Source organism: Streptomyces sp. NPDC002817, from assembly GCF_053592055.1.
In genome coordinates this window covers 57,018-112,849 of record NZ_JBSFUY010000025.1, presented here as the reverse complement: position 1 = coordinate 112,849, position 55,832 = coordinate 57,018, and the positions used below count along the sequence as shown (strand labels likewise).

Annotated in this window: 54 protein-coding genes (2 of these 54 cut by a window edge); 22 read left to right on the top strand and 32 right to left on the bottom strand. The window is 70.0% G+C overall.

Annotated features, from left to right (window positions below):
- A protein-coding gene (locus ACWD3I_RS35115) for a ferritin-like fold-containing protein (RefSeq protein WP_266888354.1) crosses the window boundary here: on the bottom strand, positions 1-610 show its 5' portion. It extends 128 nt beyond the left edge of the window; 610 of the gene's 738 nt are visible here — the first part of the coding sequence; the start codon lies at positions 608-610; the stop codon falls past the left edge of the window.
- A 494-nt stretch (positions 611-1,104) separates the two neighbouring features.
- Between ACWD3I_RS35115 and ACWD3I_RS35110 the strand changes: the two genes are divergently transcribed.
- Together ACWD3I_RS35110 and ACWD3I_RS35105 are read left to right on the top strand one after the other, a co-directional pair.
- Positions 1,105-3,750: a DEAD/DEAH box helicase gene (locus ACWD3I_RS35110; RefSeq protein ID WP_365401532.1), complete on the top strand. Its 2,646-nt coding sequence runs from the start codon at positions 1,105-1,107 to the stop codon at positions 3,748-3,750.
- A 249-nt stretch (positions 3,751-3,999) separates the two neighbouring features.
- Entirely contained in the window at positions 4,000-4,908 is a 909-nt protein-coding gene (locus ACWD3I_RS35105; protein ID WP_365401528.1) for an alpha/beta fold hydrolase, read from the top strand.
- On the opposite strand, the gene ACWD3I_RS35100 is transcribed toward ACWD3I_RS35105, so the two are convergent.
- Complete coding sequence (locus ACWD3I_RS35100) at positions 4,905-5,807, bottom strand: NYN domain-containing protein (RefSeq protein WP_365401583.1); 903 nt, start codon at positions 5,805-5,807, stop codon at positions 4,905-4,907. The two genes, ACWD3I_RS35105 and ACWD3I_RS35100, sit on opposite strands and share 4 nt — an antisense overlap.
- 197 nt (positions 5,808-6,004) lie before the next feature.
- Here ACWD3I_RS35100 and ACWD3I_RS35095 point away from each other — a divergent pair, with 197 nt between their 5' ends.
- Complete coding sequence (locus tag ACWD3I_RS35095) at positions 6,005-6,157, top strand: hypothetical protein (RefSeq protein WP_266888363.1); 153 nt, start codon at positions 6,005-6,007, stop codon at positions 6,155-6,157.
- Positions 6,158-6,240: 83 nt separating this feature from the next.
- On the opposite strand, the gene ACWD3I_RS35090 is transcribed toward ACWD3I_RS35095, so the two are convergent.
- The 3 genes from ACWD3I_RS35090 to ACWD3I_RS35080 form a co-directional block, all read right to left on the bottom strand.
- On the bottom strand, positions 6,241-6,846 hold the full coding sequence (locus ACWD3I_RS35090) for a MarC family protein (RefSeq protein ID WP_365401524.1): 606 nt from the start codon (positions 6,844-6,846) through the stop codon (positions 6,241-6,243).
- 53 nt (positions 6,847-6,899) lie between these two features.
- Positions 6,900-7,757, bottom strand: a complete 858-nt coding sequence (locus ACWD3I_RS35085; RefSeq protein ID WP_365401521.1) for a PHP domain-containing protein — start codon at positions 7,755-7,757, stop codon at positions 6,900-6,902.
- Between the two features lie 190 nt (positions 7,758-7,947).
- Positions 7,948-8,589, bottom strand: a complete 642-nt coding sequence (locus ACWD3I_RS35080) for a DUF6758 family protein (protein WP_365401518.1) — start codon at positions 8,587-8,589, stop codon at positions 7,948-7,950.
- A 173-nt stretch (positions 8,590-8,762) separates the two neighbouring features.
- Here ACWD3I_RS35080 and ACWD3I_RS35075 point away from each other — a divergent pair, with 173 nt between their 5' ends.
- Positions 8,763-9,986 (top strand): MFS transporter, encoded by a 1,224-nt coding sequence (locus tag ACWD3I_RS35075; RefSeq protein ID WP_365401515.1) that lies wholly within the window; start codon positions 8,763-8,765, stop codon positions 9,984-9,986.
- A gap of 30 nt (positions 9,987-10,016) precedes the next feature.
- On the opposite strand, the gene ACWD3I_RS35070 is transcribed toward ACWD3I_RS35075, so the two are convergent.
- On the bottom strand, positions 10,017-10,601 hold the full coding sequence (locus tag ACWD3I_RS35070; protein WP_365401512.1) for a suppressor of fused domain protein: 585 nt from the start codon (positions 10,599-10,601) through the stop codon (positions 10,017-10,019).
- A 478-nt stretch (positions 10,602-11,079) separates the two neighbouring features.
- Here ACWD3I_RS35070 and ACWD3I_RS35065 point away from each other — a divergent pair, with 478 nt between their 5' ends.
- On the top strand, positions 11,080-12,198 hold the full coding sequence (locus ACWD3I_RS35065) for a magnesium and cobalt transport protein CorA (RefSeq protein WP_365401509.1): 1,119 nt from the start codon (positions 11,080-11,082) through the stop codon (positions 12,196-12,198).
- A gap of 37 nt (positions 12,199-12,235) precedes the next feature.
- Positions 12,236-12,748 carry a hypothetical protein gene (locus tag ACWD3I_RS35060; protein WP_365401506.1) on the top strand — a complete coding sequence of 171 codons (513 nt, stop codon included), beginning with the start codon at positions 12,236-12,238 and terminating at the stop codon, positions 12,746-12,748.
- Here the strand turns inward: ACWD3I_RS35060 and ACWD3I_RS35055 are convergent, their stop codons facing one another.
- Positions 12,749-13,498 carry a hypothetical protein gene (locus ACWD3I_RS35055; RefSeq protein ID WP_365401503.1) on the bottom strand — a complete coding sequence of 250 codons (750 nt, stop codon included), beginning with the start codon at positions 13,496-13,498 and terminating at the stop codon, positions 12,749-12,751.
- Between the two features lie 175 nt (positions 13,499-13,673).
- Here ACWD3I_RS35055 and ACWD3I_RS35050 point away from each other — a divergent pair, with 175 nt between their 5' ends.
- From ACWD3I_RS35050 to ACWD3I_RS35040, 3 genes are read left to right on the top strand one after another with little or no spacing between them, the layout of a single operon-like run.
- Positions 13,674-14,957, top strand: coding sequence for a magnesium transporter MgtE N-terminal domain-containing protein (locus ACWD3I_RS35050; protein ID WP_365401500.1), 1,284 nt, complete (start codon positions 13,674-13,676; stop codon positions 14,955-14,957).
- Positions 14,947-15,531 (top strand): DUF1003 domain-containing protein, encoded by a 585-nt coding sequence (locus ACWD3I_RS35045; RefSeq protein ID WP_365401497.1) that lies wholly within the window; start codon positions 14,947-14,949, stop codon positions 15,529-15,531. The genes ACWD3I_RS35050 and ACWD3I_RS35045 overlap by 11 nt, the downstream gene beginning before the upstream one ends.
- 43 nt (positions 15,532-15,574) lie before the next feature.
- Entirely contained in the window at positions 15,575-16,708 is a 1,134-nt protein-coding gene (locus tag ACWD3I_RS35040) for an Mrp/NBP35 family ATP-binding protein (RefSeq protein WP_365401494.1), read from the top strand.
- Between the two features lie 61 nt (positions 16,709-16,769).
- Here the strand turns inward: ACWD3I_RS35040 and ACWD3I_RS35035 are convergent, their stop codons facing one another.
- The 5 genes from ACWD3I_RS35035 to sigE all read right to left on the bottom strand — a co-directional run bounded on the left by ACWD3I_RS35035 (position 16,770) and on the right by sigE (position 21,962).
- The gene (locus ACWD3I_RS35035) at positions 16,770-17,426 is read right to left on the bottom strand and encodes a hypothetical protein (RefSeq protein ID WP_046263530.1); all 657 of its coding nucleotides are present in this window, start codon (positions 17,424-17,426) and stop codon (positions 16,770-16,772) included.
- Positions 17,427-17,687: 261 nt separating this feature from the next.
- Positions 17,688-18,128 (bottom strand): sec-independent translocase, encoded by a 441-nt coding sequence (locus ACWD3I_RS35030; protein WP_307026215.1) that lies wholly within the window; start codon positions 18,126-18,128, stop codon positions 17,688-17,690.
- Between the two features lie 169 nt (positions 18,129-18,297).
- Entirely contained in the window at positions 18,298-20,178 is a 1,881-nt protein-coding gene (locus ACWD3I_RS35025; RefSeq protein ID WP_365401489.1) for a S1C family serine protease, read from the bottom strand.
- 156 nt (positions 20,179-20,334) lie between these two features.
- Positions 20,335-21,270, bottom strand: a complete 936-nt coding sequence (locus ACWD3I_RS35020; RefSeq protein ID WP_365401486.1) for an anti-sigma factor family protein — start codon at positions 21,268-21,270, stop codon at positions 20,335-20,337.
- A complete protein-coding gene (gene sigE / locus ACWD3I_RS35015) occupies positions 21,267-21,962 on the bottom strand; it encodes an RNA polymerase sigma factor SigE (protein ID WP_046260588.1) in 696 nt (231 codons plus the stop codon). The genes ACWD3I_RS35020 and sigE overlap by 4 nt, the downstream gene beginning before the upstream one ends.
- A gap of 301 nt (positions 21,963-22,263) precedes the next feature.
- Between sigE and ACWD3I_RS35010 the strand changes: the two genes are divergently transcribed.
- Entirely contained in the window at positions 22,264-22,896 is a 633-nt protein-coding gene (locus ACWD3I_RS35010) for an O-methyltransferase (RefSeq protein WP_095046686.1), read from the top strand.
- A gap of 87 nt (positions 22,897-22,983) precedes the next feature.
- Here the strand turns inward: ACWD3I_RS35010 and ACWD3I_RS35005 are convergent, their stop codons facing one another.
- A complete protein-coding gene (locus ACWD3I_RS35005; protein WP_003966491.1) occupies positions 22,984-23,151 on the bottom strand; it encodes a DUF3117 domain-containing protein in 168 nt (55 codons plus the stop codon).
- A gap of 362 nt (positions 23,152-23,513) precedes the next feature.
- Between ACWD3I_RS35005 and chcB the strand changes: the two genes are divergently transcribed.
- Complete coding sequence (gene chcB / locus ACWD3I_RS35000) at positions 23,514-24,305, top strand: 2-cyclohexenylcarbonyl CoA isomerase (protein WP_365401483.1); 792 nt, start codon at positions 23,514-23,516, stop codon at positions 24,303-24,305.
- Between the two features lie 3 nt (positions 24,306-24,308).
- Here the strand turns inward: chcB and ACWD3I_RS34995 are convergent, their stop codons facing one another.
- A complete protein-coding gene (locus ACWD3I_RS34995) occupies positions 24,309-24,890 on the bottom strand; it encodes a DNA-3-methyladenine glycosylase I (RefSeq protein WP_365401480.1) in 582 nt (193 codons plus the stop codon).
- Complete coding sequence (locus ACWD3I_RS34990; RefSeq protein ID WP_159038182.1) at positions 24,887-25,261, bottom strand: DivIVA domain-containing protein; 375 nt, start codon at positions 25,259-25,261, stop codon at positions 24,887-24,889. The genes ACWD3I_RS34995 and ACWD3I_RS34990 overlap by 4 nt, the downstream gene beginning before the upstream one ends.
- Before the next feature lie 142 nt (positions 25,262-25,403).
- On the opposite strand from ACWD3I_RS34990, the gene folP reads away from it, so the two are divergent.
- Positions 25,404-26,264 (top strand): dihydropteroate synthase, encoded by an 861-nt coding sequence (folP, locus tag ACWD3I_RS34985; RefSeq protein WP_365401476.1) that lies wholly within the window; start codon positions 25,404-25,406, stop codon positions 26,262-26,264.
- Between the two features lie 106 nt (positions 26,265-26,370).
- Here the strand turns inward: folP and ACWD3I_RS34980 are convergent, their stop codons facing one another.
- Both ACWD3I_RS34980 and dapE read right to left on the bottom strand, forming a co-directional pair.
- Positions 26,371-27,129 carry an LOG family protein gene (locus ACWD3I_RS34980; RefSeq protein ID WP_365401474.1) on the bottom strand — a complete coding sequence of 253 codons (759 nt, stop codon included), beginning with the start codon at positions 27,127-27,129 and terminating at the stop codon, positions 26,371-26,373.
- Positions 27,130-27,227: 98 nt separating this feature from the next.
- Positions 27,228-28,307, bottom strand: coding sequence for a succinyl-diaminopimelate desuccinylase (gene dapE / locus ACWD3I_RS34975; RefSeq protein WP_266888401.1), 1,080 nt, complete (start codon positions 28,305-28,307; stop codon positions 27,228-27,230).
- 84 nt (positions 28,308-28,391) lie between these two features.
- Here dapE and ACWD3I_RS34970 point away from each other — a divergent pair, with 84 nt between their 5' ends.
- Both ACWD3I_RS34970 and ACWD3I_RS34965 read left to right on the top strand, forming a co-directional pair.
- On the top strand, positions 28,392-29,354 hold the full coding sequence (locus tag ACWD3I_RS34970; RefSeq protein WP_365401470.1) for a heavy metal transporter: 963 nt from the start codon (positions 28,392-28,394) through the stop codon (positions 29,352-29,354).
- Between the two features lie 310 nt (positions 29,355-29,664).
- Positions 29,665-30,111, top strand: coding sequence for an ATP-binding protein (locus ACWD3I_RS34965; protein ID WP_365401467.1), 447 nt, complete (start codon positions 29,665-29,667; stop codon positions 30,109-30,111).
- A 67-nt stretch (positions 30,112-30,178) separates the two neighbouring features.
- Here the strand turns inward: ACWD3I_RS34965 and ACWD3I_RS34960 are convergent, their stop codons facing one another.
- Together ACWD3I_RS34960 and fdxA are read right to left on the bottom strand one after the other, a co-directional pair.
- Complete coding sequence (locus ACWD3I_RS34960; protein WP_365401464.1) at positions 30,179-31,273, bottom strand: bifunctional succinyldiaminopimelate transaminase/glutamate-prephenate aminotransferase; 1,095 nt, start codon at positions 31,271-31,273, stop codon at positions 30,179-30,181.
- Between the two features lie 116 nt (positions 31,274-31,389).
- A complete protein-coding gene (gene fdxA, locus ACWD3I_RS34955; protein ID WP_006346810.1) occupies positions 31,390-31,710 on the bottom strand; it encodes a ferredoxin in 321 nt (106 codons plus the stop codon).
- Between the two features lie 140 nt (positions 31,711-31,850).
- Here fdxA and ACWD3I_RS34950 point away from each other — a divergent pair, with 140 nt between their 5' ends.
- Together ACWD3I_RS34950 and ACWD3I_RS34945 are read left to right on the top strand one after the other, a co-directional pair.
- On the top strand, positions 31,851-32,879 hold the full coding sequence (locus tag ACWD3I_RS34950) for a GNAT family N-acetyltransferase (protein ID WP_365401460.1): 1,029 nt from the start codon (positions 31,851-31,853) through the stop codon (positions 32,877-32,879).
- Between the two features lie 17 nt (positions 32,880-32,896).
- Positions 32,897-33,748 (top strand): transglutaminase-like domain-containing protein, encoded by an 852-nt coding sequence (locus tag ACWD3I_RS34945; protein WP_365401457.1) that lies wholly within the window; start codon positions 32,897-32,899, stop codon positions 33,746-33,748.
- Between the two features lie 85 nt (positions 33,749-33,833).
- Here ACWD3I_RS34945 and ACWD3I_RS34940 read toward each other — a convergent pair whose 3' ends face one another.
- The 8 genes from ACWD3I_RS34940 to ACWD3I_RS34905 all read right to left on the bottom strand — a co-directional run bounded on the left by ACWD3I_RS34940 (position 33,834) and on the right by ACWD3I_RS34905 (position 41,661).
- Entirely contained in the window at positions 33,834-34,448 is a 615-nt protein-coding gene (locus ACWD3I_RS34940; RefSeq protein WP_365401454.1) for a response regulator transcription factor, read from the bottom strand.
- Positions 34,445-35,635 (bottom strand): sensor histidine kinase, encoded by a 1,191-nt coding sequence (locus tag ACWD3I_RS34935; RefSeq protein WP_365401578.1) that lies wholly within the window; start codon positions 35,633-35,635, stop codon positions 34,445-34,447. Before ACWD3I_RS34935 ends, ACWD3I_RS34940 begins: the two co-directional genes overlap by 4 nt.
- A 5-nt stretch (positions 35,636-35,640) precedes the next feature.
- Positions 35,641-36,381 carry an ABC transporter permease gene (locus ACWD3I_RS34930; RefSeq protein ID WP_365401451.1) on the bottom strand — a complete coding sequence of 247 codons (741 nt, stop codon included), beginning with the start codon at positions 36,379-36,381 and terminating at the stop codon, positions 35,641-35,643.
- Positions 36,378-37,283 carry an ABC transporter ATP-binding protein gene (locus tag ACWD3I_RS34925; protein WP_365401448.1) on the bottom strand — a complete coding sequence of 302 codons (906 nt, stop codon included), beginning with the start codon at positions 37,281-37,283 and terminating at the stop codon, positions 36,378-36,380. Before ACWD3I_RS34925 ends, ACWD3I_RS34930 begins: the two co-directional genes overlap by 4 nt.
- A 138-nt stretch (positions 37,284-37,421) precedes the next feature.
- Positions 37,422-40,019 carry a hypothetical protein gene (locus ACWD3I_RS34920; protein ID WP_451084269.1) on the bottom strand — a complete coding sequence of 866 codons (2,598 nt, stop codon included), beginning with the start codon at positions 40,017-40,019 and terminating at the stop codon, positions 37,422-37,424.
- A 160-nt stretch (positions 40,020-40,179) separates the two neighbouring features.
- On the bottom strand, positions 40,180-40,590 hold the full coding sequence (locus ACWD3I_RS34915; protein WP_365401442.1) for a DUF6113 family protein: 411 nt from the start codon (positions 40,588-40,590) through the stop codon (positions 40,180-40,182).
- Entirely contained in the window at positions 40,587-41,447 is an 861-nt protein-coding gene (gene mshB, locus ACWD3I_RS34910) for an N-acetyl-1-D-myo-inositol-2-amino-2-deoxy-alpha-D-glucopyranoside deacetylase (protein ID WP_266888427.1), read from the bottom strand. Before mshB ends, ACWD3I_RS34915 begins: the two co-directional genes overlap by 4 nt.
- 19 nt (positions 41,448-41,466) lie before the next feature.
- Entirely contained in the window at positions 41,467-41,661 is a 195-nt protein-coding gene (locus ACWD3I_RS34905) for a hypothetical protein (RefSeq protein ID WP_266888429.1), read from the bottom strand.
- Positions 41,662-41,837: 176 nt separating this feature from the next.
- Between ACWD3I_RS34905 and ACWD3I_RS34900 the strand changes: the two genes are divergently transcribed.
- Positions 41,838-43,976 carry a S9 family peptidase gene (locus ACWD3I_RS34900; RefSeq protein WP_365401437.1) on the top strand — a complete coding sequence of 713 codons (2,139 nt, stop codon included), beginning with the start codon at positions 41,838-41,840 and terminating at the stop codon, positions 43,974-43,976.
- 202 nt (positions 43,977-44,178) lie between these two features.
- Here ACWD3I_RS34900 and ACWD3I_RS34895 read toward each other — a convergent pair whose 3' ends face one another.
- The 5 genes from ACWD3I_RS34895 to ACWD3I_RS34875 form a co-directional block, all read right to left on the bottom strand.
- On the bottom strand, positions 44,179-45,225 hold the full coding sequence (locus ACWD3I_RS34895; RefSeq protein ID WP_365401434.1) for an ABC transporter ATP-binding protein: 1,047 nt from the start codon (positions 45,223-45,225) through the stop codon (positions 44,179-44,181).
- The gene (locus ACWD3I_RS34890) at positions 45,218-46,192 is read right to left on the bottom strand and encodes an ABC transporter ATP-binding protein (RefSeq protein WP_365401431.1); all 975 of its coding nucleotides are present in this window, start codon (positions 46,190-46,192) and stop codon (positions 45,218-45,220) included. Before ACWD3I_RS34890 ends, ACWD3I_RS34895 begins: the two co-directional genes overlap by 8 nt.
- Positions 46,193-46,533: 341 nt before the next feature.
- On the bottom strand, positions 46,534-47,511 hold the full coding sequence (locus ACWD3I_RS34885; protein ID WP_365401428.1) for an ABC transporter permease: 978 nt from the start codon (positions 47,509-47,511) through the stop codon (positions 46,534-46,536).
- Positions 47,504-48,427 (bottom strand): ABC transporter permease, encoded by a 924-nt coding sequence (locus tag ACWD3I_RS34880; RefSeq protein ID WP_365401425.1) that lies wholly within the window; start codon positions 48,425-48,427, stop codon positions 47,504-47,506. Before ACWD3I_RS34880 ends, ACWD3I_RS34885 begins: the two co-directional genes overlap by 8 nt.
- Before the next feature lie 6 nt (positions 48,428-48,433).
- On the bottom strand, positions 48,434-50,074 hold the full coding sequence (locus ACWD3I_RS34875; RefSeq protein WP_365401422.1) for a peptide ABC transporter substrate-binding protein: 1,641 nt from the start codon (positions 50,072-50,074) through the stop codon (positions 48,434-48,436).
- A 449-nt stretch (positions 50,075-50,523) separates the two neighbouring features.
- On the opposite strand from ACWD3I_RS34875, the gene ACWD3I_RS34870 reads away from it, so the two are divergent.
- The 5 genes from ACWD3I_RS34870 to ACWD3I_RS34850 all read left to right on the top strand — a co-directional run.
- A complete protein-coding gene (locus tag ACWD3I_RS34870; RefSeq protein WP_266888444.1) occupies positions 50,524-51,552 on the top strand; it encodes an ABC transporter permease in 1,029 nt (342 codons plus the stop codon).
- A gap of 81 nt (positions 51,553-51,633) precedes the next feature.
- Entirely contained in the window at positions 51,634-53,412 is a 1,779-nt protein-coding gene (locus tag ACWD3I_RS34865) for an ABC transporter substrate-binding protein (RefSeq protein WP_365401418.1), read from the top strand.
- Positions 53,413-53,494: 82 nt separating this feature from the next.
- Complete coding sequence (locus tag ACWD3I_RS34860) at positions 53,495-54,475, top strand: ABC transporter permease (protein ID WP_046260616.1); 981 nt, start codon at positions 53,495-53,497, stop codon at positions 54,473-54,475.
- 9 nt (positions 54,476-54,484) lie between these two features.
- Positions 54,485-55,510: an ABC transporter ATP-binding protein gene (locus tag ACWD3I_RS34855; RefSeq protein WP_267014937.1), complete on the top strand. Its 1,026-nt coding sequence runs from the start codon at positions 54,485-54,487 to the stop codon at positions 55,508-55,510.
- 23 nt (positions 55,511-55,533) lie between these two features.
- A protein-coding gene (locus ACWD3I_RS34850) for an ABC transporter ATP-binding protein (RefSeq protein ID WP_384171518.1) crosses the window boundary here: on the top strand, positions 55,534-55,832 show its beginning. It continues 748 nt past the right edge of the window; only the first 299 of its 1,047 coding nucleotides appear in the window; the start codon lies at positions 55,534-55,536; its stop codon lies off the right edge, out of view.

Genomic DNA, 55,832 nt, shown 5'->3' with positions numbered 1-55,832 from the left:
CCCGGTCCGCGACGACCCGCTGCGACTGCGACAGAGCCTCTCCCATGAGACGCCGCGCCCACAGAGCGAGACGCCCACCCACACGCGGGTCGGCGTCGATGGCCGCCCGCACCTTCTCCACGGCGAACCCGGCATGCCCGGTGTCGTCCAGCACCGCCAGCACCAGCTCACGGCTGTCCGAGTCCAACCGCGCCGCGACCTCCCGATAGAAGTCACTGGCGATCGAGTCACCGACGTACGCCTTGACGAGGCCCTCCAGCCAGTCCGAGGGCGCCGTCTGCCGGTGGAAGCCGTCCAGCGCGGCGACGAACGGCTCCATGGCCGCCGTCGGCTCCGCACCGATCTCGGTCAGCCGGTCGCGCAGCTTCTCGTAGTGGTGGAACTCCGCCGACGCCATCTTGGCCAGCTCCGCCTTGTCCGCGAGCGTCGGCGCCAGCTTGGCGTCCTCCGCGAGCCGCTCGAACGCCGCCAGCTCCCCGTACGCGAGCGCGCCGAGCAGATCCACGACAGCGGCCCGGTACTGCGGTTCGGCGGAGGCCTTCGCCCAGTCCTGGGCGGCGACTCCGGTGGGTTCGGGAGAAGCGTCGGAGGTGTTGTCAGGCGTCGTCATGAAGCGCACAATAGCCCGCTCCCCGCGCGGCGGAAGTCCCTGGTAAAGCAGTGTGACGACGACTACGTGACCAAATCGGCCATCGCATGTGCGCGTTTCCGGGGTATGGTGGTAATGCGCCTGCTGAGTACGCACGTCTATGAGGACCGCGTATTTCGACGGGCCGCACGTATGAGGATGCCCGGTCGGTGGCCCCGGTCGGCTCCGACCTGACAGCTCTCCTTGGCCGTACGGCACTGTGCGTACGGCATCCGGAGGGACCCTCAGCGGTTCGAGCGCTTGAGCGTCGGCAGAGGTCCCGTGCCATTACGGCTAGCCCCGTAAGGCGGTCGACGTCCCCAGCACGGTCCTAGACGACCCCCGAGCTCGCCTCGCACCGCGCACACAGAAGAGGCAAAACCCTGACTACGACGTTCAGAGATCTCGGAATCCTTCCCGAGACCGCCGAGGCCCTCGAGGCCGTCGGCATCATCAACCCCTTCCCGATCCAGGAGATGACGCTCCCCGTCGCCCTTTCCGGCACGGACGTCATCGGCCAGGCCAAGACCGGCACCGGCAAGACGCTGGGCTTCGGCCTCCCGCTCCTCGAGCGCGTCACCGTCCCCGCCGATGTCGAGGCCGGCCGCGCGAAGCCCGAGGACCTCACCGACGCCCCGCAGGCCCTCGTCGTCGTCCCCACGCGCGAGCTGTGCCAGCAGGTCACCAACGACCTGCTGACCGCGGGCAAGGTCCGCAACGTACGCGTTCTCGCCATCTACGGCGGCCGGGCGTACGAGCCGCAGGTCGAGGCCCTCAAGAAGGGCGTCGACGTGATCGTCGGCACCCCGGGCCGACTGCTGGACCTCGCGGGCCAGAAGAAGCTCAGCCTCAAGCACATCAAGGCGCTCGTCCTCGACGAGGCCGACGAGATGCTCGACCTGGGCTTCCTGCCCGACGTCGAGAAGATCATCAACCTGCTGCCGGCCCGCCGTCAGACGATGCTGTTCTCGGCGACCATGCCGGGCGCGGTCATCGGTCTCGCGCGCCGCTACATGTCGCAGCCCACGCACATCCGCGCCACCGCGCCGGACGACGAGGGCCAGACGGTGCGCAACACCGCGCAGTTCGTCTACCGCGCGCACAACATGGACAAGCCCGAGATGGTCGCGCGCATACTGCAGTCCGACGGCCGGGGACTGGCCATGGTCTTCTGCCGTACGAAGCGCACGGCGGCCGATCTCGCCGACCAGCTCCAGCAGCGCGGTTTCGCCTCCGGCGCGGTCCACGGCGACCTCGGCCAGGGCGCGCGTGAGCAGGCGCTGCGTGCCTTCCGCAACGGCAAGGTGGACGTCCTCGTCTGCACCGACGTCGCCGCTCGCGGCATCGACGTCGAGGGCGTGACCCACGTCATCAACTACCAGTCCCCCGAGGACGAGAAGACGTACCTGCACCGCATCGGCCGTACCGGCCGCGCGGGTGCCAAGGGCATCGCGATCACTCTCGTCGACTGGGACGACATCCCGCGCTGGCAGCTCATCAACAAGGCGCTGGAGCTCAACTTCAACGACCCGCCGGAGACGTACTCCACCTCCCCGCACTTCTACGAGGAGATGAACATCCCCGCGGGCACCAAGGGTGTCCTGCCGCGTGCCGAGCGCACCCGCGCGGGCCTCGCCGCGGAAGAGGTCGAGGACCTGGGCGAGACCGGTGGCCGCGGTGGCCGCGGTCGCGGTGACCGGAACGACCGGGGCGACCGAGGTGGCCGCGGTGGCCGGGACGAGTCCCGTTCCGCCGACCGCGAGCGCCCGGCCCGTACGCCGCGCCGTCGCCGTCGTACGCGCAATGGCACACCGCTGGACGGGGCCGCCGCACCGGTGGGCACGACCGCGCCGGAGGAGACCGCGGTGACCGAGGACGCGTCCGCGTCCCGCACCCCGCGTCGCCGTCGCCGCACGCGTAACGGAGCCGCCTCGCTGGAGTCGGTGCCGGGCACGGCCACGGCGTCCGAGGCCGCGGAGGTCGCGGTCGACACGGCCGAGGCCGCGGAGACCAGGCCGCGCCGTCGCCGTAGCCGCAGGTCGGAGACGGTCGCCGTCGAGACGCCGGTCGCCGTCGAGGTCCCGGAGGTCGTCGCGGAGGTCAAGCAGTCCGAGGCGCCCGCCGCCGAGGCCACCGAGACGAAGCCCCGCCGCCGTACCCGCAAGGCCGCGGAGACGGTCGCCGTCGAGACGCCGGCCGTCGTCGAGGTCGCGGAGGCCGAGGCCCCCGCCGCCGCGCCGCGTCGCCGCACCCGCAAGACGGCCGCCGCCGCCGAGACCGCGGTGGACACGGCCGAGGGCACGGAGACCAAGCCGCGCCGCACCCGCAAGGCCGCTGCCGAGGCCGTCGTCGACACCGCCGAGGCAGTGGAGACCAAGCCGCGCCGCACCCGCAAGACGGCCGCCGCCGCCGAGACCGTGGTCGACACGGCCGAGGCCGCCGAGGCCAAGCCCCGGACCCGCCGCACCCGCAAGGTCGCCGAGACCGTCGCGACTGTCGCCGAGATCCCGGCGCAGGCAGCGGAGGAGCCGGAGACCAAGCCGCGCCGCACCCGCAAGACGGCCGCCGCCGCGGAGACCGCGGTGGACACGGCCGAGGGCACGGAGACCAAGCCGCGCCGTACGCGCAAGACGGCCGCCGCCGCCGAGACCGCGGTCGACACGGCCGAGGCCCCCGCCGCACCGCGCCGCCGTACGCGCAAGGTCGCCGAGACCGCCGAGGCAGTGGTCGACACCGCCGAGGCCACGGAGGCCAAGCCCCGGACCCGCCGCACCCGCAAGGTCGCCGAGACCGTCGAAGCCGCTGCGGCTCCGGAGGTCACCGAGGCCAAGCCGCGCCGCACCCGCAAGGCGACGGCCGCCGCCGAGACGGCCGTCGACACGGCAGAGGGCACGGAGACCAAGCCGCGCCGCACCCGCAAGACGGCTGCCGCCACGGAGACGACCGAGGCCAAGCCGACGCGCGCCCGCAAGACGGCTGCCGCCACCGAGGCCAAGCCGGCTCGCACGCGGAAGGCGGCCGCGGCCGCCGACATCCCGGCCCAGGCCGCCGAGGAACCGGAGGCCAAGCCGCGCCGCCGTACCCGCAAGGTCACGGCCGCCGCTGAGTCCGCGGAGAGCTGACCGCCCATCCGACGGCCCGGCCCACATCACGTGGGCCGGGCCGTCGGCGTTTCCGGCCTTCTCCTGAAGTGCGAGCCCGGCTCCCACACCCACATGGCCCCTCGCCCCGGAGCGGCGAGACCGCCGCCTCACGAACCCGCCTCACACCGCGGCGTGCCGTCGACCCACCACGCCCCGCCAGGGTCCCGCATGGCCCACCTCACACAGCCACCGCCGCCCTCCACCCGCCCCGCCGGATAGCCTCAGGGCATGAGCAGGCCCCCCACCTTCGCCCCGCCCCCAGGCGCCCGCGCCCACTCCCTGCGCACCGCTCGCGGTGAGTTCGCCGTCGTCGACGCGCCCGTGGCGGACGGCGTCGCCCTCAGAGGGACCGCTCTGCTGCTGCCCGGGTTCACCGGCAGCAAGGAGGACTTCAACCCGCTGCATGTGCCGCTCGCGGCGCGCGGGTACCGGACGGTCGCGGTGGACGGACGCGGACAGTTCGAGTCCGGCGGCCCGGTGGACGACGAATCGGCGTACGCACAGGACGAGTTGGCGAAGGACGTGCTCGCGCAGGCCGCGGCCCTCGACGGACCCGTGCATCTCGTCGGGCACTCGCTCGGCGGGCAGATCGCGCGGGCCGCCGTCCTCCTGGACCCCGGCCCCTTCCGCTCCCTCACCCTCATGTCCTCGGGCCCCGCCCAGATCTCCGGCTCCCAGCAGCAGCGCGTGAAGCTGCTCCGGGACGCGCTGACGGTGATGAGCATGGCGGCGGTGTGGGAAGCGATCCAGGCGATGGAACCGCCGGAGGAGACCGACACCGGGGGCGAGCTGGACTCCGGGCTCGACGACCGGGAGGACCTGCGCCGGCGCTGGATGGGCACCAAGCCCGCCCAACTCATCGCCACCGGCCGCCAGTTGTGCGCCGAGCCGGACCGGGTGGCCGAACTGGCCGCCGTACCGCTGCCGTTCCACGTACTGTCCGGCTCGCACGACGACACCTGGCCGGTGCCGCTGCTCGACCACATGGCCGTCCGGCTGCGGGCCCGCAGGACCGTGATCCCCGGCGCCGAGCACTCCCCCAACACGGACCGCCCCCTGGAGACGGCCCGCGCCGTCGCCGACTTCTGGGACGGCGCCCGGTCACTCCAGCAGGGCCGGGCCGCCGAGAGCCGCTAGTACTGCTTCTGCAGGTGCTCCCAGAACCCGTCCCGCAGCGCCCGCCGCAGATCCGCCTGCCCCCGCAGGGAGTACTGCAACAGCCCTTCCGCCTCCACCAGCAGATCCTGGTCCACCGACCCCGGCAGATAAGGGTGCCCCGGCAGCAGTTCCCCCACCGTCTCCCGGCCCCGCGCCGCCAGCCACTTCGCCGCGATCTGGGCGCCCACGAAGCGGACGTCCTCGCGGCCGGGCCGGTTCACCGAGGTCTCGTAGCCGGCGGACGTACGCCGTGACACGTACGGCTTGAAGAAGTCGAGGTCGAGGACGCGCTGGCTGTCGACCTCCCACAGCAGCGGCTCGGCCTGGTTGCGGCCCTCGGGCGCCTCGATGCCCCACAGATGGACGCGGGCGCCGTACCCCTGGGCCGCCTCGACCGCCGAGACCAGGTCCTCGTCGCCGCCGAGCAGGGCCGCGTCGCTGATCGCCCGGTGCCGGGCGAGGGACTCCAGATCGGTCCTGATCAGTGAGTCGACGCCCTTCTGCTGGTTGTTGGCGTTGAGATTGCCCAGCCGCACCTTGACGTCCGGAAGCTCGGCGATCGTCTGCTGCTCGGAGGTGTGGATGCGGCGCCGGGCGCCGTCGTACCAGTAGACCCGCAGCAGCCTGCTGTCCGCGAAGATCGTGCGGGCCCGGTCGATGAGCGCCTCGATCAGCCCCTCGGCGTCCAGGTCGAAGGCCCGGCGGTCCTCGGTCCCGGCGACCAGACGGCCCGCGGCCGCGTACAGATACCCCGCGTCGACGAAGATCGCATGGGTCGAGGGCGTCTTCGCCACTTCGGCGAGCATGCGCGTCAGCAGCTCGTTGGTGTGGTCGATGCGGGCAGTGAGTGCCGCGAGGTCGTCGTTCATCGCCTCCATTGTCCCGGCGGTCACGCTGCGAACACAACCGGTCCCGGTCGGTCTCCGAAGAGACAGCGGAGAGTCGCTTACCGGTCAGTAGTTAGCCGTTCGAAAAATTTCTTTAGCGTAGGGAATGTTTGTAACGCGCACCCCGTTGACTACCTACGTACGCAGTAATTCTCCGCAGGAGGATGACCAGACGAAGGGAGAAGCCCATGCGCTTCGAAATCATGCGACTCGACGACGTCGACGGCACGCCCGTGGACAGCACCGTTGTGGACGCCGCCTCCGTCAATCGGATCGTTCAGCAGGCCGCCTCGATAGGCCAGCGACTCTGGATCCGCCCGACCGAGGCCGCGGCCTCGTAACACATACGCCCCACCACACAGGCTTCAGAGCCCCCGTACGGCACGATGTCGTACGGGGGCTCTGCGCTGTCCGGCCATGGGGATCAGCTCCCCTGGATCACCAGGGTGATGCCGTTGATGATCTGCTGCACGGCGATCGCGGAGAGCATCATGCCCGCGAGCCGTGTCACCAGGACCACGCCGCCGTCCTTGATGACCCGGATGATCAGCAGCGAGTACCGCATCACCAGCCACAGCACGACATGGATGGCGAGGATCGCCATCCACACCGACACCTGCGTGGCGACGCTGTCGGCCTTCTGCACGGCGAGGATGACCGACACGATCGCGCCCGGCCCGGCGAGCAGCGGCATGCCCAGCGGCACCAGCGCCACATTGACGTCCTTGGTCTGCTTGGGCTCGTCGGTCTTGCCGGTCAGCAGGTCCAGGGCGATCAGCAGGAGCAGCAGCCCGCCCGCGATCATCAGCGCGGGGACGGAGACGTGCAGGTAGTCGAGGATCTGGTGCCCGAGGAGCCCGAAGACGGTGATGACACCGCCGGCGACACAGACGGCCTGGAAGGCCATCCGCTTCTGCACCTTGGCGGGCCGCCCGGAGGTCAGCGCCAGGAAGATCGGGGTGATCCCGGGGGGATCCATGATGACGAAGAGGGTCAGGAACAGGGAGCCGAAAACGGCAGCGTCGAACACAGGAGAGCCTTGCGAGGAGAAAGGGAGAGATCAGATGGACGTGAGAGCGAGTCTCAGGCTCCGCCGGTCCCCGGCACCGGGAACGCGCCGGTGGCACGCCGGGTGATCTCGCCGTACACCTCGGGGTCGGTCCGGTACTCGCCGAGCGTGACGGTCTTGCGGCTGCCGTGGTAGTCGGAGGAGCCCGTCACCAGCAGCCCCAGCTCGGCGGCGAGCCCGCGCAGCCCGACACGTGTCTCGTCGTCGTGGTCCATGTGGTCGACCTCGATGCCGTCGAGCCCGGCCGCGGCCATCTCCGCGATCGCGGACTCCGGAACCGTATGCCCGCGCTTGCTGGCGCCCGGGTGCGCGAAGACGGTGACCCCGCCCGCGGCCTTGACCAGCCGGATCGCCTCGAAGGGGTCGGTCTCGTGCTTCTCCACGAAGGCACGGCCGCCGTCGGCGAGCCAGTCCTGGGTGAAGGCGTCGCTCACGGTCGGTACGACCCCGAGCTCGACGAGCGCGGTGGCGACATGCGGCCGCCCGACGGACCCGTCCCCGGCGATCCGCATCACCTGTTCCCAAGTGATGGGCACACCCAGCTCGTTGAGCCTGGCTACCATGCCCCGCGCCCGCGGCACCCGGTCGTCCCGCACCAGCTCCCGCTCGGCGAGCAGCTCCGCCTCCTCGGGATCGAAGAGGTAGGCCAGCATGTGCATGGACACGCCGTCGATACGACAGGACAGCTCGGCCCCGGTGACGAGCGTGAGCCCCTCCGGCAGCGCGGCGATCGCCTCGGCATACCCACGCGTGGTGTCGTGATCGGTCAGCGCGACAACGTCCAGCCCAGCGGCGGCGGCATTACCCACCAGCTCAGCGGGCGTGTCCGTACCGTCGGAAGCCGTGGAGTGGGTGTGCAGATCAATACGCACGACGCGAACTCCAGACACTGACGGGACACAAGGGACCGCTCAAGGATAACCGGATTCACAGGGGCGCCCGTCACACCCGAAACCTGTGAGAGACCTTTACATCGGCTTCCCTGGGGGCGTGGGGAACTGCGCGACCAGCCAACGACGACCCGCAGCCGCCCGACGAGCAATCCCGGCACCCCAGCAGGCGCTACGGCTCAAGCAAGCGCGGCGACAACGCACCGCACGGCACCAGCTCGACCTCCGCACCCGCGTCCCGCAGATCCGTCAGCACCAGCTCGTCGTACATCAGCAACCCCGACTGCTCCGGCCACACAACCGCCCACAGCCACAACCCACGAGCCTCACCGGCGAAGACCGCACGATCATCCGGCGCCCCGGAGACATGCCACAGCGGCGTGGGCCGCCCGGCGGCCAGCACCTTCGCCTGCGGCGGCTTCTCGACGTTCATGTGCGGCCCCGGATCCGGCCCGTCGATCCCCGCATACCGCGCCCCGAGCCCCACGCCGAGTTCCTCGGCGACCAGGATCAGCTCTCCGATACCGCCCAGCGGTCCGGGCCCCGTGCAGGCGACAGCCGTCGCACGTCCTCCACTGCGATCGTCGCCCGCGCAGCCCACACCCGTGAACAGCCAGCCGACCGGCAGTGGCCACGGCATCCAGACCGGTACCTGTGTGCGGTGCACCACGACGTCGAGAGCCTCGACGCTGGGCGGGATCACCGGCTGGAGCGGATGCACCGTCCCGTGCACATCGCACTGCCAGGTGTCGGCGAAGAGTCCGGGAGCCCTGACCCGGCCACCACACTTCGGGCAACTGGGTTCGCCCCTCATAGGGCCCCACGGTCCTACCCCTGCTCCCCCACGTCAAGGACGATCACCCGTCCGGGCGGAACGGCTTCCAGGATCGCCCCACCAGGGAAAACTAGGTGTAGCTTGCATTAATTAGCCGCCCTAACTTACTATATGCATATACCAACCATCTCCTCGCCGGAATTGGAGAAACCATGGACGCCTTCGACGCGGGAGCGGGCAGCCTCCTGCGACAGCCCAAGGCGGTCTGGGCCACGGCCGGTGCCTCCGTCGTCGCCTTCATGGGCATCGGACTGGTCGACCCGATCCTGCCGTCCATCGCCCAGGGCCTCGACGCCACCGCCAGCCAGGTCTCCCTGCTCTTCACCTCGTACTTCCTCATCACCGCCGTCGCGATGCTGGTCACCGGCTTCGTCTCCAGCCGCATCGGCGGCCGCAAGACCCTGCTGCTCGGCCTCGCGTTCGTGGTCGTCTTCGCCGGCCTCGCGGGCACCTCGGACTCGGTCGCCGAACTCGTCGGCTTCCGCGCGGGCTGGGGCCTCGGCAACGCCCTCTTCGTCTCGACGGCCCTCGCCGTCATCGTCGGCGCGGCGGCGGGCGGGAGCGCCGCGGCGATCCTGCTGTACGAGTCGGCGCTCGGCCTGGGCATGGCGTGCGGCCCGCTGCTGGGCGCACTGCTCGGCGACGCCAACTGGCGCTACCCGTTCTTCGGCACGGCCTTCCTGATGGCGGTCGGCTTCCTGTGCATCACGGTGTTCCTGAAGGAACAGCCCAAGCCGGCCCGCAAGACCTCGGTGCTCGACCCCGTCAAGGCACTGGGCCACGGCGGTCTCGCCTCCGTCGCCGCCTCGGCGTTCTTCTACAACTACACGTTCTTCACCGTGCTGGCCTTCACGCCGTTCGTACTGGACATGACCCCGTACAAGTCAGGTGCCGTGTTCTTCGCCTGGGGCGTGCTGCTCGCCGTGTTCTCGGTGCTCGTGGCACCGCGTCTGCAGCGGCGGTTCGGTTCGCTGAAGGTGCTCGGCGGCTCGCTCGTCCTGCTCGCCGTCGACGTACTCGCCCTCGGCTACGGCAGCCACACCACCGCGATCGTCTGCACGATCCTCTCCGGCGCGTTCATCGGCGTGAACAACACCGTCTACACGGAGCTGGCGCTCGGCGTGTCGGACGCGCCGCGCCCGGTGGCGAGCGCCGGCTACAACTTCGTGCGCTGGTTCGCGGCCGCCGCCGCGCCCTACTTCGCGCCGAAGATCGAGGAGTGGAGCGACATCCACATCCCGTTCGTGGTGGCGGCGGTGACCGCCGCCCTGGGCGCGCTCGTGGTCGTCGTACGACGGAACGCGCTCACTCATGAAGCCGAAGAACTGGAGTCGAAGCACGCTGCAGAGGACAGCGTGGCCGTCTTCGCCAACTGACGCTTTTCAGCCACCGGTTGGTGACATCAGTCACTCCAGCGGGACGGACTTGCGGGACGGATCCCGGAGGTCCGTCCCGTTCGTCAGCCAGCGCTCCTGGAGGGCCTGAGCACCGTGGACGCGCTTCCAGGCGGCCTCGTTCGGGGTCATGGGCAGCAGCGGCAGGAACTGGACCGGGTCCATGGGCTCGTCCAGCTCCAGGTCCTCGACCAGGCCACCCGGTTCGGCCACCAGGACCGAGGTGAACGGGGCGCCGGGCCACAGGGGTCCACCGACGTCGAGGGAGGCGCCGGGGGCCACGATCACACCCTCGACCTGCGGGGACGCGGCGAGTACGGCGAGCGGGCGGAGCACCTTGTCGGTGTCGGAGAGTCCGGCGCGGACCGAGAGGACCAGCTCGGCGCGCGGTCCCTTGACCGGGTCGGCGAGCATCGCGGTGGGGTCGCCCATCGGTTGCGCCGACATGCCGAGCGTGGCGTAGCGGACGATGTCGCCCTCCTGGAAACGCAGCACCTCGACGCGGTCCGTACCGAGGAAGGTGACCGCGGCGCGCGCGTCCGGTTCGCCCAGCGCCGTACGCAACCGGGCCTCGACCAAGGGAAGAACATCAGCCATGCCGCGAGCATAGAACTCGTCAGTACCGGGCAAAGCAGCGCCTTGACTATTCAGTCGGCTGATACTCTTTGCCGGTGGTTCGGGGCAGCACGCAGAAGCGTCGCTATCGAGTCCCGACGCCGTGAGACTCCCCCTACGGGGAATGGATCGTCCCTTACGAGGGACCGACCGGAGGAGGTGGGGCTGTCATGGATCGAAGTCGACCTGGTAGTACCACTCGCTCTTCCGGCCACTGATGTAGCTGATCCGCCTTCGGCCGATCGCCGCCTCTCACGCTCGCGTCTTCATCGTCGGAAGAGCACTTCGTCTCGTTTTGCCTGATCTGTTTGATCTGTATCAGCAGCGAAACCCGCTACCGCAATGGTGCGGTGCTCCCCGCTTTGTGGACGTGCCAAACATCCGCAGTCAGGACGTCCTCATTCCGGGCAGTTCCATCCGTTGAAGCGGCTTTTCGTTGCCTGTCGCGAAGGAGCCCGCCATGTCGATGATCCGCGACCTGCGTGCCGTGGTCCGACCCTCCCGCGTCTCGCTGCGCAAGAGCAGCAGCACCGACTACGACACCACGCGTGACCCCGGCACGCCCTCGGCCGTCGTCGACTGCGCCGTCTACCGCGACGGGGCCCGCGTCCAGATGCCGAAGGCGCTGACGCCGCACGAGGCGATGCGCCAGGTGCGCCGCGACGGGGGCTTCGTGTGGATCGGGCTGCACGAGCCGACCGAGGCCGAATTCTCCGGTATCGCAAGCGAGTTCGGGCTGCACCCGCTGGCCGTGGAGGACGCGGTGCAGGCACACCAGCGGCCCAAGCTGGAGCGCTACGACGACTCCCTGTTCACCGTCTTCAAGACCATCCACTACGTCGAGCACGACGAGCTCACCGCCAGCAGCGAGATCGTCGAGACCGGCGAGGTCATGTGCTTCACCGGACGGGATTTCTTCATCACCGTCCGGCACGGCGGACAGGGTTCGCTGCGGGCTCTGCGCCACCGCCTCCAGGACGACCCCGAACTGCTCGCCAAGGGCCCTTCGGCGGTGCTGCACGCGATCGCCGACCATGTCGTCGACGGGTACATCGCGGTCGCCGACGCGGTGCAGGACGACATCGACGAGGTCGAGACGGAGGTGTTCTCGCCGGGGCGCAAGGGCTCGCCGCGCGGCACGGACGCCGGCCGGATCTACCAACTCAAGCGTGAGGTCCTGGAGTTCAAGCGGGCCGTCTCGCCGCTCCTGCGCCCCATGCAGCTGCTGAGCGAGCGGCCGATGCGGCTCATCGACCCCGACATCCAGAAGTACTTCCGGGACGTCGCCGACCACCTCGCCCGGGTCCAGGAGCAGGTCATCGGCTTCGACGAGCTGCTCAACTCCATCCTCCAGGCCAACCTCGCGCAGGCGTCCGTCGCGCAGAACGAGGACATGCGCAAGATCACCTCGTGGGCGGCCATCATCGCCGTACCGACGATGGTGTGTGGTGTGTACGGCATGAACTTCGAGCACATGCCCGAGCTGCACTGGCGGTACGGCTACCCCGTGATGATGATGATCACCGGTGTCATCTGCCTCGGCATCCACCGCACGTTGAAGCGCAACGGCTGGCTGTGACCCGGTCCCGGTGACCCCGCCTGGATAGGCTGGGCGCATGACAAGCGAGCTGCTCGACCAGGCCCTCGTCGAGGAGGCCACGAAGAAGTCCGGCCTCGTCTGGGTCAGGGGTCCCGAGGGTCCGGCCCGGGCGCTCTGGCACGTGTGGCACGAGGGTGCGGTGTGTGTGGTCGGCGACGGGCCGGGCGAGCAGCCGCTGCCGGGTCTCACCGACGGGACCGAGGCCGAGGTGACCGTCCGCAGCAAGGACAAGGGCGGGCGGCTGGTGTCCTGGACGGCGAAGGTCGTCGAGCTGTCCGCCGGGTCCGAGGTCTGGGACGCGGCCGTCGCCGAGCTCAAGGGCAAGCGGCTCAACGCGCCCGACGGCGAGGCGATGACGGGGCGCTGGGCGCGCGAGTGCCGGGTGCTGCGGCTCGAGCCGACGGGGTCGACACTGCCGTTGCCCGACGGGGATCTGGCCGAGGCGCCGGTTCCCACGACGGCCACGACCCGTCAGCCGATCCCCGCGGGGCTTCCGAAGCTGCTGCTGAAGCGGCGCAAGCGGAAGTAGTCAGGACGTCGGCAGCTGCTTGCCGTAGTCCACCGTCTCGTCCTTCTCCGGCTCCTTCAGGCTGAAGGACTTGCCCCAGCCCGAGAAGGTCAGCGTGCCCGCGCCGCCCGCGCGCTCCAGGCGGAGCGGATACGGCTCGCCCTCCAGGGAGACGTCCAGCTTCCCGCCGGAGCCGTCGTCGCCGGTGATGCGGATGGTGCGGATGCCGGCCTGTTCGTGGTGGCCGTCGGTGGACAGCTCGCCGTGGAGGGTCAGCAGGCCCGCCAGGAGGACGTCCTTGTCGGTGAAGCCGCTGAACTTCTTGTACGAGGGGTCGCCCTGCGGCACCTTCACGAACTTGTCGTCGAGCTTGTCGGCGGCGGCCGTGTCGGAGTCGCCCTTGCCGTCCTGCTGTCCCCAGAACTCCGCGTCGGCCTTGAGGTAGAGCTGCTCGCCGATCCGCAGCAGCCCGAAGGTCGCGCCTTCGGAGGTGACCGAGCCCGAGCCGCCGTCGGACTTGAGACGCATGTCGAGTTTGTAAGTACGCCCGCTGGTGACCACGTTCCCCGAGAGACGTACCGTGTCGGCGGATTCGGCGGCCGCCTTGGTCTTCGTCTGGATCTGGGCGGCCGGCAGCTTGCCGACCCCGTTGGTGCCCGCGTCGGGGTCGTCACCACCGCACCCTGTCAGGCCCGTTCCCGTCACGACCAGGGCGCACATCGCGCCCAGCAGTCCGGTCCGGCGGGTGCGGCCCTGGGGAATCGCAGTCACAGGTGGGGCTGCCTTTCTGACGAGGGTCCATCGGAGGCGTACCGCAGAGTACCGGGGCCCCGCGGGCCCGCCGGAGCCAGTCCGTCCGGACCGCCCCACCAGGGCGTACCGCATCGGGACGGGCTAGCCTGAAGCCCGTCCCAGCGGGCAATTGACGTGAAAAGGAGGCGCAGGCATGGCAGGGGGTGTCCCCAGGATCTTCGTCTCGCACCTCGCCGGAGTCGCCGTCTTCGATCCGAACGGCGACCAGGTGGGCCGGGTGCGCGACCTGGTCGTCATGCTGCGCGTCGGACGGAGACCACCACGCGTGCTCGGCCTCGTCGTCGAACTGTCGACCCGGCGCCGTATCTTCCTGCCCATGACCCGCGTGACCAGCATCGAGTCCGGCCAGGTCATCACCACCGGGGTGCTCAACGTCCGCCGCTTCGAGCAGCGGCCCACCGAGCGCCTGGTCTTCGGCGAGCTCCTGGACCGGCGCGTGACGCTCGTCGAGGCCGAGGAAGAGGTCACCGTCCTCGACGTGTCCGTGCAGCAGCTGCCGGCCCGCCGGGACTGGGAGATCGACCGCGTCTTCGTGCGCAAGGGCGGCAAGGGCGGTGCCTTCCGCCGCAAGGGCGAGGCGCTGACCGTCGAGTGGTCCGCCGTCACCGGCTTCTCCCTGGAGGAGCACGGACAGGGTGCCGAGAGCCTCCTCGCCACCTTCGAGCAGCTGCGCCCCGCCGACCTGGCGAACGTCCTGCACCACCTCTCCCCCAAGCGCCGCGCGGAGGTCGCCGCGGCCCTCGACGACGACCGGCTGGCCGACGTCCTCGAAGAGCTCCCCGAGGACGACCAGATCGAGATCCTCGGCAAGCTCAAGGAGGAGCGGGCCGCGGACGTCCTGGAGGCCATGGACCCGGACGACGCGGCCGACCTGCTCTCCGAGCTCCCCGAGGAGGACCAGGAGCGGCTGCTGAGCCTGATGGAGCCCGCCGACGCGGCCGACATGCGGCGCCTGATGTCCTACGAGGAGCACACGGCCGGCGGTCTGATGACGACCGAGCCGATCGTCCTGCGGCCGGACGCCACCGTCGCCGACGCCCTCGCCCGGGTCCGCAACGCCGACCTGTCCCCCGCCCTCGCCGCCCAGGTCTACGTCTGCCGCCCGCCCGACGAGACGCCGACCGGCAAGTACCTCGGCACGGTCCACTTCCAGCGCCTGCTGCGGGACCCGCCGTACACCCTGGTCAGCGCGATCATCGACGACGACCTCCAGCCCCTGGACCCGGACGCCGCGCTGCCGGTCGTCGCCGGGTTCTTCGCGACGTACGACATGGTGGCGGCGCCCGTGGTGGACGACTCCGGGTCCCTGCTGGGCGCGGTGACCGTGGACGACGTACTGGACCACATGCTGCCGGAGGACTGGCGGGAGACCGAGTTCCACCTCGACGAGGACGAGGTGACTCCGCATGGCTCCTGAGCGTGAGACGGGCCGCGAGCGCACCCCTGCGGGCGCCACCGCCACCACGCGCCCGCGCGCCCGTCTGGACCAGCCCCGGCCGCCCCGGCGGCGGCTGCTGCCCGAGTGGGACCCGGAGGCCTTCGGACGGCTCTCCGAGCGCATCGCGCGGTTCCTGGGCACCGGGCGGTTCATCGTCTGGATGACGGTCGTCATCATCGCGTGGGTGCTGTGGAACATCTTCGCGCCGGGCGATCTGCGGTTCGACAACTACCCCTTCATCTTCCTCACCCTGATGCTGTCCCTGCAGGCCTCCTACGCGGCCCCGCTGATCCTGCTCGCACAGAACCGGCAGGACGACCGCGACCGGGTCAACCTCGAACAGGACCGCAAGTCGAACGAGCGGTCGATCGCGGACACCGAGTACCTGACCCGCGAGATCGCCGCCCTGCGGATCGGCCTCGGCGAGGTCGCCACCCGGGACTGGATCCGCTCCGAGCTGCAGGACCTGGTGAAGGAAATGGAGGAGCGACGGGACGGGCACGTCGTATTCCCGGCAGAACGGTCTGCGGTACGTGACGTAGAAGACCGCTGACGGGCATGCCGAGGCCGCCGCGGATCGCCGTACCATCGTCCTTATGGTTACGGAAGACGCGGTGCGCGAGGCACTGGCGACGGTGAACGACCCCGAGATCAACCGACCCATCACCGAGCTGGGGATGGTCAAGTCGGTGGACATCGGCGCGGACGGAGCGGTCGCGGTCGCCGTCTACCTGACGGTCTCCGGCTGTCCGATGCGGGAGACGATCACCCAGCGGGTGACCGACGCGGTCGCGGCCGTCGAGGGCGTCACCCGTGTGGACGTCACGCTCGACGTCATGAGCGACGAGCAGCGCAAGGAGCTGGCGACGGCCCTGCGCGGGGGCCAGACCGAGCGCGAGGTCCCCTTCGCCAAGCCGGGTTCGCTCACGCGCGTGTACGCGGTCGCCTCCGGCAAGGGCGGCGTCGGCAAGTCCTCGGTGACGGTGAACCTGGCGGCGGCGCTGGCCGCGGACGGTCTGAAGGTGGGCGTCGTGGACGCCGACATCTACGGCCACTCCGTGCCGCGCATGCTGGGCGTCGACGGGAGTCCGACCCAGGTCGAGAACATGATCATGCCGCCGTCGGCGCACGGTGTGAAGGTCATCTCCATCGGCATGTTCACCCCGGGCAACGCCCCGGTGGTGTGGCGCGGCCCGATGCTGCACAGGGCGCTTCAGCAGTTCCTCGCGGACGTGTACTGGGGTGACCTCGACGTCCTCCTCCTCGACCTTCCGCCGGGCACGGGCGACATCGCGATCTCCGTGGCCCAGCTGGTGCCGAACGCCGAGATCCTGGTCGTCACGACCCCGCAGCAGGCTGCCGCCGAGGTGGCCGAGCGGGCGGGTGCCATCGCCGTCCAGACCCACCAGAAGATCGTGGGCGTGGTCGAGAACATGTCCGGCCTGCCCTGCCCGCACTGCGACGAGATGGTCGACATCTTCGGCACGGGCGGCGGCCAGGCCGTCGCCGACGGCCTCACGAGGACGACCGGCGCCACGGTCCCGGTCCTCGGCTCCATCCCGATCGACGTCCGCCTCCGCGAGGGTGGCGACGACGGCAAGCCGGTCGTCCTGAGCGACCCGGACTCCCCGGCGGGCGCGGCGCTGCGGGCGATCGCGGGGAAGCTGGGCGGACGCCAGCGCGGCCTCGCGGGACTGTCCTTGGGGATCACTCCGCGGAACAAGTTCTAGATTCGCCTACGAGGAGGGGGCGCCGACTCTGTGAATCGGCGCCCCCTCCTCGTAGCACCGGCTATGCGTAAGCCGAGATGTCCTTGATCATGGCGAAGCCGAGCCCGTACGCGCTCATGCCTCTCCCGTACGCCCCCACGTGCACGCCCTCCGGCGTGGACCCGGCGAGGACCCAGCCGAACTCGGACTCCCGGTAGTGGAAGGACGTCGGCACCCCGTCCACGGGGAGCGACAGGGTCGACCAGTCCGGGCCGTCGAGGTCGTCGGCCAGGGCCCACGCCGTCTCCGTCTGCTGGTCCAGCCAGTCGTCGCGCAGCGAGTGGTCCATCGAGCCGGGCCAGGTGAAGGACAGCAGCCCGACCCCCGCGAGCCACGCCGCCGAGGAGACCGACGTCGCCTCGAGAAGCCCCGTGCCGTCGGCGCTCCTCCGGGACGGATTCGCCGCGACGGTCACCACCACCGCGAACTTCTCCTTGTCCTCCGACGCCTCGTTCCGTACGGAGGGCTCGTCACCGTGCCCGATCGAACCGTGCTCGACGGCACCGTCGGCCGCCGTCCCGACCTGCATCAGCCAGCGCGGACCCGTGAAAGCCTCGTCGAGGCCGTACCACGGGAAGGGCGCCAGCAGGTAGCCGTCGACCGTGCGCCGGGCGGAGGGGACCTGTTGTCCGCCCTCCGCGGCCGGGGCCTGTGCGACCGCCTGACTCGTCGTCTCCATGTGCCCGGACGCCTCCTCGTTCCTCGTCGGTCCGGAACGGCCCACCCCCCTTCGGGCGACTCGTCCGGTCCGCACAACAACTCGGCAGCATAGCCACCCCACCGGGACCAGCAGGGAAAGCGCCCGGCGCGTGGGGCGTCCGGGCGTCCGGTTCAGGCCGCGCGGAGGCGTGGCGGGATATGAAACGCGTCACGTACGACTGAGCCGCACGTCACTGACGTGCGGCTCCGGAGCATGTGTACGACTGCGGGTGTACGACGTTCAGGTGGCGTCCGCGTCGAAGACCGGACGGTCGTCCTTGCCGTCGTCGTCGGGCTTCTTGGTCATGTCGATCCGGCCACCTGACGACGACCCGGAGGAGGACGAGGACGACTCCGACTCACGGCCGTGGACCGCGTCCGTGACCTCGGCCATCTCCTTCTTGATGTCGAAGCCGTTGCGGATCTCCTTGAGCCCCAGCTCGTCGTTGTCCATCTGCTTGCGGATGAACGTCTTGGGGTTCAGGTCCTCGAACTCGAAGTCCTTGAACTCGGGACCGAGTTCCGAGCGGATGTCCTGCTTGGCGCTCTCCGAGAACTCCCGGATCTTCCGGACGGTCCGCATGACGTCCTGGATGACCTTCGGGAGCTTGTCCGGACCGAAGACGAGCACGGCGAGGACAACGAGCGTCACCAGCTCGAGCGGTCCTATGTCATTGAACACCTGAAGCTCCTTGCGATGTCCGGGCCGGGTCCACGGTACCCGGCCATCCGGTACGACCGGTACTGTCCCGAGGCCTCCGAGTGCGCGGGCATGAGCGGTTTTGAGGGTTGTTTGCCTTGTGGGACGGGGTTTGCGGGCGCGCCTGTGAGGTTTCTGTTAATCGGGGCGCTCAATCGCCGTCCGAGGATCCGAGCACCAGGGAGATGGTCAGCTCCTCACCCCCGCGTTCCACGGTGAGCTCCAGCTCGTCGCCGGGGCGGTGGGCGCGGGTCTTGACGATCAGCTCCTCGCCGGAGTGGATGCGCTGGCCGTCGACCTCGGTGACGACGTCGCCCGCCTTGATGCCGGCCTTTTCGCCGGCGCCGCCGGCGATGACCGCGGGTCCGCCGTCGTTGCCCTTGGTACCGACGCGGGCGCCGTCGCCCGAGTAGTCCATGTCGAGGGTGACGCCGATGACCGGGTGGGTCGCCTTGCCGGTGTTGATCAGCTCTTCGGCGACGCGCTTGCCCTGGTTGATGGGGATGGCGAAACCGAGGCCGATCGAGCCGGACTGGGCGCCGCCGGAGTCGGAGCCGTCGTCGGCGGAGCGGATGGCGGAGTTGATGCCGATGACCCGGGCCCTGGAGTCGAGGAGGGGGCCACCGGAGTTGCCGGGGTTGATGGGCGCGTCGGTCTGCAGGGCGTCGACATACGACACGTCGCTCCCGTCGCCGCTCTCGCCACCGGCCGTGATGGGCCGCTCCTTGGCGCTGATGATCCCGGAGGTGACGGTGCCCTCCAGGTCGTAGGGGGCGCCGATGGCGACGACCGGGTCGCCGACCTGGACGCTGTCGGAGTTGCCGAGGGTCATGGGCCGGAGCCCGCTGACGCCGGTGACCTTCACGACGGCGAGGTCGTAGCCGCTGTCCCGCCCGACGACGGTGGCCTTGGCGGTGTCGCCGCTGTGGAAGGTGACGGATATGTCCCCGTCGGCTCCGGCGGGCTCGACGACGTGGTTGTTGGTGAGGATGTGGCCCCGGTCGTCCAGCACGAACCCGGTGCCGGTGCCCTGCTCCTCCGTGCCGCTCACGTGGAGGGTCACCACGCTGGGCAGCGCCCGTGCGGCGATCCCCGCCACGCTGTCCGGCGCCCGCCCTGCGGGCTCGGCGTCGGCCTGCGGCAGCTCCACGTCACCCACACCGCCGTTGCGCTCCAGATAGGCCCCTACGGCCCCACCGACGCCCCCGGACACGAGCGCGAGCAGTACGGCAGCGACGACGAGGACCTTCCTGGCCCGCTTACGGCGCCCGTCCTTGGTGGGGACGGCGGCGCCGTTCTGCTGGAGGGAGGTGGGGAGGGGGACGGGGGCCCAGGGGTCGTAGTTCCGCCAGGGGTTGGCGGGGGGCGGGGTGGGCGGGGTTTCGGCGTAGGGCGCTGGAGGGGGTGCGTCCGTGTAGGAGGGGGCGATGGGGGCCGGCGACGGCGCGGGGGCGCTGGGTGCGGGTGTGCTGTGCGCGGGGGTGCCGTGAGCCTGCGGGGGCGTCGGTATCGCCGTGCCGTGGGACGGGGTGGTCGCCGGGTGCAGTACCGGCGGGGCCGGCGCCCAGGGGCCGGGCTCGCCGTACGGCGGGGTGCTGTACGGGTCGGGGTCGTGCAGGGGCTTGGGAGAAGGGTCTGCCGTGCCTTCCTCCACCGCCGGGGCGGTGCGCGCGAGGGGCAGGCTCAGCTCGAAGTCACCGTCGCCCCGGGCCCCTGCGGGAACCCGGTCCTCGGGCCTGGACGCGGGCTCGCGCTCGGGTCCAGGTCCGGGCTCGGACGCACCGTCCTCGAAGACGTCATCCCGCGGCGACCGCAGCTCGAAGTCGCCCCCGGCATCGGCCATGTCGGCCGCATCCTGCGGCTGCCTCAGCTCGTAGTCACCGTCGGCGGTGGGACCCGGCACCGGAGGTGCCCCCTCGGTCCCCACGCTGTACTCGCCCGGCGCGGCCGGAGCCCTTTCCGCCTGGTCCGCAGGGCCCTGCGGACGCGGTCGGCTCCACCACTTCGCCTTCGTGGGCTTCCCCTCGTTCATGCTCTCCCCACAGCCAGGGCCTGGCCGGCACGTCGGCCCCGCTCACCTGCGCCTGTCAGGCACGCTGCCGCCATCACGGCCTGGTCTGCCGGACAGGCACGGGCACGGCTCTCCCTGGATTCAACCAGGTTCGGGCGCCGACGCGCAGAGGCCGGGTCAGCGGGTGGTGCCGGAGGGGGAGGAGGTCGTGTGGGGGACGGGTGCGGCGAGCAGGCCCGGCGGAGTGAGGTCCGCGGCCGTGGACCAGGAGGTCAGGGTGAGCGGCGGGGTCGAGCTGAGCGGACGTATCAACGGGGACATGGCGGCCGCGCCGGCCACCACGGGTGCCGTCAGCGTGGCCTCGTGCGCCTGTGTGCCGGGAACCAGCGGCGCGGACACCTCGGTCGGGGCGACCGGGGCGTCGATCCGGGACTGGTCCTGGGCGAACAGCGGACCCACCGCACGGCGGCGCTGGCTGTCGGGTGTCGCGGCGCCCGTGCCGCCCTGTGTGCGGGCCGGGGTGACATTGCTGCCGCCCGAGCCGCCACGGGCGTCCGTGTCGGTCGGCGCGACCGTGGTGACGCCGCCCAGCGCGATCGCGGCGAGCGACACCGCCCCGCCCACGACGAACGCGAACCGCATACCGCGCGACGCCGACCGCTCGGCCTCGTGCCGGCTGACGTCATGGATGCGGAAACCGCCGCTGGAGGGGGCCAGCGCGGAGGCGTGCGGCGTCGCGGGGACGTAGTCGAACTCGAAACGCTCGCCGCGCTTCACGCCGAACACTCCGGCGGTGCCGGGTCGTCCGGAGAAGCCGTCCGGGAATCCTCCCCCGAACGGCGAGCCGCCGTCCGAGTCACCTCCTCCGGGCAGCCCCTGGAGGCGGGCCAGGAAGCTCTCTGAGGGAGGCGGGGGTGCCGCCTCCGCGAAGACGTTCTTCAGTCGGCGCTGGGCGTCGGCCTCGGCCTTGCACCTGGCGCAGGTGGCCAGGTGAGCGAGGACGCGCTCGCGCGTCTCATGACCGAGCTCGCCATCGACCAGCGCGGCGAGTCGGTCTCCCAGGTGGTGCTCCGCAAACCGCCCTTCGGCGGGATTGGGCCGTGATCCACTCACGCGGTCGCGCCCCCTCCCCCCAGAGCGGCGACGCGGGGCACGAAGGAGCGACGCTCGGCCCGCGCCTCCGGCGAACGGTGCGCGAGCGCCTTGCGCAGCTGGGAACGGCCGCGGTGGATACGCGAGCGGACCGTGCCTAGCTTGACGCCCAGGGTCGCGGCGATCTCCTCGTACGACAGTCCTTCGATGTCGCACAGGACGACCGCGGCGCGGAACTCGGGCGCGAGAGTGTCGAGAGCCTGCTGGACGTCCGCGTCGAAGTGCGCGTCGTTGAAGACCTGCTGCGGCGACGGCTCACGGCTGGGCAGGCGCTCCGCCGCGTCCTCGCCGAGGGCGTCGAAGCGGATGCGCTGCTTGCGCCGGACCATGTCCAGGAACAGGTTGGTGGTGATGCGGTGGAGCCAGCCCTCGAAGGTGCCGGGCGTGTAGGTCGACAAGGAGCGGAAGACGCGGACGAAGACCTCCTGAGTGAGGTCCTCGGCGTCGTGCTGGTTGCCCGTCAGTCGGTAGGCGAGCCGGTAGACCCGGCCGCTGTGCGTGCTGACGATCTCCTCCCACGTCGGAGGAGTCCAGGCCTGCCCGTCCGCGTCGGTGGAGAAGGTCGCGGTGGCGTAGTCGCCGTGGCTGTGGTCAGCAGCGGTGTCGTTCACGGATTTCGGCCTACCCGCCGATCCGAGGAAGCGCCGCAGCACTCCTCCCCGATCCAAAGGCGCGGCCGCACCTCCCCTGTCGGCTCTGGTGGTGTCCAGTGGAGCCCCTACCATAGCCACCTCGCCCGTTAGCTCCGGATAAGCGGTTTTACGAGAATTTGATCTGGGCTGATACCGCTCGTGCGGCTGCGTCACCGCCCGCTCGGGGCCCTGCTCATCATCGTGATCCAACTGTGTCCCCCCGGGTGCGTCTCCACCCCTCTAAACGCCCGGTCCCATCTGCGGGTTCCCGGGCCCAACGGATACAGTCACGCCCAGGCAACCACGGGGACAGGAGAGGGTCATTACCGCCAACCGGCAGACGAGCTGGGCGTTCGCCGACGCCTACGTCGCCGAGGACGAAGTGCTGCGCTGGGCCCGTGACCGGGCCCGTGAAGCGGGCCTGCGCTCGGTGTCGCCCGGCGCGGGCGCAGCCCTGCGGTTGCTGGCGGCCTCCGTCGACGCGAAGGCGGTCGCCGAGATCGGCACCGGCACCGGCGTCTCCGGTATCCATCTGCTGCACGGCATGCGGCCTGACGGCGTGCTCACCACGGTCGACCCCGAGCCGGAGCACCAGCAGTTCGCCCGACAGGCCTTCCGCGCCTCCGGGTTCGCGAGCAACCGGGCCCGCTTCATCCCGGGCCGCGCCCTGGACGTCCTGCCCCGCCTCACCGACGCCGGCTACGACCTGGTCTTCTGCGACGGCGACCGGCAGGAGGTCATGGACTACCTCGCTGAATCGTTGCGCCTGCTGCGGCAGGGAGGCCTGGTCGTCTTCGAGGGTGTCTTCGCACACGGCCGGACCATGGACTCGGGTCCACAGCCCACCGAGGTACTGCGGCTGCGCGAACTGCTGCGCGCGGTGCGGGAGAGCCAGGAGCTGGTGCCGTCGCTGCTGCCGGTGGGCGACGGGCTGCTCTGCGCGGTCAAGCGCTGACCCTCGCACCGCCTGGACCTGGGCAAACACCTGCCCCGGCACCGAAAACGATGCCGGGGCAGCTGAAGGGGTATGGTCGCTTCCGCGTCAGCCGACGACCTTCTTGAGGGCGTCACCGAGCGCGTCGGCCTCGTCAGGGGTCAGCTCGACGACGAGCCGACCGCCGCCTTCGAGCGGAACGCGCATGACAATGCCCCGCCCCTCCTTGGTCACCTCGAGCGGGCCATCGCCCGTCCGCGGCTTCATGGCCGCCATGCTCGTTCCCCTTCCTGAAACCAGCTCATCGTCAAAGCCGACGGCCCTAGGAGGGCACGCGTGTCGTGCGTGGGCACGCGACACCGGCATCGAACACATTGCTTCCAGGCCATTATCCCGCATCTCAGGACCCGATGACCAACATCAGTCGGCATCGCTTGGGCAACGCGCGCGAGCAAAACCACTCAATTCGGCGATGTGACTGCGATACTGCGCGGCCGCACACGTATCCGACGACCTCTTTCGGTCCCACATTCTTTGACGCAGGTCACACGTCCGTTCCGGTCGTTCGTCGATGATCTCCGCCATGCTGTCCTTCGGAACCCGCAAGTAACCCGCTGGGACGCAGGAGGGGACAGGCCATGGCCGACACCGTGCTCTACAAGGTGAGCGACGGGCTCGCGACGATCACGATCAACCGTCCCGAGGCGATGAACGCGCTCGACATCGCGACGAAGATCGCGCTGCGGGAGGCGGTGGAATCCGCAGCCGGTGACGGAGCCGTACGGGCGGTGCTGCTGACCTCCGCCGGGGAACGGGCGTTCTGCGTGGGACAGGACCTCAAAGAACACATCGGGTTGCTGGCCGAGGGCTCGACGAAGGTCATGAGCACCGTCGCGGAGCACTACAACCCGATCGTGCGGGCGCTGACGCAGATGCCGAAGCCGGTGGTGGCCGGGGTGAACGGCGTCGCGGCCGGGGCCGGGTTCGGACTGGCACTGGCGGCGGACTACCGAGTGGTGGCGGACACGGCGGGGTTCAACACGTCGTTCGCGGGGGTCGCTCTGACGGCGGACTCCGGGGTCTCGTGGACCCTGCCGCGCGTGGTCGGGCCGGGGCGCGCCGCCGATCTGCTGCTCTTCCCCCGGACGATCAAGGCTCAGGAGGCGTACGAGCTGGGTATCGCGAACCGTCTCGTACCGTCCACCGAGCTGCCGGGCGAGGCCGAGAAGGTCGCGCGGGCGCTGGCCGAGGGACCGACGGTGGCCTACGCGGCGATCAAGGAAGCTGTCGCGTACGGGTTCTCGCACTCCCTGGCCGAGACGCTGGACAAGGAGGACGAGCTCCAGACGCGGGCGGGATCCTCGGAGGACCATGCGATCGCCGTGCAGGCCTTCGTGAACAAGGAGAAGCCCAAGTACTTGGGTCGCTGAGCTTCAGCTCTGCCTGGCCACGCACGTGGCCAGGTGGTCGTCCACCAAGCCGCACGCCTGCATCAGCGCGTACGCCGTGGTCGGGCCGACGAAGCGAAGGCCCTTCTTCTTCAGGGCCTTCGACAGGGCCGTCGACTCGGGAGTGATCGCCGGGACGTCCCCCAGCGTCCTGGGGGCCGGGCCCGGTGTCTTCGGGGCGTGGGACCAGATGAAGTCGTCGAGCTCACCCGGCGCCCAGTCGGCCAGCACGCGCGCGTTGGCCAGCGTCGCCTCGATCTTGGCCCGGTTGCGGATGATGCCCTCGTCGGTGAGAAGGCGGTCCCGGTCGGCGTCCGTGAACGTCGCGACCTCGGCGATCTCGAAGCCGGCGAAGGCGGTGCGGAAGCCCTCGCGGCGGCGCAGGATCGTGATCCAGGAGAGGCCGGACTGGAAGGCCTCCAGGCTCAGCCGCTCGTACAGGGCGTCGTCGCCGTGGACCGGGCGCCCCCACTCCTCGTCGTGGTACGCGACGTAGTCCTCGGTGGACAGCGCCCAGGGGCAGCGCAGGGCGCCGTCCGGGCCGGCGAGGGCGGCGCCGTCGCTCACTGCTGCTCCCCCGGACCCTCGGCGGGCTTCTCCATGGACACATGCGAGACGGGTGCGCCGTGCGTGACCGCCTGGGCGCCGGCCAGGGCGGACTCGAGGTCGGCGATACGCGCGTCGCGTTCGGCGAGTTCGGCGCCGAGGCGGCTGAGGGCGTCGTCCACGTCGCCCATGCGGTAGCCGCGGGCAGCGAGCGGGAAGCGGAGGGCCTCGACATCGGCGCGGTTGACCGGGCGCTCCAGCGGGAGGGGGTCCTGGAGCCGCTCCGGGGCGGCCTCGGGCAGAGGGCCTGTCTCGCCGCCGCCCACCACGGCGAGCGTCACCGCGGCGACCACGACGGCGAGCGCGACGACGAGGAACAAGAACATAACCATCGCTGAGGGTCCCCATGCTCGGTGAATGTGCTCGGAGTCGAATGTGTCAGAGTCCGATCGTGCCATGCGAGTCTGACAGTTAGGGTCGCAGGCGGCCGAGGAAGCGGCCGTACCCAGGTCGTACTACGAGAGGTCACAGCGGATGCTCAGGCTGGGCAGGCGGGAATTCGGGCCGCACGAGCCGGTGATCATGGCGATCGTCAACCGGACCCCGGACTCCTTCTACGACCAGGGCGCGACCTTCCGCGACGAACCGGCCCTCGCGCGCGTGGAGCAGGCGGTGGCCGAGGGTGCCGCGATCATCGACATCGGCGGGGTCAAGGCCGGGCCGGGTGAGGAAGTCTCCGCCGAGGAGGAGGCGCGGCGGACGGTCGGCTTCGTGGCGGAGGTGCGGCGGCGGTTCCCGGATGTCGTGATCAGCGTGGACACCTGGCGGGCGTCGGTCGGTGCGGCCGTGTGCGAGGCGGGGGCGGATCTGCTGAACGATGCGTGGGGTGGGGTCGATCCGGGGCTCGCGGAGGTCGCCGCGCGGTACGGGGTGGGGCTGGTGTGTACGCACGCCGGGGAATCGGAGCCTCGTACGCGGCCGCATCGGGTTTCCTACGACGACGTCATGGCCGACATCCTGCGGGTGACGCTGGGGCTGGCCGAGCGGGCGGTGTCGCTGGGGGTGCCTCGGGAGTCGGTGCTGATCGATCCGGGGCACGACTTCGGGAAGAACACGCGGCACAGTCTTGAGGCGACGCGGCGGTTGGGGGAGATGGTGTCCAGCGGGTGGCCTGTGCTGGTGTCGCTGTCCAACAAGGACTTCGTCGGGGAGACGTTGGACAAGCCGTTGAAGGAGCGGGTGGTGGGGACGTTGGCGACCACTGCGGTGTCGGCGTGGCTGGGGGCGCAGGTGTACCGCGTGCATGAGGTCGCGGAGACCCGGCAGGTGCTGGACATGGTGGCGTCCATCGCTGGCCACCGGCCTCCGGCGGTCGCCCGGCGGGGGCTGGCGTAGGACGTTTTCGCCCCGGCCGCCCCTACCTGTTCCCGTCCCCAGGGACTGCGGCCCCTTCGACCCCGCTCCCTGGGGGCGCAGCCCCCAGGGAGGTGAGGGAAGGCTTCTAGCGGCCCGCCTCCTTCGAGACCAGGGCCACCGCCTCGTCCACGTCGTCCGTGACGTGGAAGAGGAGCAGGTCCTTTTCCGACGCCTTGCCCTGGGCTACCAGGGTGTTGGTGATCCAGTCGACGAGACCGCCCCAGTACTCGCTGCCGAAGAGGACGATCGGGAAGCGGGTGACCTTCTGGGTCTGGACGAGGGTCAGGGCCTCGAACAGCTCGTCCAGCGTGCCGAGGCCGCCGGGCAGGACCACGAAGCCCTGCGCGTACTTCACGAACATCATCTTGCGGACGAAGAAGTACCGGAAGTTGAGGCCGATGTCGACGTAGGGGTTGAGCCCCTGCTCGAAGGGGAGCTCGATGCCGAGGCCGACGGAGATGCCCTTCGCCTCGCAGGCACCCTTGTTGGCCGCCTCCATGGCCCCGGGACCGCCACCGGTGATGACGGCGAAACCGGCCTCCACCAGGCCCCGTCCGAGCTGCACGCCCGCCTCGTACTCCGGGGAGTCCGCCCGCGTACGGGCCGACCCGAACACGCTGATCGCGGGCGGGAGTTCGGCGAGCGTGCCGAAGCCCTCGATGAACTCCGACTGGATGCGCAGGACCCGCCAGGGGTCGGTGTGGACCCAGTCGGACGGACCGCCGGCGTCCAGGAGGCGCTGGTCGGTCGTGCTCGCCGTCACCTGGCCCCGCCTTCGGAGGACCGGTCCCAGGCGCTGCTCCGACGGTGGCTGCTTCTTCCCCTCGGGGTTGCCGGTAGCCATGTGCGCTCCCTCCACTTGCGGGTGTTTCCACCTCAGCGTAGATCTACGCGGGTTACAGAGGGGGGACATGCGGATGTCCGACCGGCGCGAGGCTCACTTCACGCCGTCAGCCAGGACTTCAGCTGCTCCTCCGCCTCGGGAATCAGCGACACCTTGACCCGCTCGTCCACCTTGTGGGCCAGGAGGGGGTTGCCCGGGCTGTAGTTCACCGCGGGCACACCGAGCGCGCTGAAGCGGGCCACGTCCGTCCAGCCGAACTTGGGGTGGACCTCGCCGCCGACGGCCTCCACGAAGGCCGCCGCCGAGGGGTGGTTCAGGCCGGGACGCGCACCGCCCGTGTGGTCGTCCACCACGAACTCGTCCACCCCGCAGTCGGCGAAGTACTCACGGACGAACGCCTCCGCCTCCTCCTCGCTGCGGTCGGGCGCGTAGCGGAAGTTGACGGTGACCGTGCAGGCGTCGGGGATGACGTTGGTGGCCACTCCGCCCTCGATACGGACCGCGTTGAGGCCCTCGTGGTACTCCAGACCGTCCACCATCGGCTTGCGCGGCTCGTACGCCGCCAGCTTCGCCAGCACCGGCGCCGCGGCGTGGATCGCGTTCGAGCCCATCCACGCGCGCGCGGAGTGCGCCCGCTCCCCCTTGAACTTGAGCAGTACCCGGAGCGTGCCCTGGCAGCCGCCCTCGACCTGGCCGTTCGTCGGCTCCAGCAGCACGGCGAAGTCGCCGGCCAGCCACTCCGGGTGGGCCTCGGAGACGTGCTTGAGGCCGTTGAACTCGGCGGCGATCTCCTCGTTGTCGTAGAAGACGAAGGTGAGGTCGCGGTTGGGGGCCGGGACCGTCGCCGCGATACGGAGCTGGACCGCCACCCCGGACTTCATGTCGCAGGTGCCGCAGCCCCACAGGTAGCCGTCCTCGTCGAGGCGCGAGGGCACGTTGTCAGCGATCGGGACCGTGTCGATGTGGCCGGCGAGGATCACCCGCTCCGCGCGGCCCAGGTTCGTGCGGGCCACGACGTTGTTGCCGTACCGGTCGACCGTCAGGTGCGGAAGCGCGCGCAGCGCGGTCTCGATCGCGTCCGCGAGCGGCTTCTCGGTGCCGCTGACGGAGGGGAAGTCGACGAGCCGCGCGGTGAGCTGCGCGGCGTCCAGCGTGAGGTCAAGCGGGGTATCGGCCATGCCGTCGACCCTAACGCGCCGGGCTCCGCCCGCTCTGTCCACACCCGGCTCGGACACCACAGGGGCCTCCGCTACCTTGTACGGATGCCAGCGCAGTCCCGCCCTCAACAGCGTCGTCGTGGCCGCCTTTTCCGTGGTCTGGCGGCCTTCGTGATTTTGTGTGCCGTCGCCGGATATCTGGTGGTTCAGTACATCACCGCGGGCACGGATGCGCCGGGCTGCAAGGTCGTCTCGGGCAGAGACGACGGGGTGGCGTACGAGTTCACTCCGGAGCAGGCGGTGAACGCGGCGACGATCACGGCTGTCGGCACCGGGCGCGGGCTGCCCGAGCGGGCGGTGGCCATCGCCTTGGCGACCGCGCTCCAGGAGTCGGGCCTGCGCAACATCACCCATGGCGACCGGGACTCCCTCGGCCTCTTCCAGCAGCGGCCCTCGCAGGGCTGGGGCACGGAGAAACAGATCATGGACCCGACGTACGCGGCCGGGGAGTTCTACGAGCATCTGGTCAAGGTCGACGGCTACACGAAGCTGCCGCTCACCGAGGCCGCCCAGCGCGTGCAGCGCAGCGGCTACCCGGAGGCGTACGCCAAGCACGAGCCGGACGCGACGGTGCTGGCGGCCGCCCTCACCGGGACCTCGGCGGCCACGCTGACCTGTGACGGCCGCTCGAAGGCGACGCTCGCCGCGGGTCCGGAAGGGGTGCGCGAGGCGCTCGTGCGGGACTTCGGCGGGGACGCGCTGGACACGACCGCCAAGGAGGTGGGGGCCACCGAGGCGACGCCCGCTCCGGAGGCCACGGTGTCCGGACGGACCGTGACCGTGCCCGTGACCGGCGCCGTCAAGGGCCGCAGCGGCCAGGAGCGCGGCTGGCAGCTCGCGCACTGGGCGGTGGCCAACGCCTCCGCGCTGCACATCCAGCGCGTCACCTACGCCGGGCGGGAGTGGACCGCGGGGAACACCCAGAGCGAGTGGCGGGCGATGTCGTCGGAGGGAACCGGCGGGGCGGAGAAGGGCACGGGGTCCGTGCGGATCCTGACTGCTCAGTAGTACGGACGATCACCCGCAGGGGTTACGCACGGCCGCCACGGACGGCGGAGTGCGCAGGTTTTCGCGCAGTCACCCTCGTATCCGCGAAAACCCTTGAGAACAAAGGGCCGTAAGGATTCGGCACACTTTCCGACCGGACACCTTTTGACCGTTTTTATCCGCAGCCGATTATGCGACGCATTGCCAACTCTTTACGTTGGGCCGCCGCAACCTTCGCGGGCTTCGAGCGGTAGTCACTGCGTCCGAGCCCGGTGATCAACTGCCGGACACGGTCGAACACTTCCTAGTTCTCTCCCGTCAAAGGAGCATCATGTCCCTCCCCCTGACCCGCAGGATCGCCCGTGCCGCGCTGCTCGTCGCTGCGGGAGCGGCAGCCGGGGTCGGTGCGGCCGGCTCCGCCAGTGCGGCCCCCGCCGAACTGCCCACCTCGAACCTCGGCGGCCTGACCGCCATGGACGGGGCGAGCGTCGGCAACACCGTCGACGGCGCGGCGCAGAACGCCACCGGGCTCGCGGGCAACACCGGTGGCAACGCGGTCAAGAAGGCGGTTCCGACCGCGGGCAAGACCAGCGGCAAGGTCGCGAAGAAGGCGGCACCGGCCGCGCAGCAGACGGCGGGCGACGCGGCGGGCTCCGCCGGGGACATCCTCGGTGACACGGCGTCCACCGCGACGAAGGGCGGTCTGCCGACGGAATCCCTGACCAAGGGTGGCCTGCCGACCGAGTCCCTTCCGGTGAAGAGCCTCCCGCTCGGCTGACGTCCGGCTGATACGGCGATGGGGCCCAGGGTTGTCTCCCTGGGCCCCATCGCCGTATGCGCATGGGTTACGCGAGCCGCTCCACGGCCGCCCGCACCCGCTCGTCCGTCGCCGTGAGGGCCACGCGGACGAACTGCTCGCCCGCCACGCCGTAGAAGTCTCCCGGGGCCACGAGGATGCCCAGGTCGGCCAGGTGGGCGACCGTGGTCCAGCAGGACTCGCCCCGGGTGGCCCAGAGGTAGAGGCTGGCCTCGCTGTGCTCGATGCGGAAGCCGTGGGCCTCCAGGGCCCCGCGGAGGGCCTTGCGGCGGGCCGCGTAGCGCTCGCGCTGGACGCGAACGTGTTCGTCGTCGCCGAGGGCCGCCACCACCGCCGCCTGGGTGGGCGCCGCCGTCATCATGCCGCCGTGCTTGCGGATCTCCAGGAGGGGGCCCAGGACCGCCGGGTCGCCGGCCAGGAACGCGGCGCGGTAGCCCGCCAGGTTCGAGCGCTTCGACAGGGAGTGGACCGCGACGATGCCGTCGTACGAGCCGCCGTTGACGTCCGGGTGCAGGACCGAGACCGGGTCGGCGTCCCAGCCGAGCTCCAGGTAGCACTCGTCGGAGAAGATGAGCACCCCGTGCTCGCGGGCCCAGGCCACGATCCGGGTGAGCTCCTGCTTCGACAGGACCTTGCCCGTGGGGTTCGACGGGGAGTTCAGCCACAGCAGCTTCAGGCCGGCCGGGTCCAGCTCCGTAGGGTCGTCGTAGACCTCGTACTCCGCGCGGGCCAGCCGGGCGCCCACCTCGTACGTCGGGTAGGCCAGGCGCGGGTGGGCGACGCGGTCGCCGGGGCCGAGGCCCAGCTGGGTGGGGAGCCAGGCGACCAGTTCCTTGGAACCGACGATGGGCAGGACGTGCTTGTGGGTCACCCCGCGGGCGCCCAGGCGACGCTCCACCCAGCCCGTGATCGCGTCGCGCAGCGCCGGCGTGCCCCAGACCGTCGGATAGCCCGGCGAGTCCGCCGCGTCGACGAGCGCCTTCTGGATCAGGTCGGGAACCGGGTCGACCGGGGTGCCGACGGACAGGTCGACGATGCCGCCGGGGTGCGCGAGAGCCGTCTTCTTGTACGGCTCGAGCTTGTCCCAGGGGAAGGTGGGGAGACGGTCGGAGACTGCGGACACGGTGTCTGGCTCACTTTCTGGTACAGCACTCGTACGGCAAACGCCTCGGTCCCGTACAGCGATCAGAGGTGATCGAGCCGTACGGGACCGAGGCGGCGCGCGGGTGCGGGCCGCTCTTACTGGTTCTGCGGCGGCAGTCCGGCCACGAAGGGGTGGTCGCGCTCGATCAGGCCCAGCTTGCTGGCACCGCCGGGAGAGCCGAGCTCGTCGAAGAACTCGACGTTCGCCTTGTAGTAGTCCTTCCACTCCTCCGGAGTGTCGTCTTCGTAGAAGATCGCCTCGACCGGGCAGACCGGCTCACAGGCACCACAGTCGACGCATTCGTCCGGGTGGATGTACAAGGACCTGGAGCCCTCGTAGATGCAGTCGACCGGGCACTCTTCGATGCACGCCTTGTCCTTCACGTCGACACAAGGCTGCGCGATGACGTAGGTCACGCTGTCGTTCCTCCTCGATAGGGCGCTGGCGGGCCTCCTCAGGCCCTGCCGCCTGGCGCGCGGGAGCGCGGCGTCGTCGATGCCCACCCCTAGTATCTCCGTTCTTGGCCATGATCCGAACAGGAGGGGTGAACTGACCTGTGGAAATCTCTGCGACCGGGCGCCTTGAGGTCCGTATCACTGCTGCTGACGTGGGTAAACGGGTCTCCGTACGCCGCTTGAACGATGCTGTGGTTCCGGCTGAGAAGTTCACCGACACGGTGGGCGTTCTCGCATCCTGGGACAACGGTGTGCTGCTGATCACACAGAAGAGTGGCGAGACCGTCCACATCGCGGAATCCTCGCTGGTCGCGGGCAAGGTGGTGCCCAGCGCCCCGGCCCGCCGCCGGGGACCCGCCGCCACCTACCAGGAACTCGCGCACGTCTCCACGCGCGCGTGGCGGCCGGTGGAGAGCGAGCGGCTCGGCGAGTGGGAGCTGCGGGCCGCGTCCGGGTTCACCCGGCGGGCCAACTCGGTGCTCCCGATCGGCGACCCGGGGATACCGCTGGACGGGGCGCTGGAGGCCGTACGGCGCTGGTACGGCGAGCGTGGGCTGCCCGCGTACATCCAGACCGCGACGGGCGCCGAGGGCACGCAGGAGCTGCTGTGCACGGAGCTGGAGCGGCGGGGGTGGGAGCGCGAGGTGACCGCCGAGCTGTGGATCGGCGCGCTGGCCCCCGTCGCCGACCGGGCCGAGGCGGACGAGGTTCTGCTGGCCCGCGACGCGGACGGGGCCTGGCTCGCCCGGTACCAGCGCAAGGGGGTGAGCGAGGTGGCGCTGAAGGTGCTGGGGAGCGGTCCTTCGGTGTGGTTCGCGACCGTGCCGGGTTCCTCCGACGGAGCGGCTCCCGCCGCGATCGGGCGGTGTGTCGTCGACGGACGGTGGGCCTCCTTCTCCGCCGTCGAGGTGGATCCCGAACAGCGGCGGCGGGGGCTGGCCACCACGGTGATGGCCGCGCTGGCCCGGCGGGCGCTGGACGAGGGCGCGTCCGCCGCGTGGCTCCAGGTCGAGTCGGACAACACGGGTGCGCGGGCGCTGTACGCCGGGATGGGCTTCACGGCGCATCACGCGTACCACCACTACCGGGAACCGGCGGGTCCCGACAGCGGCCGGTACGGATCATCGTGACCGGGCACGAGCCAGCTATGCGTCCCCTCTACCCCCCGCCCCCGGAACGCTCCGCCGAACTGCGCCGACGGTTCGCCGAAGAGGCGCGGTCCGAGCGGCCCGATCTGTCGTTGCTGTGCCTGCTGGTGGGCGCGGAGGCGGACGGGGCGCTGGACGAGGCGGGCATCGACGCGGCGCAGATCGAACTGGACCGACTGGCGGGGCAGCTGCCCTTCCGGCCCGGCGGGCCGCGCTCCTGGGCTGTGTCCCTGCGGGAGCTGCTCGGGGAGCGGTTCGGTTTCCGTGGCACCCCTGGCGACTATCAGCGGCTGGAGTCCTCGCTGCTGCACTCGGTGCTGCTGCGGCGGCGAGGGCTGCCCATCCTGCTGTCCGTGGTGTGGATGGAGGTGGCTCGGCGGGCGGGGGCTCATGTGTACGGGGTCGCGCTGCCGGGGCATTTCGTCGTCGGGTTCGGGGCGGAGGAGGAGCAGGTGCTCGCCGATCCGTTCGACGGAGGGCGGGTCTTGAGCGGGTCCGACGCGGAGTTGCTGGTGGCGGGGGCGACAGGGGCTCCGCTGGAGCCGTCGATGTTGACGCCGGCTGATCCCTTGGATGTGGTGCTGCGCATTCTGAACAACGTGCGGGCGTGGGCGGTGGCTCGGCCGGAGCGGTCGGATGTGGCGTTGTGGGCGGTGGAGTTGTCGCTGTTGTTGCCTTCGCATCCGGCCCGCTTGCGGTATGAGCGGGCGCAGTTGTTGGTGCAGCGGGGGGATTTCCTGGGCGGGGCCACGGAGTTGGATGCGTACGCCGAGGTGGTGGGGGCGGTGGATGAAGGGGCGGCGGAGCGGGTTCGAGGACAGGCTCTGGCGGCTCGGGCGATGTTGAACTAGCCCCATCGCCATAGGGGTTCGCGTTGTTCGGCGGCTTCGGGTTCGTTGTGGCTCGTCGCGCGGTCCCCCGCGCCTCTGGGGTGGGTTACAGCCAGCCTTTCTCTCTTGCCAGCCGGGCTGCTTCCGCCCTGTTTCTCACCGCCAGCTTCTGGATCGCCGTCGAGAGGTAGTTGCGGACCGTGCCCTGGGACAGGTGGAGCTTGGTCGCCAACTCGGCGTTCGTCGAGCCGTCCTCCGCCGCCCTCAAGACCTCGCGCTCGCGATCCGTCAACGGGTTCGCGCCGTCCGCCAGAGCCGCTGCCGCCAGCGTCGGGTCGATGACCCTCTCCCCCGCCAGGACCTTCCGTACGGCTTGCGCGAGTTGGGCCGCGGGGGCGTCCTTGACCAGGAAGGCGTCGGCGCCGGCCTCCATCGCGCTGCGGAGGTAGCCGGGGCGGCCGAAGGTGGTGAGGACGACCAGCTTGACCGCCGGGAGTTCCTTGTGGACCTGGGCCGCCGCCTCGATGCCCGTGGCGCCCGGCATCTCGATGTCCAGGAGGGCCACGTCGACGTCGTGGGCGCGGACCGCGGCCAACACCTCGTCGCCGCGGGCCACCTGGGCGACGACCTCGATGTCGTCCTCCAGGCCGAGGAGGGCGGCGAGTGCCTCGCGGACCATCGACTGGTCCTCGGCGAGGAGGACCTTGATCGTAGGGCTCATGCGCCGGATCCTACGGGCGCCGACGCGGGGGCGGGGACTCGGGCGACCAGGCGGAACCCGTGCTTCGTGCGGCCCGCCTCCAGGGTGCCGCCCGCCTTCTCCAGGCGTTCGGTCAGGCCCGTCAGACCGTTGCCGGGGCCCTTCCCCGAGCCTCCCGAGCCGTTGTCCTCGACGGAGAGTTCCAGCACCGGCCCGTCGAGGGTCTGCCGCCGCAGGACCTCGATCGTGCAGCGGGTCGCGCCGCTGTGCCGTACGACGTTGGTGACCGCCTCGCGCAGTGCCCAGGCGAGGGCGGCCTCGCTCTCCTCGGGGACGCCGTCGAGGCCGGGTTCGGCGGGTACCTCCGCGGTGACGTCGGCCGCGGTCAAGGCGACCTGTGCGCCCGCGAGTTCGTCGGACAGACGGGCACGCCGGTAGCCGGAGACGGCCGCGCGGACGTCGACCATGGCCTGGCGGCTGACCTGTTCGATGTCGGCGACCTGCTGGGCCGCCTTGCCGGGGTGGTCGGGGAGCATCCGGCCCGCGAGCTCGCTCTTGAGGGTGATCAGCGAGAGCGAGTGACCGAGGAGGTCGTGCAGGTCTCTGGCCAGGCGCAACCGCTCCTCGTTCGCGGCCAGTTGGGCCACCGTCGCGCGCGCCTTGCGCAACTCCACGGTCGTCCGCACCAGTTGCTTCACGCCCATCATCGCGAAGCCCAGGAGCAGCACCACCAGGATCAGGCTCCAGTCGTCCGAACCCACGTGCAGACCGACCAGGACCATCGCGAGGGTGTTCGCCCCGACCGCCCAGTACGCGATCCGCTGCGGCAGAGTGGCGCCGCAGGTGACGGAGACGTACACGAACAGCCCGATCCAGGCGCTGCCGAGGGTGAGGCACAGGACCACCGCGAGCGTGCCGAGCAGGGCGACCAGGGCGCCCACCGCCGGTCCGGAGAACGGCCGGCCCATGTTCCGGAAGACCAGGGCCAGATAGACACCGGTGAAGGAGGCCAGGGCCACCCAGCCGGCCGCGGTCGCGGCCGTCGAGTGGTCGCCGGAGTTCAGGTCCTGCACCGGTGAACCGAGGAAGATCAGCCAGGGCAGGATCCAGACGAGCTTGCGCACCGCGTCCGCCCGGTTGTGGGGCGCCCGGCCCACCCCGATCGAATTCTCCGCCCGGAGCTCCGCGGGCAGTCCGTCGTCGGTCATCGTCCTCACGCCTTCAGCGTGTCCTTCCGGTACAGCCAGGCCGCGCCGCCGGTGAACAGGGCGAAGTAGACGGCGAGGACGGCGATGTCCTTGGCATGCGGGGCCTGGCTCTGCTCGATCGCCTGCCCCAGGGCAGCGTACGCGTGCGTGGGCACCCACTTGGCGATGTCCTGAAGCCAGGTCGGGAACGTCGTCGTCGGCATCCACAGACCGCCGAGGATGGACAGCCCGAAGTAGGTGATCATCGTGATCGGACGGACCGCGTCCCCGCTCGCGAGGTAGCCGATGGCCACGCCGAGCGCGGCGAAGACGAGGCTGCCGGCCCAGATCGCGCCGGTGAGGGCGAGCCACTGCCAGGCGTCCAGTCGTACGTCCTTCACGACCGCGGCGACGGCGAAGACCACGACGATGGACGGCAGGCTGACGACCGCGGCGCTCGCGGTCTTCGCGAGGACATAGCCCCGGCCCGGCAGTGTGGTCAGCCGCAGCTGCCGCACCCAGCCGGTCTCCCGCTCCTTGGCGATGCGCTCGCTGTTGCCCATCAGGACGGCGGTGAGGGCACCGAAGGAGGCCATCGAGACCATCATGTAGGTCGGCAGGGTCAGGCCCGTCCCGTCGACCTTAGACGTGCTGTCGGCGCTGCCGCCGATGAGCAGGAACAGGACCGACGGGTAGATCACCGAGAAGAACAGGAACTTGCGGTTGCGCAGGGCGCGGGCCAGTTCCAGCCGGATGAGACTGTTCATGACGTACGGGCCTCCTCGGCCTCGGTGATGGCGACGAACGCCTGCTCCAGGCCGAGCCCGGCGACCTCGACGTTGCGGGGGTAGACGCCGAGGCCGTAGAGGGCGTGGACGGTGGCGTCTGCGTCGGTGGACTGGATGCGGACGGTGGGGCCCGACACCGTGAGCGTGGTCAGGAAGGGCAGGGTGCGCAGGGCCGTCTCGTCGACGGGGGCCTCCAGGTCGAAGGAGATCCGCCGGACGCCCGCCTTCGCCTTGATCTCGGCCGCGGTGCCGTCCGCGAGGAGCCGGCCGCGGTGCAGGACCAGCACGCGGTCGGCGATCGCGTCGGCCTCCTCCAGGTAGTGGGTCGCGAACAGGACGGTCCGTCCCTGGTCGGCCTGCTCGCGCATGGTGGCCCAGAAGCCCTGGCGGGTGGTGACGTCCATGCCGGTGGTGGGCTCGTCGAGGACGATCAGGTCGCTGTCGCCGGCGGTCGCGAGGGCGAAGCGGACGCGCTGGGCCTGGCCGCCGGAGAGCTTGTCGACCTTGCGGTCGGCGAGCTGGGAGATCCCGGCGCGGGCCAGGACGTCGGAGGGGCGGTAGGGCCTCGGATGCAGGTCACAGGCGAGCCGCACCAGCTCGGCGACCGTCACCTCGTCCATCAGTCCGCCGCTCTGCAGCATCGCGCCGACCCGTCCGGCGACGATCGCCTCACGCGGTCCGCTGCCGAAGAGCCGCACGCTGCCGCTGTCGGGGTTCTTGAGTCCGAGCAGCAGATCGAGCGTGGTCGACTTGCCGGCACCGTTGGGGCCCAGCAGGGCCACGGTCTCACCCGGATACAGGGCCAGGGTCAGACCTTCCACGGCCCGCACCTCGCCGTACGCCTTGGTCACCTGGTCGAATTCGACCGCTGTCGTTGTCATGCGATCCAGGGTGGCGCTCGGGCCCCCTGGCCCGGCAGTGTCGGCGATCCTGACTGGCGGATGACAGATGTCATACGACGCCTACGACGAAGGGGCACCCGGCGTGTGCCGGGTGCCCCCTGGTCGGTGCGAGGACCGCTAGCTGGGGTTGGTGTCGATGGCTCCGGTGCGCTCCGCCGTCGTCTTGCCGAGCAGCACCTGGCGCAGCACGGAGACGACGTCCTGCGGCAGGACGTCCCGCTCCCCGGTCGCCGTCTTGACCTTCACGCCGTCGAAGACGGAGCCGTACGCCTCCTTCAGCGCCTCCAGGTCGTACGTCTCGACGAGCTTGCCGTCGACAGCCTTGACCCCGAGGATCTTCGGCAGGGACAGCCCGCCGAACTGGATCGGCGTCGAACCGCCCGTGATGGTGACGACCTCGGACATCGCGGGCTTCGCGAACGCCTTCATCATCCGGTCGACCTCGGCGTTGGTGATCGACGGCTGCTGGGCGGTCGTCGCGACCGTGACCGGGGGGACCGTGCCGGTCTCCACCTGGGTGCGGTACGCCTCCTGCACCGCGGTGGTCGACTTGGCGACGTCGATACCCTTGCCCGCCTTGCCGTACACGGCGACCGCCTTGCCGGCGGAGGTGAACTTGATCGTGCCGTCGCTGACCGAGCCGGAGCTGCCGCCGGCGTCCTTCAGGGCGGCGGTCAGCTTCTCCTCGTCCACCGGCATGTTCGGCTCGACGACCCGGTGGTTGCCGAAGAGGGAGCCGATGACGGACATCGGGTTGTAGTCGCTCTGCGCCGCCACGGCGACCGTGGCCGTCTCGTCGAACTGAAGGCCCGCCTGGTCCGGCTTGAGCTCGACGGTCTTGCCGCCGACCGACAGCTTCAGCGGCTTGTTCACCCGGTCGCCGAAGGCGTCGTCGAGCTTCTTGACGGCATCGTCACGCGTGCCGCCGCCGATGTCGACGCCCAGCACCGTGGTGCCCTTGGGCACGTCCGAGCGGTTCATCAGCAGCCCGGCACCGTAGGCACCGGCCGCGATGACGATCAGACCGCTGCTGACCAGGACCAGCTTGTTGCGGCCCTTCTTCTTGGCCTTCTTCGACGAGGCCGGCACGTTCTGCGCCACCGGCTCGGGGAGCTTCGGGACCGTGTGCTGCATCGGTCCGTCGGACGGGGCGCCCGGCCCGAACGGGGCGTTCTGGGTGCCGGGCGGCACGACCGGGATACCGCTGGTGACGGTGTGCCCGGAGACGTTGTCCGGCGGGGCGCCGGGGGTGCCGTAGCCGGGGGTGCCGGGTTCGGGGGCCGGCTTCTGCGGGGTGAGGATCGCGGTGTCGTCGCTCAGACCGCCGCCGGGACCACGACCGGGTCCGCCGGGTCCGCCGTGGGGACCGGCACCGGGGAGGGTGCCCGCGCCCGGCCCTGCGAAGCCGGCCATTCCGGCGGAGGCACCGGGAGCACCGGGGCCGCCGAAGCCGCCCGGGGCACCGGGACCACCGGGGCCTGCGGGGCCGCCGAGCGCGCCGGGGCCACCAGGACCGCCGGGACGCGGCTGACCACCGGGGCCGCCAGGGGCACCGGGGATGCCGGAACCGCCGGGACCGGCCGGTCCACCAGGTCCACCAGGCCGACGGTGACCGCCAGGGCCGCCCGGAGCGCCGGGGCCACCGGGGCCACCGTACGCGCCCGGGCCACCAGGACCGCCGGGCCCGCCAGGACCGCCGCTGACCGGCGGTACGACCGGACCGTCACCGGTGACCGGGCCGCCCGTCGGACCCGCGGGGCCCTGGGGGCCGCCACGGCCGTTCGGGCCGGCGAAGTCGTTCGGGCCGTTGAAGTCGTTGGAGGCGTCGAAGCGGTGCGAGCCGGTGGAGCTGTTGAAGTCGTTCAGGCCGTCGAGGCTGTGCGAGCCCGTCGAGCTGTTGAAGTCGTCGGAGGCGTCGAAGCCGTTCGCGCCGCCCGGTCCGCCCTGGGCTCCGTAACCGCCTTGCCCGTACTGACCGTTCTGCCCGTTCTGCGCACCGCCGTTCTCCGCGAAGTACGGCAGATCGTCGCGCCGCGGCTCGCCACCGGGACGCGAGCCGTTGCCCAGCGCCTCGGTCACGTCGAAGGAGCCGGTGCCGCCGCCGTGCCCGGGCGCCACGGGGCCACCGGTCGCACCGGGGAGCCCCGCACCGTTCGTACCGCCGCCGGGACGGGAACCGCCGGGCACGCTCATGGCACCGACCACACCACCGGGGCGTCCGGCAGCGGGGCCGGTACGCGCGCCGCCAGGAGCGGCACCGGAACCGGCCGGCGCCGCACCCGAACCACCGGGCGCACCCGCCCCGTTGGTCGCACCGCCGCCCGGACCGCCCTTGGGCGGGCCGGACTTGCGCGGCGCGAACCAGTTGCTCGGCTTCTCCTCGGAGGGCGGCACGGGCTCGGCCGGAGGCGCGACGGTGCCCGTGGGGGCGCCCGGTGCCGGCGTCTCGGCCACGGCGGGCGCGGCAGGCTCGGCATCCGCGACCGGTGTGCGCACGACGACCGGCGGGATGGGCCGGGACCCGGGGATGTTGATCCGGATCCGGGTCGTCAGCGTGGTCTCGGTCTTGCGCTCCTCGGACTGCGTGCCCGAACGGCCCGCGTCCGTACCGTCGTCGGAAGCCATGGGCGTCCCATAGGGCGGCGTGCCCGAAGGGTAGGCGGCTCCGCCGCGCCCGTTGGGCCCGGAGGACGGACTGTCAGTTTCACGACTCAAGGCAGGTTCTCCCGGTTGGCTCCACCGGCCGTGTCGACCTCAACTGCGCGGGCGGCTCGGCGGCGCGCACCACCATACTGGCCACTTCTGGCGCGTATCCCATGACCGCTGGGGAAACCCACACCGGACTCGCACGTCCCAGTCGCGGCGAAGTGGTACGTCACTTGCCAAGTCGGACGGCATCGCCGCCTGGTTGCCGCCTCTGCCCAAGCGTGGCGCAGATCACAGCCGTGGCCATGCCGCCGAGCAGAAACAGATACGAGCCGGTTCCCGCGCCGAAGAGGAAATCCCCTTCCGGTCGGCTCGCGGTGAGCAGGATGACGGCGAGCATCCAGCCGGCGGCGGGTGCGACGGCCCCGCCCCGGCTGCCGACGGCACGCGCGCCGCCCAGACAGAGGCCGGCCTCACCGGCGAGCGCGAGCAGCAGCCCGCCCGGGAACCAGCCGGCCTGCACCAGCGACCCGGCGGCGCCGATGACCGCGCCGAGCGCGAAGAGACCGACGTACACCAGCGCCCGCCCGACGGGGGGCGCCTTCAGGGGCTGGGCGAGCAGGGATCCGGGCTCGTTCATGAGGTCGCCTCCGTACCGGCGAAAAGATCGGTCTCGCGCGCTCCGAGTGCCCTTTCTCCCCGTACCAACTCGTAGTACTCGGTGGTGAAGACGGGCTGTGCGAGGTCGTTGGACAGCACGAAGTACGGCTCGGCGACGGTGACCTGGGTGGCGTGCGCGGCCATCGCGGCGGCCTTGGCGGCGGCGTACGCGGTGCCGTCGATCTCGGTGGTGATCCGCTCGTCGGCCACGACACCGGGGACGTCGTCGAGGACGCCCGGCTTGTCGAAGGGGAGCCCCGGCAGCACCTCGGCCAGCCGCTCGAAGGCCTGCTCGCCGACCGAGCGCGGTACGCGGTTCCAGTAGATCTTGGGGATCGTCCAGCCCGCTTCGGCGGCCAGGTCGGCGGCGCGCATGGCGACGCGGTGGGCCTGGATGTGGTCGGGGTGGCCGTAGCCGCCGTTCTCGTCGTAGGTGACGAGCACGTGGGGGCGTACCTCCAGGATCACCTCGACCAGCCGGGCGGCGGCCTCGTCGAGGTCCGCCCGCCAGAAGCACGCGGGGTCGTCGTTGTCGGCGAGGCCCATCATCCCGGAGTCCAGGTAGCGGCCGGGGCCGCCGAGCAGACGGAAGTCCTGGACGCCGAGCTCACGCATCGCGGCGGAGAGCTCGCCCAGCCGGTACTCGCCGAGGGCGGTGCCGGTGAGGTGCTGGAGCTCGGCCGGGATGACCTCGCCGCGCTCACCGAGCGTGCAGGTGACCAGGGTCACGAGGGCACCCTCGGCGGCATAGCGAGCCATCGTCGCGCCGTTGTTGATCGACTCGTCGTCCGGGTGCGCGTGCACCAGCAGCAGACGCCGGGCGGGGGGTTCCGTCATGGACCCCACCCTAAAGGCGTCAGAACTTGATGCTGCCGATCATCCCCGCGATGTTCGTCGTCAGCTCGCTGATCGTCGGCGCCATGGTCGAAGAGGCCAGATAGAAGCCGAGCAACATGCAGACCACCGCATGTCCGGCCTTCAGCCCTGACTTCTTGACCAGCAGGAAGACGATGATCGCCAGCAGCACCACCGCCGAAATCGAAAGTGCCACGGCGGCTCACCTCCAAAGATCCCAAGAGCGCGGGGGTCGGACCAGGGGGGCAGATAAATCCATACAGGCGCCAGCAGGTTCATACCCACTATGCGCTAGTGATCATAACTATCCGTGCGCGCGCATCGGTCGGCGCACTGCCGCACAAGGGGGCGCATGGCCAATATGGTCGGAGCATGACGACGACGTCCGACTCCTTCCCCCGCCGGCATGCCCGGACCCAGCGGTTCACGCTCGGCGCGCCACGCGCGTTCGTGGTGGCTCCCGACGGTTCCCGTGTCGTGTTCCTGCGCTCGTCCTCCGGTACGGACCGGGCGAGTTCGCTGTGGGTGCTCGACCCCGCGGACGGCGGGGAGCGCGTCGCGGCCGACCCGCGCGCCCTGCTGGGCGGGGCCTCGGAGGACCTCTCGCCGCAGGAGCGGGCGCGGCGCGAGCGGAGCCGTGAGGGCGGGGCCGGGATCGTCGGCTACGCCACCGACACGGCGGTCGAGTTGGCCTCTTTCGCGTTGTCAGGACGGCTTTTCGTGGCGGAGCTACGGGCCGGCACCGCACGTGAACTCCCCACCCCTGGGCCCGTGATCGACCCACGCCCCTCCCCCGACGGCCGGTTCGTCGCCTACGTCGCGCGGGGCGCCCTGCGCATCACGGGCACCGAGGGCGAGGAGGACCGGGCGCTGGCCGAGCCGGAGTCGGAACAAGTCACCTACGGGCTCGCGGAGTTCATCGCGGCCGAGGAGATGGGACGGTCGCGCGGGTTCTGGTGGTCGCCGGAGTCGGACCTGCTGCTGGTCGCGCGCGCGGACGACACTCCCGTACGGCGCTGGTGGATCTCCGACCCGGCCCGTCCCGAACGTGATCCACAGCACGTCGCGTACCCGGCGGCGGGTACGGCGAACGCGGAGGTCCGGCTCTTCGTGATCGGCCTCGACGGGGCGCGCACGGAGGTGTCCTGGGACCGGAAGCGCTACCCGTATCTGGCGCATGTGCACTGGTCAGCGGCGGGTGCGCCGCTGTTGCTGGTGCAGGCTCGGGACCAGCGCAGCCAGCTGTTCCTGGCCGTGGACCCGGCGTCGGGGGCGACGCGGATGGTGCACGCCGACGAAGATCCAACTTGGCTTGATCTTTTCCCAGGAGTGCCCTGCTGGAGCCCTTCCGGGCAGCTCGTCCGGATCGCCGACGAGGGGGGCGCTCGGGTTCTCGCGGTGGGAGATCGTCCGCTGACGGGGCCGAAGTTGCACGTCCGCGCGGTGCTGGACGTCTCCGCCGACGACATCCTGGTGTCGGGGTCGGCGGGTGAGGGCGCGGCGGACCCGCAGACCGGCGAGGTCCATGTGTACCGGGTGAACGAACTCGGCACGGAACGCGTGTCGCTGGAGCCGGGCGTGCACACGGCGGTGCGCGCCGGGGGCGTGACGGTGCTGGTGTCCGCGACGCCGAACCAGGCAGGGTCCCGGGCGCGGGTGCTGCGGGACGGCAAGGCGTCGGCGACCGTCACCTCGTACGCCGAAGATCCCGGTATGTCCCCGCGCATGATCCTCACCGAGGGGGGCGCACGGCGGATCCCATGCGCCGTGCTTCTGCCTCAAGATCACGACGGTGCGACCCCGTTGCCGGTTTTGATGGATCCCTACGGTGGTCCGCACGGTCCCCGCGTCCTGGCCGCCCACAACGCGCACCTCACCTCGCAGTGGTTCGCCGACCAGGGTTTCGCGGTGGTCGTCGCGGACGGCCGGGGTACGCCCGGCCGTTCGCCGGCCTGGGAGAAGGCGATCCACCACGACCTCACGGTGTCCCTGGACGACCAGGTCGAGGCGCTGGAGTCACTGGCGAAGTCGTATCCGCTCGACCTCTCCCGGGTGGCGATCCGGGGCTGGTCCTACGGCGGCTGGCTGGCGGGGCTCGCGGTGCTGCGCCGCCCCGACGTCTTCCACGCGGGGATCGCGGGGGCGCCGGTGACGGACTGGCGGCTGTACGACACGCACTACACGGAGCGGTACCTGGGTGATCCGACGGCGTCACCGGAGTCGTACGCCAAGAGCTCTCTGCTCACCGACGAGGGCCTCTCCTCGCCCGCCGAGCCGCATCGGCCCCTGATGATCGTCCACGGCCTGGCGGACGACAACGTCGTCGCGGCCCACACCCTGCGGCTGTCCTCTGCCCTGCTCTCGGCCGGCCGTCCGCACGAGGTCCTGCCCCTGTCCGGGGTGACCCACATGACCCCGCAGGAACAGGTCGCGGAGAACCTGCTCCTGCTCCAGGTCGACTTCCTGAAGCGGTCGTTGGGGCCGTCCCAGCACAGCAACGGACCGGGGTGACATGGCGCACCCCGGTCCGTTTACGGCACCCGCACGGCCGTACGTCGTTCAGACTGACGCGTCCGTATATCGGGACCGGGTCAGCCGAGTTGCCTGCGTGTTAACGCAGTTGGTGGCTGTTTGTGCGGTTTTCGCAGGCGCGCAGCCGCCCGAGCGGGCACCTGGCTAATGCGGCCGAGGCATGACGGACCGGGGTCCGGGGTCAGTCCCCGGCCCCGTCCCCCTCCACCGGCACCACCTGCTTCTCCTCCGCGAAGTGGCAGGCCGAGTCGTGGGCCGTCGGGCCCGGGAGGAGGCGGAACTCGCTCGGGACCGCCAGGGCCGGTACCTCCAGGGCGCAGCGTTCCTGGGCCTTCCAGCAGCGGGTGCGGAAGCGGCAGCCGGAGGGGATGTTGGTCGGGGAGGGGACGTCTCCGGAGAGGATGATGCGCTCTCGGTGTTCACGGGCCTCGGGGTCGGGGACCGGGACCGCGGAGAGCAGGGCCTGGGTGTAGGGGTGCGTGGGGTGGTCGTAGATCTCCGCGTCCTTGCCGATCTCCACGATGCGGCCCAGGTACATCACGCCCACGCGGTCCGAGATGTGGCGGACGATAGACAGGTCGTGGGCGATGAAGACGTACGACAGGTCGAACTCGTTCTGCAGCCGGTCCATCAGGTTGATGACCTGGGCCTGGACGGAGACATCGAGCGCCGAGACCGGCTCGTCCGCGACGATCACCTCCGGGCGGAGCGCCAACCCGCGTGCGATGCCGATGCGTTGGCGCTGACCGCCGGAGAACTGGTGGGGGTAGCGGTTGATGTACTCCGGGTTCAGGCCGACCACGTCCAGGAGGTCCTGGACCTTCTTCCTGCGGTCGCCCTTCGGCGCCACCTCCGGATGGATCTCGTACGGCTCCCCGATGATGTCGCCCACCGTCATACGGGGGTTGAGGGAGGTGTACGGGTCCTGGAACACCATCTGGATGTTGCGGCGCACCGACTTGAGGGCCTTGCCGGAGAGTTTGGTGAGGTCCTCGCCCTTGTACTTGATCGTGCCGGCGGTCGGACGTTCCAGGTTGACCAGCATCTTGGCGACCGTGGACTTGCCGCAGCCCGACTCGCCCACGATGCCCAGGGTTTCGCCGCGGTCGAGGGCGAAGTCGACGCCGTCCACGGCCTTCACCGCGCCGACCTGCTTCTTGAAGAGGATGCCCGTGGTGAGCGGATAGTGCTTGACCAGCCCGCTGACCTCCAGAATCGGCTCAGCCATTCAGGCACTCCCTCCAGAAGTGGCAGGCACTCGTGCGGTCTTCGGAGACGTCGTACAGCGGGGGTACGTCCGTCCGGCACACGTCCTGGGCCATGGGACAGCGGGGGTTGAAGGCGCAGCCCGGCGGGATGTTCATGAGGTTGGGCGGCAGGCCCTTGATGGCGTAGAGCTCCTGGCCCTTCTGGTCCAGGCGCGGGATGGAGTCGAGGAGACCCTTGGTGTAGGGGTGGGCCGGCGCCTTGTAGATGTCGTGGACCGGGGCCGATTCGACGATCCGGCCCGCGTACATCACCGCGATCCGGTCGGCGACGTCCGCGACCACGCCGAGGTCGTGGGTGATGAGGATGAGCCCCATGTTGAGCTCGCGCTGCAACTCCGCGAGCAGGTCCATCACCTGGGCCTGGACCGTCACGTCCAGCGCGGTCGTCGGTTCGTCGGCGATGATCAGGGCGGGTTCCAGTGCCATCGCCATCGCGATCATGATGCGCTGACGCATACCGCCGGAGAACTGGTGCGGGTACTGCTTGACCCGCTCCCTCGCCCCCGGGATGCGGACGCGGTCCATCAGCTCGATCGACCTGGCCCGCGCGTCCTTCTTCGACATGCCCCGGTGGACCACGAACATCTCGCCGAGCTGGTCGCCGACGCTCAGCACCGGGTTCAGCGAGGACAGCGCGTCCTGGAAGATCATCGCCATCTCGGCGCCTCGGACCTTGCGCCGCTCCTCCTCCTTCAGCTTCAGCAGGTCCTTGCCCTGGAAGAGGATCTCGCCACCGGTGATCCGCCCGGGCGGCATGTCGAGGATCCCCATCACCGCCTGCGCCGTCACCGACTTGCCGGACCCCGACTCACCGAGCACGGCGAGCGTCTCGCCCGCGTCCACCGAGTAGTCGACCCCGTTGACGGCCTTGGCGACCCCGTCCCGCGTCCGGAACTCCACATGCAGATCACGCACTTCGAGCAGCATGACGCCGACTCACCTCAGCTTCGGGTCGAGGGCGTCGCACACCAGGTCCTCGCGGACGGCGAACGCCGATACGGTGACCGTCCCGGCGGCGGAACAGCACACCGCCGCCCCCTCGGGTCGAGGGCGTTCGCGGACCGCGTCGCCGGACGGGACGGGCTGGGGACAACGCGGTCGCCCGCGTTTCAGCGCCGCGGGCGCCGTGACCGCCCTGGGCCCGGAGCCGCCGCCCGGTCGGGAGGGCGCACGACACGATCGGCCTCCTCGCACTCCGCGCCGGGACCCCGGACGCCCCGTCCACCACCGGGGCCCGCGGGTCACCCACTTCTCGCACCATGACGCCGTCACCTCAGCTTCGGGTCGAGGGCGTCGCGGACCGCGTCGCCGAGCATGATGAACGCGAGGACGGTGAGGGCGAGGGCGCCGGCCGGCCAGAGGAGCATGTGGGGGGCCTGGCGGATGTAGGCGGAGGCCGAGGAGATGTCGATGCCCCAGCTGACGGTCGGGGGCTTCAGGCCCACGCCGAGGTAGGACAGGGTCGCCTCCAGGGAGATGTACGTGCCCAGCGCGATCGTCGCCACGACGATGACCGGGGCGACCGCGTTCGGCGCGATGTGGCGCAGCAGCTGCCGGGAGTTGGACGCGCCCAGCGCCTTCGCCGCCTGCACGTAGTCGTTCTGTTTGGCCGTGATGACCGAGCCCCGTGCGATCCGGGAGATCTGCGGCCAGCCCAGCAGCACCATGAAGCCGATCACCGGCCAGACCGTGCTGCTGGTCACCACGGAGAGCAGCACCAGACCGCCCAGGACCACCGGGATCGCGAAGAACACGTCCGTGATGCGGGACAGGATCGAGTCCCAGAACCCGCCGAAGAAGCCGGCCATGCCGCCGAGGACCGAGCCCAGGATCGCGACCCCGAGCGTGGCGCAGACGCCGACCGTCACCGACGTGCGGGCGCCGTACACCGTGCGCGTGTAGACGTCGCAGCCCTGGCCGTCGAAGCCGAAGGGGTGTCCGGGCTGCGAACCCTCCTGTGCCTTGGCCAGGTCGCACTTGAGGGGGTTGCCGGAGGCGATCAGGGACGGCCAGAGCGAGATGACGATCAGGAAGAGGATGACCAGGCCGGAGATGATGAAGACCGGGTTGCGGCGGAGGTCTCGCCAGGCATCCGACCACAGGCTGCGGGGCTTGTCCGCGGGGCCGGTTCCCTGGGGGCCTCCTGGTGTCTTCTCCAGCGTCTCGCCCTCCGCCATCGCCAGGTCCATCGCGCCGCCCATACCGGTCGCGGCGATCGCTCCGTCGTCGTACGGCTGCTCAGGCATAGCGGATCCTGGGGTCGAGGACGGCGTACAGGAGGTCGACGAGCAGGTTGGCGACCAGGAACACCAGGACCAGGACCGTCACGAACCCGACGACGGTCTGGGTGTTCTGGCGGAGGATGCCCTGGTAGAGCTGGTAGCCGACGCCGTGGATGTTGAAGATGCGCTCGGTGACGATCGCCCCGCCCATCAGGGCGCCGATGTCGGTGCCGATGAAGGTGACGACGGGGATGAGCGAGTTGCGCAGCAGGTGGCGGGTGATGACCCTGTGGCGGGGCAGTCCCTTGGCCACCGCCGTACGGACGTAGTCGGAGCGTCTGTTCTCCGCGATGGAGGTGCGGGTCAGCCGGGTCACGTACGCGAGGGACACGGACGCGAGGACCAGGCCCGGCACGATCAGCTCGCTGAAGGTGGCTTCCGTGGACACCGACGGTTTGATCCAGCCCCACTCGACGCCGAGGAGGAGCTGGAGCACCAGACCGGTGACGAACGTCGGGACCGAGATCACCACGAGCGTGAGCATCAGGACCGAGGTGTCGACGGGCCGGCCGCGCCGCAGGCCCGTGACGACACCCAGCGTGATGCCGATGACGACCTCGAAGAGGATCGCGACGATCGTCAGCCGGATCGTCACGGGGAACGCCGTCGACATCAGCTCGGTGACCTCCTGCCCGTTGAACGCGGTGCCGAAGTCGCCGGTGAAGACGTTCCCCATGTAGGTCAGGTATTGCTGCCAGACCGGTTTGTCGAGGCCGAACTCCTTCTCCAGCTGGGCGGCCGTGGCGGGGTCGCACTGCCGGTCGCCGCACAGGCCCGCGATGGGGTCGCCCATCACGTTGACCATGAGGAAGATCAGGAGGGTGGCGCCGATGAACACCGGGATCATCTGGAGCAGACGCCGGACGACGTAGCGTCCCATGGCGGGTCAGCTGACCTTGATCTCGTTGTAGACGGGGACGCTGAACGGGTTGAGCTTCACGTTGGACAGCCGCTCCGAGTAGCCCGCGCTGCCGTTCTGGTACCAGAGCGGGATGGCGGCCATGTTGTCCCGGACGACCTCCTCGGCCTTCTGGAACGTCTCGATCGCCTTGCCGGTGTCGGTCTCGGCGTTGGCCTCGTCGACGAGCTTGTCGAAGTCCTCGTTGGACCACTTGCCGTCGTTGGAGGAGGCGTTGGTGTAGTAGAGCGGCTGAAGGAAGTTCTGGATGAGCGGGTAGTCCATCTGCCAGCCGGCGCGGAACGGGCCCGACATCTTCTTGTCGGTGATCTGGGTACGGAAGTCGGCGAAGGTGCCGATCGGGTTGCCGACGCAGGCCTTGTCGTTGTCGAGCGCGTTGTTGATGGAGTTGCAGACCGCGTCGACCCACAGCTTGTGGGAGCCGGTGTCCGCGTTGTACGTGATCTTGAACTGCCCGCCGGGCAGCCCGCCACCCTCCTCGATGAGCTTCTTGGCCTCGTCGGGGTCGTAGTCGCAGGCGTCACCGCACAGGCCGTCCTGGAAGCCGCCCGCCTCGCCGAGCACCGGGGAGGTCCAGTCGGTGGCGGGGGTGCGGGTCTTCTCGAAGATCGTCTCGGTGATCTGCTCGCGGTTGATCGCCCGGGACAGGCCGGTGCGGACCTTGTCCATCCCGCTCTTGTTCCAGTCCTTGTCGTAGTACGGGAACGCGAGGGTCTGGATGATGCCGGCCGGGGTGTTGATGTACCGGTCGCCGAGGTCGCTGGAGACGTTCTTGAGCTGCGCCGCCGGGACGTCGTCGACCAGGTCGAGGTTGCCGGCCATGAGGTCGGTGTAGGCGGTGTTGTTGTCGGTGTAGACCTTGAGGGTCACACCGCCGTTCTGCGCCTTGTCGTCTCCGGGGTAGCCGTCCCACTTCTTCAGGGCCATCTGCGAGCCCTTGGTGTACGAGTCGATCGTGTACGGGCCGTTGCCGACCGGCTTCTTCACCCAGGCCGCGTGGTCGGTGAAGAACGCCTGCGGGAGCGGGGCGTAGGCCGGGTAGCCGAGGGTGTCGGGGAAGGTCGAGAACTTCTGGCTGAGCCTGACGGTGAAGGTGTTGGTGCCGGTGACCTTCAGTCCGGAGAGCGTCTGGGCGGTCTGCTTGCTGCCGTCCTCGGGGTGCGCCTTGTCGTAGCCGTCGATGTAGCTGAAGAAGTACGCGTTCTTCTGGTTGTTCTTGAGGCTGGCCCCGTAGTTCCAGGCGTCCACGAACGACTTCGCCGTGACCTTCTCGCCGTTGCTGAAGGCCCAGCCGTCCTTGACGGTGACGGTGAAGTTCTGGGAGTCGCTCGTCTCGATCTTCTCGGCGAGCATGTCCTCGGCCTTGCCGGTCTCCGGGTCGTACTTCTTCAGGGACCGGAAGATCATGTCGAGGACCTTGCCGCCCTGCACCTCGTTGGTGTTGGCGGGCTCCAGCGGGTTCTGCGGGTCGCCCCAGGAGGAGCTCAGCACCGCGCCGCCGTCGCCACTGCCGCCGCCGCTGTCGCTGTCCCCGCCCCCGCAGGCCGTGGCGGCGAGGGCGACCGCCACCGCGCATGCGGCCCATTTGGCGTGCGTGGCTCCGCGCATGGAGTTCCTCCTGTGTGACTGCACTGTTCCGTTACCGGCCAATATCGGCATAAAACAGGCAGACCGCACATGCACTCACCCCTTCAGGGGAACGGCCCGGGAAGGTCCGACCTTCGCCACGATGGATCTTCCATGTAGTGCGCAATGGATCTTCACGATCCGATGCCGAACCGTTGGATTGCGACCCTCCTATGTACGGATTTCGACACTCGGGCGTCCGCATATCGAACTCATTGCCCGATTGGGGCAGTTGGCCCGATGTAAGACACAGGCCGATCACGGCACGCTACACGCGTAGCTACAGACTAGTCAAAGAAAGGTAAAGAAAGTAAAGAGCCACCCAAGTCGACCGAGAATTTATTGACCTTGAATGAATTGCGTTGAAAAAGTCCGGCGTAGCCCGTAGGGACCGCCCTGCGGAGTCCTTGATCCACAGGGCACGGAGCATCATGACCCCCCCAACCCCTTCCCCGGTCACTTCACTCGAGGTGACCGACGAAGACAGCGCGGCACCGGTGAAGTCCTCGGCTCTCAAGGGCAACGAGAGCCGCTCGCCGGGACGGCTCGCCTGGAGCCGTTTCAAACGGGACCGCGCAGGCGTCATATCCGGGTACGTGGTCCTCTTCTTCTTCGTCGTGGCGATCGGCGCTCCGCTGATCTCCAAGCTCTACGGCAAGAACCCGTACACGACGTACGGCATCAACACTCCGGGGCTGCTCAACGAGTTCGGTTTCCCGGTCAAGGCCAACGGCGGCATCAGCGGTGACTTCTGGTTCGGCGTCGAGCCGCAGCTCGGCCGGGACGTCCTCACCTTCCTGCTCTACGGCATGCGCAACTCGCTGCTCATCGCCACCGCGGCCACGCTCCTGACGACCCTGCTCGGTGTCGTCATCGGCATCACCGCCGGCTACCTGGGCGGCCGCACCGACTACTTCGTCGGCCGGGTCATCGACATCCTGCTGGCCTTCCCGCAGACGCTGTTCTTCATCGCCTTCTGGCCGGTCGTGCTGGCGATCTTCGTGTCGCCGGAGGAGAACACCCCGATCTGGCTCACGGTCACCAGCCTCATCACCGTGATGACCGCCTTCGGCTGGGCCTCCATCGCCCGTCTGCTGCGCGGCGAGGTCCTCGCCCTGCGCGAGCGGGAGTTCGTGGAGGCCGCCAAGGTCACCGGAGCCTCGCCGGCCCGGATCATCTTCAAGGAACTGCTGCCCAACCTGTGGACGCCGATCCTGATCCAGTCGACGCTCCTGCTGCCCGCCTATGTGACGGCGGAGGCGGGGCTCGCCTTCCTCGGCGTGGGACTCACCGACCCCACGCCCGACTGGGGCGTCATGCTCCAGTTCGGCGCCAAGTACTACCAGGACGACATCACCTTCATGCTCTTCCCTGGTCTCTCCATGGTGATCTTCGTCGTCGCCTTCAACCTGCTCGGCGACTCGGTCCGCGACGCGCTGGACCCCAAGACGAAGCGCTGAGGCACCTCACTCCGACCGAGCGACGGGGCCCGGCCGGAGTACACCAAGCACCATCCCTATCCACAAGAAATCGGGTCAGCCATGTCTCTTTCCCGCAGAAACTTCGTCATAGCCACAAGCGTCGCGGCCGCGGGCTCGACGCTGCTGTCCGCGTGCAGCAGCGGCGACGCGGGCGGCAGCGGCGGCAGCGCGACCGAGGGTGCCAAGACGTACTCCAAGGTCACCATCGGCACCGCGGCGGACTCGACCGGCCCCGCGCCGGAGATCGCCGGGGCGAAGAAGGGCGGGACGATCTACGGTCTGGCCCCGGACGACTTCTCGCACCTGGACCCGGGTCGCATCTACTACGCGTACAACTCGACCGCCGCGCTGCTCCTGCACCGCTGCCTGACCGGCTACAAGGTCGCCGCGGACGGCTCGCAGAAGCTCGTCGGCGACCTGGCCACGGACACCGGCACGATGTCCAACGCGGGCAAGACCTGGACCTTCACGCTGAAGGAGGGTCTGAAGTGGGAGGACGGCAGCGAGCTGACCGTCGAGGACGTGCGCCACGGCATCGAGCGGCTGTGGGCCCCGTACATCATCGAGTCCGCCAGCTACGTCCAGATCGCGCTGACCGGCAAGGGCGGCAAGTGGCGTGACGCCTACGAGGGTCCCTACAAGGGCAAGCACCTCTCGGAGATCGTGACGGACAAGGCCAAGCGGACCATCACGTTCAACCTGGCCGAGGCCCGCCCCGACTTCAACTTCACGATGGCGATGCACTCGTACGCCGCGGTGTCCCCGAAGCTGGACACCAAGGAGAAGTACGACAAGAACCCGGCCGCCTCTGGTCCGTACAAGATCAAGAACCACACGACCGACAAGTCGATGACGCTGGTCCGCAACAAGAACTGGGACCCGGCGACCGACTCCATCCGCAACAACTACCCCGACGGCTTCGAGTTCACCTTCGGCATCGAGACCCTGGACTCCACGGACCGTCTCATCGCCTCCCAGGGCAACGACGCCTTCGCGGTCTCCATCTACAAGGGCGTGCCCGCCGAGCGCATCCAGAAGGTCCTCACCGACCCGGAGCTGAAGAAGCGCACCTTCAACGGCCTGCTCACCGGCACGTACTACTACGCGATCAACACCAAGCGCGTCACCGACCTGAAGGTCCGCCAGGCCCTCAACATGGCCTGGCCGCTCCAGCAGATCCGCCAGATCTACGGCGGCCCGTCCTCCGGCGACTTCGCGACCACGGTCCTCAGCCCCGACATCCTGGGCCGCGAGAAGTTCGACATCTACGGCAAGCTGAAGAAGCCGCAGGGCGACCCGGCCGCCGCGAAGAAGCTGCTGAAGGAGGCCGGCAAGGAGGGCGTGAAGATCGTCTACGCCTTCCCGCAGGACCCGACGTACAACAAGACCAAGGTCGTCATCGAGAACGCGCTGAAGGAGGCCGGCTTCACCCCGGTCATCAAGCCGCTCGACTCCACCTCGTACTACGACCAGATCCAGAAGCTCGACAACAGCTACGACGTGATGTGGTTCGGCTGGTCCCCGGACTGGCCGACCGCCTACACGATGATCCAGCCGCTGTTCGACAGTGCCAGCGTCGGTGACGGTCTCTACAACGTCTCGCAGACGAAGATCTCCTGGATCGACGAGACCATCCAGAAGAACATGGTCCTCACCGACCAGAAGAAGGCCGGTGAGGCCTGGGCCGCGCTCGACAAGCGGATCATGGAAGAAGTGGCGCCGATCATCCCCGAGATGTACCAGCGCCGTTACTACGTCTACGGCAACAAGGTCGGCGGAGCGATGTTCGACCCGAACTTCTCCGCGACCCTGCTCTACAAGACGTTCGTGAAGGCCTGACGACCGGCCCTCGTGGCGGGGCGGCCCCCGGCCGCCCCGCCTCCTTCCCCCCTTCGGCATCCGTCAGGAAATCCCAACTGCCATGCTCCGCTTCCTTGTCCGACGAATTCTCGGCGCCGCGGTGATCCTGCTGATCATCAGCGCCATCGTGTTCGTCCTGTTCTACGCCGCCCCGCGCGACCCCGCCCGCATCGCCTGCGGCAAGGCCTGCACCCCTGAGACTCTGGAGCTGGTGCGGAAGAACCTGGGGATCGCCGATCCATTGCCTGTGCAGTACTGGGACTGGCTCAAGGGCATCTTCGTCGGCCGCGACTACACGTCGTTCGGCAACTGCAACGCGCCCTGCCTCGGCTACTCGTTCCAGAACCGCGAGCCGGTCCTCGGCACCATCATGGACCGCTTCCCGACCACCCTGTCGCTGTCGCTCGGCAGCTCGGTCATCTACCTGACCTTCGGCATCGGCGCGGGCATGCTGGCCGCCGTGAAGCAGGGCAAGGCCCTCGACAAGATCGCGAGCTCCGCCTCGCTGGTCGCGTCCTCGATGCAGATCTACGTCGTCGGCGTCCTCGCCACCTATCTGCTGGTCGACCAGTGGCAGGTGCTGGACCGGGCCAGCTACACGCCCTTCACGGACGACCCGGCGGCCTGGGCCAAGGGTCTGCTGGTGCCGTGGATCGTGCTGTCCCTGATCTGGACGGCCAACTACACCCGTATGACGCGCTCCCAGATGGTGGAGGCGCTCAGCGAGGACTACGTCCGTACGGCCCGCGCCAAGGGCATGTCCCGCCGCACGGTCTTCTTCCGCTTCGCCTGGCGCGGTGCGATGGGGCCGATCGTCACCATCTTCGGCCTCGACCTCGGTGTGCTGCTCGGCGGTGCCATCATCACCGAGTCGACGTTCAGCCTCCAGGGCCTCGGCATGCTCTCCGTCAAGGCGGTCAGCACCAACGACCTGCCGATGCTGCTCGGTGTCGTGCTGGTCGCCGCCGGCGCGATCGTCGTCTTCAACATCGTCGTCGATGCCCTGTACGCCCTCATCGACCCGCGCGTGCGCCTCGCTTAAGGAGAGACCATGAGCACCCCCTTCCTCTCCGTCCGCGACCTCAAAGTCCACTTCTCCACCGAGGACGGTGTCGTCAAGGCCGTCGACGGGCTCTCCTTCGACGTCGAGAAGGGCCAGACCCTCGGCATCGTCGGTGAGTCGGGCTCCGGCAAGTCCGTCACCAACATGGCGATCCTGGGCCTGCACGACCCGCGCAACACCAGGCTCGACGGCGAGATCCTGCTCGACGGCAAGGAGCTGATCACCGCCTCCGAGCGCGAGCTGGAGAAACTGCGCGGCAACAAGATGTCCATGATCTTCCAGGACGCGCTGGCCTCCCTGTCGCCGTACCACACCATCGGCGCGCAGATCGGCGAGACGTACCGCAAGCACACCGGCGCCTCCCGCAAGGAGGCCCGGGCCCGGTCGATCGAGATGCTGCGCCGGGTCGGCATCCCGCAGCCGGACATGCGGGTGGACGACTACCCGCACCAGTTCTCCGGCGGTATGCGCCAGCGCGCGATGATCGCGATGGCCCTGGTCTGCGACCCTGAGCTGCTGATCGCCGACGAGCCGACCACGGCTCTCGACGTGACGGTCCAGGCCCAGATCATGGACCTCCTCAAGGACCTCCAGCAGGAGTTCGGCACGGCCATCATCTTCATCACGCACGACCTCGGTGTCATCGCCGACATCGCGGACGACGTGCTGGTGATGTACGGCGGGCGCTGTGTGGAGCGGGGCACCAAGGAGGAGGTGCTGCGCGCGCCCGACCACCCCTACACGCTGGGGCTGCTGGGTTCGATGCCGAGCCTGACCGGGCCGGTCGACGTGCCGCTCTCCCCGATCCCGGGCTCGCCGCCCTCGCTGCTCAACCCGCCGTCGGGCTGCCGCTTCCACCCCCGGTGCGCCTTCGCGGAGAAGGTGGCCGGCGGGCTCTGCTCCAGTGAGCGGCCGGGTCTGAAGGTCCTCGACGGGCGGGGCTCGGCGTGCCACCTGACGGCGGACCAGAAGCACGAGCTCTTCACCGAGCACGTCGCGGCCCGGACCCACTGACGTACAAGACGGGATTCACCACCATGAGCAACACCACCCCCCTCCTGGACGTCTCGGGCCTGACCAAGCACTTCCCGGTCAAGGGCGGCTTCCCGATCCGCCGCACGGTCGGCGCCGTGCAGGCCGTCGACGGCCTGGACTTCCAGGTGAACGAGGGCGAGGCCCTCGGCCTGGTCGGCGAGTCGGGCTGCGGCAAGTCGACCACCGGCCGGCTGATCACGCGGCTCATGGAGCCGACGGCCGGCAGCATCTCGTACCGCGGCAAGGACATCACGCACGCCAGCCGCAGAGAACTGGCGCCGATCCGCTCCGAGATCCAGAT

Bases quoted from the DNA above. Each gene is read 5' to 3' on its own strand.
- ACWD3I_RS35005 (WP_003966491.1), bottom strand. From the start codon at position 23,151: ATGGCGGCCATGAAGCCGCGGACGGGCGATGGCCCGCTCGAGGTGACC.
- ACWD3I_RS35045 (WP_365401497.1), top strand. From the start codon at position 14,947: ATGGCTCCTGAGCGTGAGACGGGCCGCGAGCGCACCCCTGCGGGCGCC.
- ACWD3I_RS35100 (WP_365401583.1), bottom strand. From the start codon at position 5,807: ATGGAGGCGATGAACGACGACCTCGCGGCACTCACTGCCCGCATCGAC.
- ACWD3I_RS34860 (WP_046260616.1), top strand. From the start codon at position 53,495: ATGCTCCGCTTCCTTGTCCGACGAATTCTCGGCGCCGCGGTGATCCTG.
- ACWD3I_RS34945 (WP_365401457.1), top strand. From the start codon at position 32,897: ATGCGTCCCCTCTACCCCCCGCCCCCGGAACGCTCCGCCGAACTGCGC.
- ACWD3I_RS35035 (WP_046263530.1), bottom strand. From the start codon at position 17,426: ATGGAGACGACGAGTCAGGCGGTCGCACAGGCCCCGGCCGCGGAGGGC.
- ACWD3I_RS34990 (WP_159038182.1), bottom strand. From the start codon at position 25,261: ATGGTTATGTTCTTGTTCCTCGTCGTCGCGCTCGCCGTCGTGGTCGCC.
- folP (WP_365401476.1), top strand. From the start codon at position 25,404: ATGCTCAGGCTGGGCAGGCGGGAATTCGGGCCGCACGAGCCGGTGATC.
- ACWD3I_RS34880 (WP_365401425.1), bottom strand. From the start codon at position 48,427: ATGGGACGCTACGTCGTCCGGCGTCTGCTCCAGATGATCCCGGTGTTC.
- ACWD3I_RS35025 (WP_365401489.1), bottom strand. From the start codon at position 20,178: ATGAACGAGGGGAAGCCCACGAAGGCGAAGTGGTGGAGCCGACCGCGT.
- ACWD3I_RS35110 (WP_365401532.1), top strand. From the start codon at position 1,105: ATGACGCTCCCCGTCGCCCTTTCCGGCACGGACGTCATCGGCCAGGCC.
- ACWD3I_RS35095 (WP_266888363.1), top strand. From the start codon at position 6,005: ATGCGCTTCGAAATCATGCGACTCGACGACGTCGACGGCACGCCCGTG.
- ACWD3I_RS35065 (WP_365401509.1), top strand. From the start codon at position 11,080: ATGTCGATGATCCGCGACCTGCGTGCCGTGGTCCGACCCTCCCGCGTC.
- ACWD3I_RS34970 (WP_365401470.1), top strand. From the start codon at position 28,392: ATGCCAGCGCAGTCCCGCCCTCAACAGCGTCGTCGTGGCCGCCTTTTC.
- ACWD3I_RS34935 (WP_365401578.1), bottom strand. From the start codon at position 35,635: ATGACCGACGACGGACTGCCCGCGGAGCTCCGGGCGGAGAATTCGATC.
- ACWD3I_RS34930 (WP_365401451.1), bottom strand. From the start codon at position 36,381: ATGAACAGTCTCATCCGGCTGGAACTGGCCCGCGCCCTGCGCAACCGC.
- ACWD3I_RS35105 (WP_365401528.1), top strand. From the start codon at position 4,000: ATGAGCAGGCCCCCCACCTTCGCCCCGCCCCCAGGCGCCCGCGCCCAC.
- ACWD3I_RS34925 (WP_365401448.1), bottom strand. From the start codon at position 37,283: ATGACAACGACAGCGGTCGAATTCGACCAGGTGACCAAGGCGTACGGC.
- ACWD3I_RS34915 (WP_365401442.1), bottom strand. From the start codon at position 40,590: ATGAACGAGCCCGGATCCCTGCTCGCCCAGCCCCTGAAGGCGCCCCCC.
- ACWD3I_RS34980 (WP_365401474.1), bottom strand. From the start codon at position 27,129: ATGGCTACCGGCAACCCCGAGGGGAAGAAGCAGCCACCGTCGGAGCAG.
- ACWD3I_RS35050 (WP_365401500.1), top strand. From the start codon at position 13,674: ATGGCAGGGGGTGTCCCCAGGATCTTCGTCTCGCACCTCGCCGGAGTC.
- ACWD3I_RS34965 (WP_365401467.1), top strand. From the start codon at position 29,665: ATGTCCCTCCCCCTGACCCGCAGGATCGCCCGTGCCGCGCTGCTCGTC.
- ACWD3I_RS34885 (WP_365401428.1), bottom strand. From the start codon at position 47,511: ATGCCTGAGCAGCCGTACGACGACGGAGCGATCGCCGCGACCGGTATG.
- dapE (WP_266888401.1), bottom strand. From the start codon at position 28,307: ATGGCCGATACCCCGCTTGACCTCACGCTGGACGCCGCGCAGCTCACC.
- ACWD3I_RS34855 (WP_267014937.1), top strand. From the start codon at position 54,485: ATGAGCACCCCCTTCCTCTCCGTCCGCGACCTCAAAGTCCACTTCTCC.
- ACWD3I_RS35040 (WP_365401494.1), top strand. From the start codon at position 15,575: ATGGTTACGGAAGACGCGGTGCGCGAGGCACTGGCGACGGTGAACGAC.
- ACWD3I_RS34870 (WP_266888444.1), top strand. From the start codon at position 50,524: ATGACCCCCCCAACCCCTTCCCCGGTCACTTCACTCGAGGTGACCGAC.
- mshB (WP_266888427.1), bottom strand. From the start codon at position 41,447: ATGACGGAACCCCCCGCCCGGCGTCTGCTGCTGGTGCACGCGCACCCG.
- ACWD3I_RS34890 (WP_365401431.1), bottom strand. From the start codon at position 46,192: ATGCTGCTCGAAGTGCGTGATCTGCATGTGGAGTTCCGGACGCGGGAC.
- ACWD3I_RS35075 (WP_365401515.1), top strand. From the start codon at position 8,763: ATGGACGCCTTCGACGCGGGAGCGGGCAGCCTCCTGCGACAGCCCAAG.
- ACWD3I_RS34875 (WP_365401422.1), bottom strand. From the start codon at position 50,074: ATGCGCGGAGCCACGCACGCCAAATGGGCCGCATGCGCGGTGGCGGTC.
- ACWD3I_RS35080 (WP_365401518.1), bottom strand. From the start codon at position 8,589: ATGAGGGGCGAACCCAGTTGCCCGAAGTGTGGTGGCCGGGTCAGGGCT.
- ACWD3I_RS34865 (WP_365401418.1), top strand. From the start codon at position 51,634: ATGTCTCTTTCCCGCAGAAACTTCGTCATAGCCACAAGCGTCGCGGCC.
- ACWD3I_RS34895 (WP_365401434.1), bottom strand. From the start codon at position 45,225: ATGGCTGAGCCGATTCTGGAGGTCAGCGGGCTGGTCAAGCACTATCCG.
- ACWD3I_RS34940 (WP_365401454.1), bottom strand. From the start codon at position 34,448: ATGAGCCCTACGATCAAGGTCCTCCTCGCCGAGGACCAGTCGATGGTC.
- ACWD3I_RS34900 (WP_365401437.1), top strand. From the start codon at position 41,838: ATGACGACGACGTCCGACTCCTTCCCCCGCCGGCATGCCCGGACCCAG.
- ACWD3I_RS35060 (WP_365401506.1), top strand. From the start codon at position 12,236: ATGACAAGCGAGCTGCTCGACCAGGCCCTCGTCGAGGAGGCCACGAAG.
- chcB (WP_365401483.1), top strand. From the start codon at position 23,514: ATGGCCGACACCGTGCTCTACAAGGTGAGCGACGGGCTCGCGACGATC.
- ACWD3I_RS35070 (WP_365401512.1), bottom strand. From the start codon at position 10,601: ATGGCTGATGTTCTTCCCTTGGTCGAGGCCCGGTTGCGTACGGCGCTG.